This is a genomic window from Candidatus Margulisiibacteriota bacterium (assembly GCA_028706105.1).
Classification (GTDB): Bacteria; Margulisbacteria; Riflemargulisbacteria; order GWF2-35-9; family DYQY01; genus DYQY01.
In genome coordinates this window covers 1-41772 of sequence record JAQWCF010000003.1, presented here as the reverse complement: position 1 = coordinate 41772, position 41772 = coordinate 1, and the positions used below count along the sequence as shown (strand labels likewise).

The 41772-nt window shown below is 33.3% G+C and carries 48 protein-coding genes, 1 tRNA gene and 1 CRISPR repeat array; of the genes, 3 read left to right on the top strand and 46 right to left on the bottom strand.

The features are described 5' to 3' along the window. The 30 genes from PHF25_00745 to PHF25_00600 all read right to left on the bottom strand — a co-directional run. The coding region (locus PHF25_00745) for a hypothetical protein (protein MDD4526546.1) at positions 1–512 on the bottom strand (512 nt) is incomplete at its 3' end. 25 nt (positions 513–537) lie between these two features. Next, a complete protein-coding gene (locus tag PHF25_00740) occupies positions 538–1044 on the bottom strand; it encodes a hypothetical protein (GenBank protein MDD4526545.1) in 507 nt (168 codons plus the stop codon). 9 nt (positions 1045–1053) lie between these two features. Next, positions 1054–1716 carry a hypothetical protein gene (locus PHF25_00735; GenBank protein ID MDD4526544.1) on the bottom strand — a complete coding sequence of 221 codons (663 nt, stop codon included), beginning with the start codon at positions 1714–1716 and terminating at the stop codon, positions 1054–1056. 118 nt (positions 1717–1834) lie between these two features. After that, a complete protein-coding gene (locus PHF25_00730) occupies positions 1835–2626 on the bottom strand; it encodes an acyl-CoA dehydratase activase (protein ID MDD4526543.1) in 792 nt (263 codons plus the stop codon). Further along, positions 2623–4626, bottom strand: a complete 2004-nt coding sequence (ligA, locus tag PHF25_00725) for an NAD-dependent DNA ligase LigA (GenBank protein ID MDD4526542.1) — start codon at positions 4624–4626, stop codon at positions 2623–2625. The genes PHF25_00730 and ligA overlap by 4 nt, the downstream gene beginning before the upstream one ends. Positions 4627–4635: 9 nt before the next feature. Beyond that, the gene (locus tag PHF25_00720; protein MDD4526541.1) at positions 4636–5190 is read right to left on the bottom strand and encodes a helix-hairpin-helix domain-containing protein; all 555 of its coding nucleotides are present in this window, start codon (positions 5188–5190) and stop codon (positions 4636–4638) included. Then, entirely contained in the window at positions 5174–6277 is a 1104-nt protein-coding gene (flhB, locus tag PHF25_00715; GenBank protein MDD4526540.1) for a flagellar biosynthesis protein FlhB, read from the bottom strand. Before flhB ends, PHF25_00720 begins: the two co-directional genes overlap by 17 nt. 1 nt (position 6278) lies before the next feature. Further along, positions 6279–7019, bottom strand: a complete 741-nt coding sequence (gene fliR / locus PHF25_00710; protein MDD4526539.1) for a flagellar biosynthetic protein FliR — start codon at positions 7017–7019, stop codon at positions 6279–6281. A 33-nt stretch (positions 7020–7052) separates the two neighbouring features. Next, entirely contained in the window at positions 7053–7316 is a 264-nt protein-coding gene (gene fliQ, locus PHF25_00705; GenBank protein ID MDD4526538.1) for a flagellar biosynthesis protein FliQ, read from the bottom strand. 2 nt (positions 7317–7318) lie between these two features. After that, positions 7319–8182: a hypothetical protein gene (locus tag PHF25_00700; GenBank protein MDD4526537.1), complete on the bottom strand. Its 864-nt coding sequence runs from the start codon at positions 8180–8182 to the stop codon at positions 7319–7321. After that, positions 8175–8843, bottom strand: a complete 669-nt coding sequence (gene fliP / locus PHF25_00695) for a flagellar type III secretion system pore protein FliP (protein MDD4526536.1) — start codon at positions 8841–8843, stop codon at positions 8175–8177. Before fliP ends, PHF25_00700 begins: the two co-directional genes overlap by 8 nt. A 1-nt stretch (position 8844) precedes the next feature. Next, on the bottom strand, positions 8845–9201 hold the full coding sequence (locus tag PHF25_00690) for a flagellar biosynthetic protein FliO (GenBank protein ID MDD4526535.1): 357 nt from the start codon (positions 9199–9201) through the stop codon (positions 8845–8847). Next, positions 9198–10016 (bottom strand): flagellar motor switch protein FliN, encoded by an 819-nt coding sequence (fliN, locus tag PHF25_00685; GenBank protein MDD4526534.1) that lies wholly within the window; start codon positions 10014–10016, stop codon positions 9198–9200. The genes PHF25_00690 and fliN overlap by 4 nt, the downstream gene beginning before the upstream one ends. After that, positions 10016–11092 (bottom strand): FliM/FliN family flagellar motor switch protein, encoded by a 1077-nt coding sequence (locus tag PHF25_00680; protein ID MDD4526533.1) that lies wholly within the window; start codon positions 11090–11092, stop codon positions 10016–10018. The genes fliN and PHF25_00680 overlap by 1 nt, the downstream gene beginning before the upstream one ends. 3 nt (positions 11093–11095) lie before the next feature. Next, entirely contained in the window at positions 11096–11938 is an 843-nt protein-coding gene (locus PHF25_00675) for a flagellar hook basal-body protein (protein ID MDD4526532.1), read from the bottom strand. 14 nt (positions 11939–11952) lie between these two features. Beyond that, positions 11953–12423, bottom strand: coding sequence for a hypothetical protein (locus PHF25_00670; protein ID MDD4526531.1), 471 nt, complete (start codon positions 12421–12423; stop codon positions 11953–11955). Between the two features lie 212 nt (positions 12424–12635). Then, entirely contained in the window at positions 12636–13616 is a 981-nt protein-coding gene (gene obgE, locus PHF25_00665) for a GTPase ObgE (GenBank protein ID MDD4526530.1), read from the bottom strand. 168 nt (positions 13617–13784) lie between these two features. Next, positions 13785–14042, bottom strand: coding sequence for a 50S ribosomal protein L27 (gene rpmA / locus PHF25_00660; protein ID MDD4526529.1), 258 nt, complete (start codon positions 14040–14042; stop codon positions 13785–13787). Between the two features lie 19 nt (positions 14043–14061). Then, a complete protein-coding gene (gene rplU / locus PHF25_00655) occupies positions 14062–14526 on the bottom strand; it encodes a 50S ribosomal protein L21 (protein ID MDD4526528.1) in 465 nt (154 codons plus the stop codon). Positions 14527–14659: 133 nt separating this feature from the next. Beyond that, entirely contained in the window at positions 14660–15283 is a 624-nt protein-coding gene (gene metW / locus PHF25_00650) for a methionine biosynthesis protein MetW (GenBank protein ID MDD4526527.1), read from the bottom strand. Beyond that, positions 15280–16407 carry a homoserine O-acetyltransferase gene (locus tag PHF25_00645; protein MDD4526526.1) on the bottom strand — a complete coding sequence of 376 codons (1128 nt, stop codon included), beginning with the start codon at positions 16405–16407 and terminating at the stop codon, positions 15280–15282. The genes metW and PHF25_00645 overlap by 4 nt, the downstream gene beginning before the upstream one ends. 261 nt (positions 16408–16668) lie before the next feature. Beyond that, positions 16669–17523: a CRISPR direct-repeat array (repeat unit 38 nt; unit sequence GTTTCAATCCTTATTTTATTGGATATGTGGTCTGAAAT). A gap of 169 nt (positions 17524–17692) precedes the next feature. After that, positions 17693–18280 carry a CRISPR-associated protein Cas4 gene (gene cas4 / locus PHF25_00640; GenBank protein ID MDD4526525.1) on the bottom strand — a complete coding sequence of 196 codons (588 nt, stop codon included), beginning with the start codon at positions 18278–18280 and terminating at the stop codon, positions 17693–17695. Beyond that, on the bottom strand, positions 18277–18567 hold the full coding sequence (cas2, locus tag PHF25_00635; GenBank protein ID MDD4526524.1) for a CRISPR-associated endonuclease Cas2: 291 nt from the start codon (positions 18565–18567) through the stop codon (positions 18277–18279). The genes cas4 and cas2 overlap by 4 nt, the downstream gene beginning before the upstream one ends. Before the next feature lie 10 nt (positions 18568–18577). Then, entirely contained in the window at positions 18578–19549 is a 972-nt protein-coding gene (gene cas1, locus PHF25_00630) for a CRISPR-associated endonuclease Cas1 (protein ID MDD4526523.1), read from the bottom strand. Then, positions 19550–20098, bottom strand: coding sequence for a plasmid pRiA4b ORF-3 family protein (locus PHF25_00625; protein MDD4526522.1), 549 nt, complete (start codon positions 20096–20098; stop codon positions 19550–19552). It lies immediately after the preceding gene. A gap of 27 nt (positions 20099–20125) precedes the next feature. Continuing rightward, positions 20126–22444 (bottom strand): CRISPR-associated helicase Cas3', encoded by a 2319-nt coding sequence (gene cas3, locus PHF25_00620; GenBank protein MDD4526521.1) that lies wholly within the window; start codon positions 22442–22444, stop codon positions 20126–20128. Next, positions 22419–23123, bottom strand: coding sequence for a type I-B CRISPR-associated protein Cas5b (gene cas5b / locus PHF25_00615; GenBank protein ID MDD4526520.1), 705 nt, complete (start codon positions 23121–23123; stop codon positions 22419–22421). Before cas5b ends, cas3 begins: the two co-directional genes overlap by 26 nt. 11 nt (positions 23124–23134) lie before the next feature. Then, a complete protein-coding gene (gene cas7b, locus PHF25_00610) occupies positions 23135–24052 on the bottom strand; it encodes a type I-B CRISPR-associated protein Cas7/Csh2 (GenBank protein ID MDD4526519.1) in 918 nt (305 codons plus the stop codon). A gap of 1 nt (position 24053) precedes the next feature. Then, positions 24054–25823: a TIGR02556 family CRISPR-associated protein gene (locus PHF25_00605; protein MDD4526518.1), complete on the bottom strand. Its 1770-nt coding sequence runs from the start codon at positions 25821–25823 to the stop codon at positions 24054–24056. Positions 25824–25843: 20 nt separating this feature from the next. Continuing rightward, a complete protein-coding gene (locus PHF25_00600) occupies positions 25844–26512 on the bottom strand; it encodes a CRISPR-associated endonuclease Cas6 (protein ID MDD4526517.1) in 669 nt (222 codons plus the stop codon). Positions 26513–27044: 532 nt separating this feature from the next. Here PHF25_00600 and rfaD point away from each other — a divergent pair. Continuing rightward, positions 27045–27989 carry an ADP-glyceromanno-heptose 6-epimerase gene (gene rfaD / locus PHF25_00595; GenBank protein MDD4526516.1) on the top strand — a complete coding sequence of 315 codons (945 nt, stop codon included), beginning with the start codon at positions 27045–27047 and terminating at the stop codon, positions 27987–27989. A 3-nt stretch (positions 27990–27992) separates the two neighbouring features. On the opposite strand, the gene PHF25_00590 is transcribed toward rfaD, so the two are convergent. The 3 genes from PHF25_00590 to purD are packed head-to-tail and all read right to left on the bottom strand — an operon-like array spanning position 27993 to position 30943. Next, a complete protein-coding gene (locus PHF25_00590) occupies positions 27993–29087 on the bottom strand; it encodes a hypothetical protein (GenBank protein ID MDD4526515.1) in 1095 nt (364 codons plus the stop codon). Then, positions 29065–29667, bottom strand: coding sequence for an RdgB/HAM1 family non-canonical purine NTP pyrophosphatase (rdgB, locus tag PHF25_00585; protein ID MDD4526514.1), 603 nt, complete (start codon positions 29665–29667; stop codon positions 29065–29067). The genes PHF25_00590 and rdgB overlap by 23 nt, the downstream gene beginning before the upstream one ends. 1 nt (position 29668) lies before the next feature. Beyond that, on the bottom strand, positions 29669–30943 hold the full coding sequence (gene purD / locus PHF25_00580) for a phosphoribosylamine--glycine ligase (protein ID MDD4526513.1): 1275 nt from the start codon (positions 30941–30943) through the stop codon (positions 29669–29671). A gap of 138 nt (positions 30944–31081) precedes the next feature. On the opposite strand from purD, the gene PHF25_00575 reads away from it, so the two are divergent. Together PHF25_00575 and PHF25_00570 are read left to right on the top strand one after the other, a co-directional pair. Next, positions 31082–31552, top strand: a complete 471-nt coding sequence (locus tag PHF25_00575) for a hypothetical protein (protein ID MDD4526512.1) — start codon at positions 31082–31084, stop codon at positions 31550–31552. Positions 31553–31627: 75 nt separating this feature from the next. Next, positions 31628–33853, top strand: a complete 2226-nt coding sequence (locus tag PHF25_00570; protein ID MDD4526511.1) for a hypothetical protein — start codon at positions 31628–31630, stop codon at positions 33851–33853. A 1-nt stretch (position 33854) separates the two neighbouring features. On the opposite strand, the gene PHF25_00565 is transcribed toward PHF25_00570, so the two are convergent. The 13 genes from PHF25_00565 to PHF25_00505 form a co-directional block, all read right to left on the bottom strand. Further along, positions 33855–34319 (bottom strand): TlpA disulfide reductase family protein, encoded by a 465-nt coding sequence (locus tag PHF25_00565; protein ID MDD4526510.1) that lies wholly within the window; start codon positions 34317–34319, stop codon positions 33855–33857. A gap of 27 nt (positions 34320–34346) precedes the next feature. Further along, positions 34347–34994, bottom strand: coding sequence for a cytochrome c biogenesis CcdA family protein (locus PHF25_00560; protein MDD4526509.1), 648 nt, complete (start codon positions 34992–34994; stop codon positions 34347–34349). Between the two features lie 2 nt (positions 34995–34996). Then, positions 34997–35317, bottom strand: coding sequence for a thioredoxin (gene trxA, locus PHF25_00555; GenBank protein MDD4526508.1), 321 nt, complete (start codon positions 35315–35317; stop codon positions 34997–34999). A 176-nt stretch (positions 35318–35493) separates the two neighbouring features. Next, complete coding sequence (locus tag PHF25_00550) at positions 35494–35763, bottom strand: metalloregulator ArsR/SmtB family transcription factor (protein ID MDD4526507.1); 270 nt, start codon at positions 35761–35763, stop codon at positions 35494–35496. A 71-nt stretch (positions 35764–35834) separates the two neighbouring features. Continuing rightward, a complete protein-coding gene (locus PHF25_00545; GenBank protein ID MDD4526506.1) occupies positions 35835–36767 on the bottom strand; it encodes a hypothetical protein in 933 nt (310 codons plus the stop codon). A gap of 129 nt (positions 36768–36896) precedes the next feature. After that, entirely contained in the window at positions 36897–37514 is a 618-nt protein-coding gene (locus PHF25_00540; GenBank protein ID MDD4526505.1) for a tetratricopeptide repeat protein, read from the bottom strand. Positions 37515–37544: 30 nt separating this feature from the next. Continuing rightward, a complete protein-coding gene (locus PHF25_00535; GenBank protein MDD4526504.1) occupies positions 37545–38207 on the bottom strand; it encodes an endonuclease III in 663 nt (220 codons plus the stop codon). Further along, positions 38191–38688, bottom strand: coding sequence for a phospholipase D-like domain-containing protein (locus PHF25_00530; GenBank protein MDD4526503.1), 498 nt, complete (start codon positions 38686–38688; stop codon positions 38191–38193). The genes PHF25_00535 and PHF25_00530 overlap by 17 nt, the downstream gene beginning before the upstream one ends. A 42-nt stretch (positions 38689–38730) precedes the next feature. After that, a tRNA-Met gene (locus tag PHF25_00525) sits at positions 38731–38807 on the bottom strand. Between the two features lie 425 nt (positions 38808–39232). Beyond that, positions 39233–39661 carry a ribose 5-phosphate isomerase B gene (gene rpiB / locus PHF25_00520; GenBank protein ID MDD4526502.1) on the bottom strand — a complete coding sequence of 143 codons (429 nt, stop codon included), beginning with the start codon at positions 39659–39661 and terminating at the stop codon, positions 39233–39235. A gap of 2 nt (positions 39662–39663) precedes the next feature. Continuing rightward, the gene (trxB, locus tag PHF25_00515; protein ID MDD4526501.1) at positions 39664–40602 is read right to left on the bottom strand and encodes a thioredoxin-disulfide reductase; all 939 of its coding nucleotides are present in this window, start codon (positions 40600–40602) and stop codon (positions 39664–39666) included. A 75-nt stretch (positions 40603–40677) separates the two neighbouring features. Further along, positions 40678–41370: a site-2 protease family protein gene (locus tag PHF25_00510; GenBank protein ID MDD4526500.1), complete on the bottom strand. Its 693-nt coding sequence runs from the start codon at positions 41368–41370 to the stop codon at positions 40678–40680. A gap of 63 nt (positions 41371–41433) precedes the next feature. Beyond that, positions 41434–41772 (bottom strand): tyrosine-type recombinase/integrase (locus PHF25_00505; protein MDD4526499.1); only part of this gene is annotated, 339 nt, incomplete at its 5' end.

Here is a 41772-nt window from a genome sequence, read left to right as displayed (position 1 = left end):
TTTGTTTCGCTTTTAGGCATTAAGACAATATCAAATGAAAAATCTAAGTCAACCGTTTGCGTAATATTGTTATTCTTAAGTGCAAACAAAGGCTGATTAACATCACTCAAATATACATTATTATTAATTCCATCTGTCCCTCCTACAAAAACAACACCAGAAGGTAATTGATTAGCATAATTAACTCCATCATAATAACCATAATAGGTTAATTTTGGATTAACAATATAATTACTCCCAGAATCAAGTAAAGTAGGGAAACTAATAGGACTTACCGCATGAACTTTAACAAACACTGTATCACCTGGATCAAGTTTAAACTTAATCTTAGCAGATTTAAAGCCAGAATAACGACTACGTGCTCCAGTAATCCATGCTTCATCATCTTTTGGAGAAAGATCATAAACATGAACATCTGCCCATGTTGAATAACTGTCCTCAACTAATACCGGAACGGTAAAAGTCAATATGAAACTAGATAATAGTAAAAACAATACAAACAGCTTTTTCATATTAAACAGCCTTTCAAATAAATGGCTACTCGGTGAGAGTAAATGCTACTATCGATCTGTATTTACCACTATTTTGGGTCTTTGGAACATTTAATCTGAACTTAAAGTACAAATCTGTTCCATCTGGAAAGTTATTATCTTCGTCAAATCCGGAGGAATATGCCAATACAGGGTCTAAAGTAAACGCTTGTGCATCTTTACCATACCAAACACCCTTTGCATCAGCTCCTAAATGGCCATACCAATAAAAATTAGAATTAGGGATGGTGTTATTACCGTCTGTTAATTCCATGGTGTCATGGATTTTTAATTGCCATGGCTCCCCATTATTTGTTTTAACGTTAACCTTTATTCCTTCATTATCTGGAATATCAGACAAAAACTGGCCTGGTCTAACGCTTGGCACTTCCATAGTGTATCTATCTACATTTATTTCATAAACACTTTGAACATTAACCACAACATTAAGTACAGCCGTTGCCGAAAAAGAAACAACACCTAAGAGTAAAAGAATAACTATAGTTTTTTTCATAAAAACTCCTTATTCGCCAACCATGTCAATAAGTTTAATATCATCTATTGCCATGTCGACTGTTCCTTCTTTGTCATCAGCAAGCACAATTATCTGAAAATGCAGCAGCCCACCAGAACCATCCTTTTGGTCAAGGTTCAATTTGTTGTCACCAACAGTTGGATTAACGTCCTTAAAGTTTGCTAAAGGAACCAAAATAACTTTCCAGCCCTTCCATGATACAGTCTGAGAAAATTCAATCTTGTCATCAAAAATAGGCTCATAATCTTTCTCTACATCTTGCTCAAGAATAAAGTTCTTATTGTCATCGTCATAAAGCTGGATAGTTAACTTACCACTTTTAGGACCGTTGCCATAAATAAACATCTTCAAATGAGTATATCTACTAGCATCAATACCCACGTACGTGCCTAGTCCACCAACATACCAATCTTTAGTGCTACCCTTCAGTGAAAGGGAATATTTACCTAAATAAGCTTGCATTGGGTCGCCCTTATATATTTGAGTGCTAACAGGAATTGCGTTAATATCCCCGAAGGTCCACCAAGCTGGTTCTTCACTAATTATTCCGTCTTCAAAGCCATCTAGCTCAAAAACCTTTGGCATTTTGACCTCTTCAGCATAAATGATTGTAGACATTAAGATAATAACTGCTATTAATAATTTTTTCATTTTCCATTCTCCCTTCGATGTTTCAACTAAATATCATTATACAAGACTTGGTCTGCGATTGGCAAACAATAAAGGTTGCAAATTTACTGTTTTAATCCTTCCCTTAATTCCAACAAAATTATCGTAGTTTATTTTCTTTATTCCCAACAACTTTTTCACTAATTCCTGCACCTATAGCCCCGTTTAGCTGTTCATACTGAGGAATAATGATTTTTACCTTATATTCTAACTGTAAAAATTCATAAATTGCCTTGTTTTTGGATACTCCTCCCACGAAAACTATTGGTGAAGCATCAACCATAGTAGACAAAACAGTTGAAACTCTCTCAAATACACTATAATTGACTCCAGCGGCAATATTATTCACAGGAACGCCTTCAAATATCTTGCTTAAAACTTCTGATTCGCCAAAAACAGCACAGGTATTATTTAAGCTCTGTGGTTCTTTAAAGTGCCCAGAAAGCTCCTCTAAACTTATTTTCAAAACTCCCGCCATATTCTCTAAATATCTTCCTGAACTGGCTCCACATTTATCGTTCATATATACGTCAACCATCTTACCCTTCACAACTTTAACTATTTTTGTATCCTGACCGCCAATATCTAGAAGCACAAAATCATTAAGACCTGTTTGATGTATCGCGCCCAACATGTGTGCTTTTTGTTCTGAAATTGTTTTAATTCCTTCTATCTGAACACCATGTTTTCCATACCCAGTAGCTGTTAGGCTATCTTCTGCTGACAGGCCCAGCTTAGCTAAATCCAAAGTAAAAGCGCGACCAGCTGTTGGTTTTCTGTAATTACTATAAAAACTAATAGAATCAAAAATTTTACTATCTAATAGCTGTCCTTGGCTGCCTAGATACGCCACTTTTACAGTTCTGCTCCCTAAATCTATCCCAATATTCATGCTACAAGCATCTCCTCTAGCTGACTTTCGCTAATAATCTCAACACCTAAATCTTGTGCTTTCTGCAATTTCGAGCCAGCATTCTCACCAGCAACAACAAAATCAACATTTTTGCTCACACTACTGGAAATAGTTCCCTGATGAGATTTAATTAAAGCTGTCATCTCCGTACGAGAATATCTCGCAAAACTTCCAGTAATAACAAACTTTTTACCTGAAAGGTTACTGCTTTTAAAGTTATTTTCTATTGCAAGATTAAACCCCTGCTCTTCCAAATAGACAAAAATTTCTCTCGCTCTCTCACTCTCAAAAAACTCTTTCAATAAAATAGCTGTTTTTTCTCCTATGCCCTCTATCTTAGAAAAATCTTCTACCTGCATCTTGAAAAAATCTTCATAAGAAGAAACAGCTGAAACCAACAATTCAGAAGCCCTAACACCAACCTGCTTGATGCCTATAGCAAAAAGAATTTTTGCAAGACCAATTTTTTTTGCTTTCTCAAGCTGAGAGAGGATATTTTCTATTGTTTTAGTACCCATTCGCTCTAAAACACTTAATCTCTCACCATTAATCTCAAATAATTCTATCCAATCTGTAATGATTGCTTGTTCTACAAACTGTTCTATCAACTTTTCACCAATGCCACTTATATTAAAGGCATCTCTAGCAACAACGTGTGTTAGTTGAGCCTTAAGCCTTCCTTTACAATGTATATTTGGGCAAAAAATGGCAACATTATCTTCTTCCTGTTTCAATAAAGTTTCACAAACAGGGCAATGTGTAGGAAACACTATTTCTTTTCTAGTTTCGCTGCGATGCGTAACCATCACAACTGCAGGAATAACCTCCGCCGCCCGTTTAATTGCAACTTCATCATGAATAGCAACACCCTTTTCTTCAATAAAGTCCTTATTGTGGAGTGTTGCCCTTTCTACAATAGCGCCGGACACTTCCACTGGCGCAAGTACAGCAACTGGAGTAATAGTGCCCAACCTGCCAACCTGATACAGAACATCCGCTAAGATTGTGTTGACTACTTCTTCAAAAAACTTATAAGCAATCGCCCATTTAGGTGTCTTCATATTGGAACCTAACAGCTCCTGAAACTTAAAAGTTTCTACTTTAATGACAATTCCATCAAAAACATAATCTAAAGAATCGCGCTTCTGTTCCCATTCTTCACAAAAAGCTAAAACCTGACTAATCTCAGCATCTGCTAAATACTTATCATTTACAACAAAACCTTGAACCTTTAGCCACCCCAACATTTGAGATTGAGTAGCCAAACCAAACCCTGTCGCCGACACTAAAGAATATGGCGAAAAGCTTAACATCCGCTCACCAACTATCTTGCTATCTAGCTGTCTGATAGTTCCTGCTGCAGCATTTCTGGCGTTGGCAAATTCAGCTTCACCTTCTTGCTTTCTCTGCTCATTAATTTTAGCTAATCTATCCTTTTCTAAATAAACTTCCCCTCTTATCTCGACATCTTCTTTACACAAAATACTATGTGGAATAACAGCAATCATTTTGATGTTCTCGGTTACGTCTTCACCAATCTTGCCGTCTCCTCTGGTAATACCTTTTACCAAATGACCATCTTTGTAAATAATACTAATGGCCAATCCATCCATTTTTAACTCACAACAATACTTTAAGGCTGAAAATTGTTCCACTTCTTTAAGCAAAAGCTTCCTCACTCGAGCATCGAAATCTATTAACTCTTGTTTGGAATAAGAGTTTGCTAAACTAAGCATTGGTACTTGATGTTTAACTTTCTGAAACGAAGCGGAAACAGTGCCACCAACTTGGTTTGTTGGCGAGTCAGCGAACACAAGATGTGGATAGTTTTCTTCCAAATAAGTTAATTCTTTGACCTTAGTATCATATTCAAAATCTGTTATTACAGGAGCATCCTCGTCATAATAATTTTGATTATGCTCTTTTATTTCGCTTACTAATTCTTTAATTCGTTTTAATATTTTCTTTTCACTTACCATAGTTTTATTCTAATCCAGAGTGATATTGTTCGCCATAGCTTTTAATTTGGAAGGGCCAATACCCTTGACCTTCAAAAGCTCATTCTTGTCACCAAAATAGCCTTTTTCGTTTCTATATTCGACTATTCTCTCCGCATAACTAATCCCAATCCCCGGTATCTTACTAAGCTCCTCCGCCGTAGCTTTATTGATATTAATTTTACCAATTACTTTTGAAACGCTGGACAGGGCTGGCTTAGCAATTTCCTTCTTTAGTGCTGGAATTCTATATAACGCACCATCTTTAAGCACCTCGGCCAAATTGAACTTTTGCAAATCAGCATCCGGCAAAGGCTGAACCATTAATAAAAGCTCATATAAATGTAAATTTTCTGTTACCTGATAAATACCTGGATGCAAAACAGCGCCATCCACCTGAACAACAATTTTTTTTATCTCCTGAACTTCTTGCACTCTTTCCACAACTTGAATGCTCTTTGATTTTCCTTGTTCGTAAATATATATTCCTGTCAAAGAAAGCAGAATAATAAAAATCGGCCAAATTATTTTATTTAGATTTTTCATCTTTCACCTCATTTTCTTGTTGATTTCGTTTTTTTCTCTTTCTTTTAATTTCATACACCAGAGCAAGCAATTCAGCAACTTCTGTGTATAAATCTGGCGGGACCTCCTGTCCAACTTCCGTTGTATTAAACAAATCCCAAGCTAATAATTTATCTTCCAAAATATAAATATAATTTTCATCAGCTACTTTCTTAATCTCTTCCGCAATCAACATCTTTCCTTTTGCTACAACTTCAGGTGCCTTCATTATCTCTGCGTCATACTTAATTGCAACAGCTATGTGAGTTGGATTTGTGACAACAGCGTCTGCTCCTGCAGCGCCCTTGGACTGTCTACCTCCTGACAACGATAAAGCCATATCTCGTTGCCTTTGTTTGATTAAGGGGTCACCCTCCAACTTCTTATATTCATCTTTAATCTCTTGTTTACTCATCCTCATCTGCTTCATAAATTGATGCCTTTGCCAAAAATAATCAAGAGCAGCCACAACTAAAAAGAAAAGCCCAACCCTGATAGCAACATCAAAGGCTAGTTTTCCGGCCATTCCAACGGAACCAAGGACTGGCATATTGGCTGTTTCTAATAATTGAGGCAGAATCGGCGTGATAGCCTTAACCATAATAAAAACTATTATCCCCATCTTAGCGATTGATTTTGCTAACTCAAAAAGTCCTTTCACGGAAAAGATTTTTTTAAATCCTTCGATTGGATTAATTTTATTAAGCTTTGGCATCAGAGGGTCAACCGAAAAATTAAAACCAGACTGCAAAAACTCCAATAAAATTGCCACAAAAAAAATAATAAGCATTATTGGCAATAACGAAAACATTAAAGCATGGTAGCCTTTCTCGAGAATCTTTGCTGCAGAAACAATCGTTATCTCTTCCCTTACTGATGTGAAACATAAAAGGAAAAAATCAGTCATATTTTGCCACATTTGTGGTAAAAAAGCGTTTAAGGCATAATATGAAGCAAAAAACAAAAAGGCAGTAGTAATCTCCTTACTCTTAACTACCTGCCCTTTTTTACGTGCTTCCCTTAGTTTATGAGGGGTAGGTTCTTCGGTTTTATCTCCTTGATCACCCATGTCAGAGTATCTTTACAGATTTATAAAAATATACAATTTGAACAGCCAAATCATCCATAATAACGACAATTTTACTCATCATTGTTGGAATAAGTAGTAACAAAATAAATGCGCCTAACATAGGCTTAATCTGAAACCCTAAAAAGAAAACGTTAACCTGCGGTGCTAGTCTAGCTAATAATCCCAAAGAAAAATCCAACATAAAAATTATGATAATGATTGGCATTGAGATTGTAACTGCGATAAAAAACATATTTGAACCTAAATCACCTAACTGCTGTAAACCCATGGGATAAGCAACTTCGCTAAACAAAGGAATAGCGTTAAAACTCTCAAACAAACCTGTCAAAACTAAATGATGACCATCAATCATCAAAAAAACTGCGATGGAAGTAATATATAGCAACCTACTAATAATTGTTTCTTGGCTACCTGTTGCAGGGTCGAATGCTGCGGCAACGCTTAACCCCATCTGCATATCCATTAATCCACCAGCAAATTGTATTCCATAGAAAATAAGTCTAGCAATAAGCCCAATAAAAAGACCCAGCATAAACTCATTAACAAAAGCGATGATTAATTCTAAATAATGCTCCGGAATTAATACTGTTTTTGGTATAGAAATGAACAAGATTATACTTAGCCAAAAAGCGAACATCAGCTTGATCATTTGCGACACTGACCTTTCACTAAAAAATGGCATCAGGATAAAGCAACCTATTACCCTTGCCAAAATAAACATGAATAAAAGGAGACTAGGTCCGTCTATAATCATTTAAAAATAAGGGATTGCCGACCACATTGTGGTCACCCAAGCCTGAAGACTTGCTGCCATCCACGGAAAACCTATTGATACCACCAAAAAAACAACAACCATCTTTGGCACAAAAGTAAGTGTCTGTTCTTGTATTTGAGTAACAGCTTGAAATAAGGAAATAAGTAAACCGATGACTAATCCAGAACCAACAACTGGTAAAACCAAAGACAGCAACAAGGTAATTGCCTGCCTAAGATAGTCAGTTGCGATGTTAATATCCATGATTACTCAGTATACACCTTTTCTTTAACAATTGTAACAGTCGCAGGATAGTTAGAGCCAGGTAAGGGAAAGGTTACAAGCTTCTTGAGTCCTTGTCTTGGAACATTAAAACTACCAACTTTTTTACTATTATTGCTATATACACTAAATACTTCACCATCCAACGTAAACACACAGGAAGCAGGACCTCCGTTGGCAGTAAAAAACAACTGATACTCTCCTGTTTCGGAAAAATCAACTAAATACTCATACAAAACGCCATAATTACCTGGTAATGAATAATGTCCATTATTTATAAACTCAAAATTATCCGCTATTTTTAAATTATGACGAACATTACCATTGAGCAGCTTGGATCTTTTCTTAACAGTCGTATTAGGAAAGATATATTTGTTATTATCAAAAACTAAAGATGAAGGATTGTTAAAATATATATGTACCTTGCAAATACTGCTTGAATTCTCAGGAAAAACATCAATAATTCCTGAAAGAACATTTTGAGTAGCTACTCCCCACTTCCACTCCATCGGCAAGTTTGTTAGATTCACATGATTATAGCTTGCAAAGAATCTCTCCCCCAAAATCTTGCCAACATAAAGCTCGCTTTTGTCTGGTCCTGCAAATACCATCCTCTGCTGAACTTGCACATCCTCTGACGAGGTTATCCGTACAACAATATCTCCCTTATTCTTCGTCTGGTTGTTGTGTGAAAAAAACAACCGAAAACTACCACTCACCTGAATATTCAAGAGGCTTCCATCGATATAAATGTTTTCAGGACTATTACTAAATACTATTTTTTCTGGTTCACCAACACAAAAAAGAAAACTATAAAAAAAAAGGAAGAAATATAAAAATTTAGCCAAGATAACTCAGCATAAGTCCTCTTGCAATTAAATTAAACCCATCAACCAAAACAAACAAAAGTATTTTAAACGGCAGCGATATCATGACCGGAGACAACATCATCATCCCCAATGAAAGCAGGATATTCGCCACTAATAAGTCGACTAAAATAAAAGGGAGAAATATTACAAACGCAATAATAAATGCTGTTTTTAATTCACTAATCATGAAAGAAGGAATTAACACATAAGTAGGAATGTCATCTCTCTCGGTTATTTTTTTTAAATCAAGTCCAGCAAATTGGGCAAACAAAGCTAAATCGTTTTCCTTGGTTTGTTTAAACATAAAATTTCTTAATGGTTTTTGACCAATTTCTATAGCTTTTGCTTGGGTGATTTTTCCCTTAACAAATGGCTTCACCGCATTATCGTTAATATCATTCCAAACTGGGGACATGATAAAGATTGTCATAAAAAGTGCTAACGACACAATAACCATGTTGGGGGGCGATTGTTGAGTACCCAAAGCACTCCTCATCATACCAAAAACAATCGTTATTCTTAAAAAAGAAGTTACGGATATTAAAAAGAAAGGGACAAAGGATATCAGCGAAAGGAAAAACATCAGATTAACAGAACTGCTAAACTGAATTGGTGTGTCTAATAAATTAGCTAAATCCATCTTACTCTACCTTTTTAACTAATTTTGATTTAGGAACACGGCTCTTAGTCACTAGAGCCTCTTTCTTTTTAAGAACTTCAGCAAAATCAACTGGCTCAGTTGGTGTAGTAGCACCATTTAGTGGCTGAATAACATTGATAGCTTTATTACTTACTCCAACTAAAAACTCTTGTTCATCTACTTTAACAATATAAACCGCCACCCCTGGACTTAAAAACATTTGTTCAATAAAACTAATCCGTTTATTCTTTTTATTTAACACATTATTGCCCGGAAGCTTAGTTAAAACATAGTATACAATGAATAATATTGCACCAATTGAAAGTAAAGATAAAGTTATACGTAGGTAGTGAATCATGATTTAACTATATCTTTTATCATTATTCCATATTTATTATCAATAGCGACAACCTCTCCAGTCGCGATAAGTTCTCCGTTTATTTTTAGCTCTAAGGGCTCACCATAAAAATTATCCAGCTCGATTACTGAACCTTTAGAAAAGTCATGAACATCCTTCAAGGAAAGAGTTGTTTTGCCTAAGAAAACATCTATTGTGACTGGAATATTAGAAAAAAGATCTACTTTAAACTTGGAGCCCGTTAACTGATTGCTCATTTCAGGAAAATCAAGTTTCTTCACATTGATATATTCTTGATTCAGGGCATCAGAAAATTCATTATAATCTAAGGCGTTTTTACTCATATCAGTTCCTTTGCTTTCTTCTATATCAAGATAGCTTTCTTCTTCGTTTATTGTGTCATTTAGAACATAATTTGTAAATGTATTATTATCTCTAACCTCTTTAATATCTTCAACTTCTGGAAATTCTTCAGACTCAAATTCTTCTTCAATTTGCTCCTCAGTTTTACTAAGAATATCATTAACATCTTTAGTGATATCGTCAAAGATACTTTTACTATTAACATTTATCTCGTCATGCCTTACATTATTTTTTTTCAGATCACTCGAAATTTCTTCATCTAATTCATCCAAGTCCAAGTCACTACCTAATAAATTGTCATCATCATCAAAATCAAAGCCATCAAGGTCAAAAACATCTTTTTCCTCTTCTTTACCAGTCATCCCTAAAGAGATGTCATCTAATCCACTCAAGGAATCACCTTCACCAAAAAAATCATCCTCAAGCATTTTCTTTAAATCATCCTTATTCATTATAATTTCTCCCAATCAAATTCTTCGTCCTCTGAATTATCATCAAGAACTGAGCCAAACTCTTGGTCCTTTTTTTCTTCTTCTATATTAACTTTATCAAACGAACTCATCAACAATTCCTCTTCCTTCGTTTCTTCTTTTTCTACTATTTTGGTCGGTACCTTTGGTGATACTAAGGATAAATCTATTATTTGCTCTTCTAATTTTATTGCATATTTCCCTTCACTTTGGCCAACAGAGGAAACAAAGGCTAACTGATCGGCTAAAATAAATTTAATTTTATCGCCAACCTTACTGTTTAAAACTAAAACATCTCCTTTTTGAATATTCATAAACTCACCAAAAGTTAGCTTGGCTTGACCAAACTGAACTGCAACTTCTGTGCTTATGCCACTTTTCATATTATCCGATAGAACAACTTCTTGAGTTTGATGCACAGCGATTCTTTCTAAAAAATTCTTAGAAACATGCTCAGAATAAAATAAATCAATCGAAGATTCATTATTGCCGGGGAAACCTAAGCTAAACTTTATATTAATAAAATCTTGATTGGCAGCGATGTATTTCATTGTTCCAAACTTACCATCATGAAAATTTAACTTATGTTCTTTTTCAATAAACCCACTATCAACAAAAAACTTAGCAAAAAAATCACTATAAAAACTCTTAATCAGCACCAATTCCATATCGGTGAAAGTAAACCCACCCAACTTAACCATATCCACACCAAAATACATCCCTAAAATATTTCTTAAAAATGAACTATCCAGAGAAAACAAAAAAGCTCCTTTTTTGTCTTGGTATTCTACTGTGAGGTTGTTTCCTAAAATTCTACCTAAATCATTACTGTATATCTTGTTATAGGAAATATCTTTTTGTGAAAAGACTAACTGATATTTATCTTGAGCTTTAAGTGAAATGCTTTCCATCCATTTGGAAAAAATATTAAGTTCAGATAAAATTTTCTTACGAGCGCCATCAGAAAGCTCTTCCTTCATTACAGAAGATGTTTCAGGCTGGTATAAATGCCACTGCCCAAGACCTAGTGGCAGTTTTATCTCCATACTAACGACCATTCATTACGTTCCTAACTGTTGTATTATATTTTCTATTTGCTGGCTGGCAATCTTAACAGCTGTCAAACTAGCAGACATTGCTCTTTGTATTTCCATCGCATCTACTGTTTCACCAATAAAAAAGACATTAGATTTTTCTACAGATTGAGACATCGCTTGACCCATACCATTGACTAATGGCGGAGAAGGATTAAAGGGAATGCCCGCAGCAGGAGTTGCTTTATAGGTTGAACCATCATGCTGGATTAATGCTGATTTGTTTGGAAAATCGGTAAGAGCTACTTGAAATAATGGTTTTCCAATTTCTAATCCTTGGGAAGAAAGACTAAACTCCTCGACAAGTATGCCTCTAGTCCCTTCATACTGCCATCCTGCATTTACAGGTTTCTGGATCACGATAGGCTCAATCATTGATGTATTAAACTCGCCATTACCAATATACTTATATCCATAAACATTTCTTCCTGAATTATCCAATAACTCACCCAAATCATTCAATTGAAAGTTCCCTGCTCTAGTATACAAAAAAGTATTTCCACTATCAGGAGAAACGATATAAAGACCATTACCTTGGATAGCTAAATCTAACATATTACCAGTACCAAGCTCACCTTGAGAAAAATCTATTGTTATATTTGCTAGAGCGACACTAGAACCTTCTTGATGAGGGTTAGTCCCTCCGTGTTGCATGCTCCCAGCTGAGCCAGTGTTGATAACCTTATTAAAGACTGTTTTAAAGGAATATTTGAGGGATTTGTATCCAGTTGTGCTCATGTTGCCCATGTTTGCTGTCTGAAGTCTTAGGGCTGTTTCAAATGCTCTCATAGCATTTTCACCGTTTTTCATAATATCTAGCATAATTACACTGCCTTTCTTACTTCTAACAACTGGTCAATCTGAATCAAATCTCCATCTATCTTAAAATATATTTTACCGTTATCATTTACTACACTTTGAATCATTCCCGTTAGCCTTTGACCTTTGTAAGAGTATACCGCTTCTTTCTCTATTAGATTCGCTGCCCCATTCAAAAGTTCCAATTGACTTGAAGAAGTGCTAGAACCTGACTGCTGGGTTTGCAAATTAATCATCTGAGAATAAAAATCATAACTAGAGGAAAAAGGATCATACGATGAGCTAGAGCTACCCGAAGAACTTCCCATAAAACCATCAAATGAATCGCTACTTGCGTCTTGTGATAAAAAATTCTCAAATATGTTGGTAAAGCTTTGCTGAAAATAAAGCACTGCATCCTCAGGTTTTGAAGGGTCAAACTTGTTGGCTACATTTGAAGTAAGACCATAATTATATATACCTAAATCGCTGCTCATTATACTGTTAAAGTTAGCACTGTAAAATAACAGTGTCAATGATGCCAAATCCAACAATATGAAGCCTATTCAATAAATTGACCATAAAGAATTAACACCCCTTCATTAAATATATTTTTGAGCTAACCTGCGAGTGCATGTTGTCAAAAAAATGCTTTTATACTTATTAGACAACTGTGGATAACTATTATCTACCTATATTTTATGTTGTTTTATAAATATGTAACTAATTCTGTCATTAACTCTTCGATTCCTTCACCAGTAACTGCAGAAATAAAAAAAACTTTAGTATCAAATTCTTGGCTATACTCTTGCAAAATACTTCGATCATGTAGAACATCTATCTTATTAAAAACAACTAATTGTTTTTTTTCTAAAATGTCTTTGTTGTATAAAGATAATTCATTATTAAGGACATCATATGCTTTTTTAGGTTCCATTTGCTTAAAGTCCGAAACATCTAACAGATGAATCAAAACTCTTGTTCTCTCCACATGCCTTAAAAACTGATGACCCAACCCTTGCCCGAGATGAGCGTTCTCTATAATACCTGGAACATCAGCAATCACAAATTGTTTATCATTCTTATAATTTACCACACCTAAATTAGGAACCAATGTTGTGAACTCATAATCAGCAATCTTCGGTCTAGCGTTTGTAACCCTCGAAATCAAAGAAGACTTTCCTATGTTTGGCAACCCAATAATGCCAACGTCTGCGATTAATTTTAATTCCAAATGAATTTTCATTTCTTCACCCGGCAAACCTGGCTGAGCATAATAAGGAGTTTGATTTACAGAATTAGCAAATCTAGCATTGCCCTTACCACCAATACCTCCTCTTAAAATGACGAACTCTTGTTTGTCTTCTATTAAATCAACGATTGTTTCTCCTGTTTCTTTATTGGAAATAGTTGTGCCCACTGGAAATTTAAGGGTAATATCCTCACCCTTTTTCCCATAACGGTCTCGTCCTTCTCCAGCTCCACCATTTTGAGCTTTATAAACTTTTTTATATTGATAATCCATCAGGCTCTTCAAGTGAGCATCCGCAACTACGACAATATCTCCACCCTTAGACCCATCTCCGCCGTCAGGACCTCCTCTTGGAATATATTTTTCTCGTCTAAAGCTAACGCAACCCTTACCACCGTTACCAGCTTTAACCAAAATATCAGCTACATCTATAAACATTTATTCTCCCTAGCCCCTAAATCCCACTTCGACGAGCTCAGTACATCGCCTAAAGGGGACTTTGCAACAAAAAAACTTTTAACAAGCCCCCTTGAAGATTTTTGGGGCCATAAAAAAAGCGGACATAATAAGTCCGCTTTTTATTATATAACAAAACTAAATACTATATTAGGCTACTGCTTCTACGCTGACTTTCTTGATATTACCTTTTCCTGTTTCGAATTTGACTGTTCCTGCTATTAACGAGAATATAGTGTAGTCTCTACCTAGCCCTACATTCTTCCCTGGTTTGAACTTGGTGCCTCTCTGCCTTAGTATGATATTACCTGCAACTACTTGTTCTCCGCCAAATTTTTTAACACCTAAGTATTTAGGATTGCTGTCTCTTCCGTTACTTGAACTTCCCTTACCTTTTTTATGAGCCATATCTATATCTCCCTATTATTTACTCTGCTTTTTTTGCAGTTGTCTTTTTAACTGGTTTCTTTTCTACAGGAGCAGAAGCTTTCACTGTTTTTTTCACTGCTGGCTTCTTAACTACTGGAGCTACATCAGCAGCAACCACTTCTACTTTTTCTTTAACAGGCTTGCTGTCTGCTTTAGCGATATCTTTAATATTAAGTATTGTATATTGTTGTCTGTGGCCTTGTTTCTTATGATAACCAGTTTTGTTTTTGTATTTAAAAACAATTACTTTTTTATCTTTAAACTCAGGATCAATTACTTCTGCTTTAACAACGTAACCTTCAACATAAGGTGTACCAACACTGATAACCTTTCCATCGTTAACAAAAAGAACTTTATCTAAAACCAGTTTGGCTTTATCTTTTTCACCTAATCTATCGACATATAATTTCATGCCTTTTTCTACTTTGTATTGTTTACCAGAAACTTCAACTATTGCGTACATAATTTCTCCTGTTCATTGGTTCATTTGTTCACTAGTTCATTAATCAGTTAATTCAACTGTCGAATCCGCAAACCGGCTTTAAATTTTACCTTCAAAGGTAACTAGTGTCAACAAAGAAAAATCGCGGGTTTCGCTACTTTGTTTCTAGCATAAAAACACAATAATCTGCCCTAAGATTAGAGAACAAACTAATGATCTTTTCGCTATCTCCTTCTGAAGACAAAAGAGGTATCGTCTTTATTATCCTAACACCTATCTCCTGACAGAAATCGTTAAAGTCCTTAATGGTTAAAACTCTAAGGTTGGGAGTGTTATACCACATGTGTGGCAAAGCTTTGGTAACAGGCGTTTTGCCTTTGAAGAAAAGGTCAAACCTACATTTCCAAAAACCAAAATTAGGAACACTGACAATTGCTTTCTTCCCTACTCTAACGACCTCTTTAATCGCCTGATCGGGTCTAGCAACTTGTTGTAAAGTTTGGGAAAGAATAACGAAATCAAAAGCTTTATCCTGATAATCAGGCAGCCCCTTATTTAAATCGTATTGAATAACGCTAAGGCCTTTGCTAACGCATTCTGCAATTTTTTCTTCGTCAATTTCTAAACCAAAGGCTTGTATTTTCTTGATCTTCTTAAGCGTATATAGCAAACTCCCATCACCACAACCAATGTCTAAAACTCTCGAGCCTTCCTCAATATAATTAAGTATCGCCTCTAAGTCTTTTCTTTTTTCTAACATTTTCAATACTCTTTTCATTTTACATTCTCCAAAAAGCCATGAATTAATTTCTCATGTAAATCGTTCTGCAACAAAAAAGAATCATGGCCATAGTCAGCATTTATTTCGCAAAATGACACATCAATATTGTTTTTCCTTAAAGCTTTAACTAATTCTTCAGACTGATATGTGGGGAAAAGCCAATCTGAGGAATACGACAAAACAAGAAATTTACTTTTTACCATTGCCAGCGCTTCTTCCAACGAATTATAACCTGAAGATAAGTCAAAATAATCAATTGCCTTAGTTAAATAAATATACGAGTTAGCATCAAATCTTTCCGTGAAACGTTGTCCTTGATAATGCAAATAACTTTCTACCTGAAATTCTGTTAAAAACTCGTATTGAAATTGCTGTGAACTGCTCAACTGTCTGCCGAATTTCCTAGTCATGCCTTCTTCAGAAAGATAAGTAATATGTCCTAACATTCTGGCTATACTGAGTCCTTTACGTGGTAATTCTTTTTTTCCATAATAATCACCTTTGTTCCAGGCTGGATCAGAAATTATGGCCTGTCTGCCAACTTCATTAAAAGCTATGGCTTGTGGTGAAAGTTTTGTTGTAGTGGCTATCGCAACCACAGACTTTATCATTTCTGGATACATTTGAACCCATTTTAGCGCCTGCATTCCGCCCATAGAGCCACCAGAAATTGAGTATAAACAATCAATTCCAAGCGACTTAACTAAAGCATGCTGAACATTTACCATATCTTCTATAGTTATTACAGGAAAAGTCATCGCATATGGTTTTTTGGTAAGCGGGTCTAGCGAGCTAGGACCTGTTGTTCCAGAACACCCACCCAAAACATTGGAACAAATAACAAAATACTTATTGGTATCAAAGGGCTTACCTGGTCCAACCATAACGTCCCACCAACCAGTTTTCTTGTCCTCTTTATTATGTTTTCCTGCAACATGAGCATCACCAGAAAGAGCATGTAATAACAAAATCGCATTACATTTGTCTTTACTTAAAACACCATAAGTTTCATAAGCCACACAAATAGGACCAAACTCTCTACCACTTTGCAGAGGCAGTTTACTATCACCAGCGAAAGTAAAAACTCCTTGTTTAATGTTTAGTTCTTCTGAAAATGACATGGTTGTATTATAACGTTCAATCGTTTGCTTCGACAAGCTCAGCACAAGCACTTGTTCAATCGTTCAATTTTCTATATACGTTGGGTGAGTTGTTGTTAGTGTGACTAGCTATAGACTATACTAAAAGGGAACTCTTTAAATTTCTTATTTAATAAGGTTTCATCGTTGATTTATATTTAAGCTTTGTTTTTGTGGATAGTTTTTAGATTCGTTAAGTTTACATTAAGTGAAGTTGTAATACAACCCGCTAGGTCTAAGACGGTTTCAATCCTTATTTTATTGGATATGTGGTCTGAAATCTGGAAACATCTGTTTACTTTCTTTGTCCCATGCTCGTTTCAATCCTTATTTTATTGGATATGTGGTCTGAAATTTATCAGCTATCCTACAACATCTCATCATACGCAATTGTTTCAATCCTTATTTTATTGGATATGTGGTCTGAAATCTGCCACACTGTGCCAGCCATAAAACTTACCGAACAGTTTCAATCCTTATTTTATTGGATATGTGGTCTGAAATAGAATGAGTTTATATTGTTTATGAAGAGATAGAGTATGTTTCAATCCTTATTTTATTGGATATGTGGTCTGAAATTCCATTGTAAACAGTTACTCCCCATTTATTAATTTGTTTCAATCCTTATTTTATTGGATATGTGGTCTGAAATTATTTCTGCAGGGTGTTGAATTCGCTAAAAATTTACTGTTTCAATCCTTATTTTATTGGATATGTGGTCTGAAATAGACATGGAGACGAATAACTGGGTAATCGGAACATAGTTTCAATCCTTATTTTATTGGATATGTGGTCTGAAATACAACAACAGGTGAAAGGGAACAGTTTATAAAATCGGTTTCAATCCTTATTTTATTGGATATGTGGTCTGAAATATTTTAGCGGGCAAACTCAAACAGTGAACCTAACGAAGTTTCAATCCTTATTTTATTGGATATGTGGTCTGAAATTGCATGATGTTTATTTAAAAACCGCTCTACTAACATGTTTCAATCCTTATTTTATTGGATATGTGGTCTGAAATTGAATAACGTTGTATCAATTTTACTTGCTTTGTCTTGTTTCAATCCTTATTTTATTGGATATGTGGTCTGAAATCCTATAACTCCAAACTTAGTAACAAATATAATGCTTTAATTAAATTTTCAAGATACTTATCTAACAAAAACTGTGACGGATTTTTGTAGATTTCACTTAACCTTTTATCAATCTCCGCAAACAAAATTCATCTGCAAGCCAAACAATCGCTATTATTTACTTAATAAAATTATTTTACACAAATATTTCTATAACAGCAATCCAGACACTTCGCTTTACTAGTCGTAGCTTTTGGATACGTTTCATTTACTATTATATCAAATATCTCATCAATTACATCCAGCGCTTTTTGTTTATCTTGAAGCAAAATGTCAACCTCATGCAAATAATTATCGCTTCTTGTAAAACATATATAACCTTTATTAACAAATACATCATATTTTTCCTGAACAAGTAAAGCATATTGAACAATTTGTGTTTTATAAGTAGTAAAAAGTTTTTCTTTGTACTCTGCATACTTATAGTCAAGAATCACAGCTGTTTCATCTTTTAAAAATAAAATCTCATCCACCTCACCTCTTAGCCTTAGTTTTTCAGATTTAATGTATACATTTATCTTTTTATCTATTACCTCTAACTTTTTCCGTAAATATCCTTTATTAACTGTGCTTTTGTAATCATGGACTTCTCTTCCTTTGACAACCTTATACCTTTCGCCTTCGTGTTGAGAAATACCTAGACAATACATATAATATATAAACCTTGGACAAAAATTATATTCTAAAACATCTGAGGGTGTTATGGTAACTGAATTCATATGATAAAACTTTTTAATTCATCACAAACTAATTCTTTATTAAAAGCCTGACCTACAAATCTTGCTTTTGAAAAACACTCTTCACAAACTGGAAAAACATAAACAGAGTCAGTTGAATGATCAATTATTTCCGAACAATACTCTTTTAAGGCGTCAACGTCTGATTTGTCTGCTTCGCCTAAAAAAACAGATTTCTGCACTCGATAAAAACCGTAACCCTTGGCATCCTTAATTATCTTATTTCTAACTTTATTCGAGGTAACATCATAAATAAACCAAGTCAACATAATTGTATGCTCATCCATTTAATATTGTCTGAGCGACATGGTGACATTCCAGCTGAATAGCTGTTTTCCTAGAGACCTGTCTATTCCGATGTCTAATTTTTTCATCAAGATGATTATAAAACTGCACCAGCAATTCTTTTTTCCCTTGCTTATTTAAAATCACGCCTCCTCCATCTAATTGCTCAAAACAATCCACATTCATTCTTTTGCAAGTACATAAATGAGTCACAGGAATGTCTGCATATACCCTAAACAACTCAATAATATCAAATACTAATGACTTTTTGTTATAATTATCTGCATGAACAAATCCTATATAAGGATCAAGTCCAGCAATGATACATGCTTTCTCCACCATAGAATAAATAACACTATAACTATAATTAAGCATACAATTAAATTTATCCAATGCAGGCTGTCTGCTTCTACCATTGAACTCGAATCCTTTAGGCATAATCATACTTAGAACCTCAAAATACTTCTTACTGATGTTTCCCTCATATCCCATTATTGAAGGTATAATGTTCTCATCAAAAATCAACAAATCTATGCTTTTACGTAACTCCAAAATATACGCAATACTGTCTTTGAAATATAACTCCTTTGCAGGTCTCTTATAACCTAGTTCCCTCAAAAAAGACACTTGATTATCAATTTTTATTAACATCCACTCTTTTGATAAATCGAAACCTTCTTTCTTATCACTTATTTCCAATTGTCTTCTTCTGATTTTGACTGTTGAGCCTATTTTCGGAAACCAAACTCTAGCATATGCTCCTTTATAGTCATCAAGAAAAACAATATCTATATTATTGTCTAACGCAAGTTTTATCGCGTCTGTAGACAAAGAAGCTTTTGTAGCTATGTGAATAGAAGATATTTTTTTTACTGAAAATTGAGCTTTTGTCTCATCTACTTTGACTTCAAAACAACCATCTTTCACATGTAAATATGAACCATATGTAGTAATTGTAAGCTCCATTTATTTGTAACTATCTAAGACGTCATTAGCGTCTTGCAAGTCAAAAAATTCAGGATCAAGTCCTGCTTCACACCAACTTGAAATTTCTTCATATTCAGGATGATTTTTGTTTTTTAAAATCTCAAGTTTTTCGTAATAGCTATGTAGTCCTCCACTGTTTTCCTGTGGTGCTGCAAATTCTCCTTCTACACATATTGGGTAAATTTCCTTCTTCTCTGGGGATACTAATTCTTCAACCTTAACATTGTGTCTCCATCCATCGCCAAAATCATAAATATAGTCAAAGGTATCACCTTCTTTCAAGATATCAACCAGCTCAAATAAATCCTCATCAAGATCATTCTCCATTGACTCATATTCTAAATTAGTATATGTTTTTCCTTTAACCTTAAAGACATGCATATGACAATCAGCCCAAGGCATTACAATTTGAATAACCTCATGAAAATCACCTAACGTAAAATAACTGGGCACTTTCACTCGCCTCCAAATTAACGGGTCACTGTTTTTTAAAGAAATCTTAAAAATATAAATTTTACCTTTATTCATTTATTTACTCCTCTTACCTTAGTTTTATTAAATAAAATAATCTTCCATCCTTGGTGAACGAACAAAACCAGTTTCCAAGTTGTACTGATTAGGGATTTGACTTGAATTAATAATGATAAAATTTTCATCTTTATAGTCAGGCAAATACCTAAGAGGTATGCTTAGCATATACTTCTGCATTTTGATAAAATGATTTTTAATTTTCACCTTGTTCTCAAAGCTATTGTTATTAGCTGACAAGCATTTTAACAATAAATAATATTCAGTTAATAACTCCTGTGACACAGAATTAACCTGAATAAATACAGGTACCGTCTTATATTCTTGCTTTATTAACTCAAATCCATCCTTACCACAAAAAGCATCTGTATACTTTAATAGAGACATACTATTATATATTTCTAAGCTTGTTGAGGTCTCTGCTATGCTTTTCATCTCTTTATAATACTCATGTGAAAGCTCAAAAAAATCTTTCTCTTCTATCTGCTTTTTGTTTACTAAAATATCTTTTGTTTTATTTAATGAAACTAAATCATAAACATATTTTGCATAACTATTTCCAGTATCGGATACTAATTCAACAATACGCACATAACCCTTTTCTAACTTACCATTTCTATTACATCTTCCGCATGCCTGAAAAATAGAATCAAGAGGAGCAATATCTCGATAAACAACATCAAAATCAATATCTACACCAGCCTCTACAACTTGTGTTGATACAACAATTTGCCTTTTAGTATTATGCCTTATTTGATTTATTCTATTTAGCCTCTCATCTGGGATAACGTTTGACGATAAGTACAAAGGATTTAAATCAAAATCCTTCAAAAAATTATACACAACCAAAGAACTATTCACTGTATTTAAAATAAACAGGTAACTCTTGTCTGAGTGCTCAATTTCAGAAATAATTTCTTTACAAAAATCTTCTATTTTAATTTTTTCTGTTATGCTCGAAACATCAAGGACTATACGGTTCAATGACTTAAAAAATCTATGTTTTGATATGGCTAATTCTTTTATTTCTTTATTATCTTCAGAAAAAATTAAAGGCATTGTTGCGGTCACGAGAATAATCTTCATGTTTAATAGATCCGCTGTCTCTGTAAATACCCGCCTTACTAAATCCCAATACTTTCTTGGAATTGATTGAACTTCATCCAAAATAATAATGGAATTTGCAAGATTATTGTACTTTTTAAGTTGCCGGTTAAGACCTGAAAGCATTGTATGAAGTAATTGGTAAAAAGTTGTTATTATAATGTTGCTATGCCATGTTTCTATCAAAAACTCTGCTTGATTATCTGTTACCTCGTAACTATTACTTTTTTCATATTTTTTTGTATTAATTTCTGTCAAATGATGTTGAGTTGTAATAATGCTTGGATCGTCTGTTTGTAATACTTTTTCAAAAACACTGGAATTTTGATCTATTACAGAGGTAAAAGGCAAACAATAAATAATTTTCTTTAAACTACAATCCATTTTTAGCAATTTCAACGCAGCATTAAATGCCGTAAGCGTTTTGCCAATCCCTGTAGGAAGATTAATCGACATAATTCTAGTGGTAACATCTAAATTATTTTCAACCTCTTTATAAGCATCATCCCTTATCTTGTCTATATCTGATGAATCTTTAAAAACTCTCTTTTTGAATTCATCGACACAAAGATAATTTAGGTAAGTTTCGTTGTCTCCTAACAATTCTCTATTAAAAATACAATCTTGTTTATCTGCATATACCAGTAAAGAAAAATACAGGTTTAATTTATTATAAAACACTAGATTATATCCAATTAATTTCTTCTCAAGATTTCTTCTTAACTTACTTAACCTAAATTCCTGATTCCATTCAACAAATAATTTTTTATCAATAATTGAATTATTAAAATATGGATTATAAATTTCCTTAATTTCATCATAATTAATATTACTAACAATTCTTTCTAAACGATCGTCTATGTCTTCAGAAACACTAAGCATCTCAGTTAAATTCTCAAAACTACCGTGATGTTTTTTTATTGCTAAATACGCTAAAAGAGCGTCATGTTCATCAGCACCATTCTGCAACAAATAATATAAGCAAAACAATGCAGACACCTCACTGTGCCTCATCAGAACTTCATTATGGATCGATTTCCCCTGTATCTTATCTTGAAAATAAATAGTAGATTTCCCAAAGTCATGAAACAATAAAATAGCTTTTAATACATCTTCAGAAATAATATTTAAACTAGATTGCTTATATTTTTTAAGCCCAATATCATGAACATTCACCAAATGGTCTTTTAATAATTTATCTGGATGAGATCTAAGCTTATAAGAATATAATATTTTCACCATTACTTACTTCATAATATTTATTTGTTTTTATCTTTATAGGATTTCCGTCTGATTCATAAATAAACTCCTTATACTCAATAACTTCGCGATCATTCTTCATCCTATTTGGCAAAATCACTGTAAATATCTTTAATTCACCAAATTCAATGTCTAAAACAGATGATTTATCACAAACACTATTAATTAAACAAAATTCGTTTGTCGATGTTTTTTGTAAACAACCATACTCCCCAATATATTCATAATTAGCTAATGTCTGTGATATTCCAAGCGATATTGTATAAACTGATGTATGACTCTCTAGTTTTACTTTTAACTCCTCATACACGTTTTTATCCTTACAAGCAAAATAGATTCTATACTTAGGATCTTTAATAAACTCTACATTTTGAGGTTTATGATCTTCATAGTGACTAAAATGTATTTTGGACGTTACCTTAAGATTATTATGAGGAATAACAACCTTTTTTATCGAAGATAATAAACTTAACCCAATCAAAACATCCTCATCAATAAACTTTTCTGGATTCAAACTCTTATCCACCCCAATAATTGCACCAATAATACCTTGAATCGCTGTCCTACCTGGAAAAGGAAAAGATAAAGGTGACATTGTTGTAAATATCTTTTTAATATGAGCATAATCAGCCCAAATATCAAAAATTAAAATATTATTCACATTAACTCCTTTTAAAAATTCTTGTATTCTATTAAGGATTTTATAGTATCAATGTTACTTAATACGCATCTATCATCCTTTATAACAATAACTTTCTCGATTTTGTCTTTATTTTTTACGACTTTATCAGAAAAATTTTGCAAATCAATTTTGACTTCTGAAATATCTCGTAATTTTTCATCAGATAATTGAGCATCTAAACGAATCAACTTATCTAACTCCCCAATAAAAAAATTATCTTTTTTATAAACAACTCTTACTAACAGTCTAGGACTATGACCCATTTTAGAACGAGAAAGCAAATTCTTGGTTCCTTTCCACATGGCTTCCAATAACTCTTCTGTGTCCTCTTCGCTAAGCCCCGTATGTTTTGCTGCATTTTCGTTAATAACACCATAAAAAGCAATTAAAGAATAAGGCAAAACATATTCCTCTCTAAATGCCTGTTGATGTTTTCCTTCTTGAGAAGCAAAAGCTCCTGTTCCCTTTATATGAACTAAGTCAACTTGATGCAAAGACCGTCCCATCTTAAATTGTACAGGACCAGTATATGTTATTGAATCTTTATCTAAAGGGATAACTCCACCAAAAAGTCTTACATCAATACATTCTGTTAATATACGCTTGTCTTTTTCTACTTTATCTTTGCCAAAATCTCCAGCACGACTTTTGCCATCATTTAGTCCGCCTTTTTCTTTTTTTGATTCTGTCTGTCGACAAAAAATATCTTTTCCGTTATTCCCATTGTATCCTTTATAATTGAACATATAATCCCTAATAGTTCTTTTTAATCTAACATCAGTAACAATATTAATCCTAGTCTCCTCATCAATTCTGGGCTTATTTTCATCCATCGGGTCACCATTTGGATTACAATCTTTAATATCATATAAAAACAATAACTCTGATCTATTCTTTAATTCTGTCATATTAGTTTACCTCCTCATTTTTTTCTTTTTCATTTCTAAATTCCTTTGCCAAATTCATTCCCATAACAAAATAGAAACTTATTTCATCATTAGTCATATCAAATGTTGACTCCAACATATATTTAGAAATAATAGTTTCCAAATCTTTATAGTAATTTTTATCATACTCCTCTAGTTTATTAATTATTTCAGGCAAAAGCTTTTTAATATACTTCTCGTCTAATTTCAATCCATTAAGCTTTGATTTGAAAGGTGTTGAATTCCTCTCTGAATACTGTATGTTAAATAAAAATTGACAAAGAACTCCTTCTAAAAATATTGCCTTCTTTGTATTATTATCAAAAAATTCTTTGTGCTCATCTAAAAAAATATTGTACTTATTACTGTCCATGACAACCTCCCTTTCTTTTATTGATTCTTTTTTATTCCATAACTTTAAATGGTTCATAAATCTTATTAAAAGCATAGAATTTAATAAATCTACGAATAGATACTCTTCATTAACAAATTTGTTTCTTAATTTTGTTATTATTCTATTAATTACAAAGTCATAATCAACCTTTTTCACTATAAAAATAGACCTAACAATTTCAAGAAAGTAAGAAGAAAAATCTCCTTCTATTTTTGATGACGGGAAAAAATGTTTAATAACTCCAAAGCTCATTTTCAAATCTTTTATCCCATCTTTAAACGTTAAATCTTTAAACAATAAATTATTCTCTGAATATTCTCTAGCACTAAAAATACTGTTAAATCTAGAAGGGAACACATCATCTATCGATAAAACAATCTTAAATTCAGCATTATTCTCTTCATAAAACAATAAAGTAAAGTTAGCTGAATTGTTTGTTTCTTTTAATATATCAACCAAATCATCTTCTAACTTATTGGTCTCTTTTAATTTCCTTAAGTTCAATAACCCATATTGGTCATTAAATAAAACATCTACAAATTCTTTATTATTACCTTTATCTAAGACTACTTCTGGTATTAAAAAGTAATTGAATCCATAAAAGTTAAAAGAAAGTCTTTGCTTAATCGCGGTTTTATATTTTAATATTTTTTTAGCACAATCTTCACATACTGGGAAATTTTTCCAAGCATTTTTTACATTAAATCCACCTGAAACAACAGATTGTTCAGTCTTAACAGCATAAAAATTGTAAGGGCTCACATACCCCCATACTTCATCTTTTTTCAGCATACATAAAGAACACACAGCTTGTTCTCCCACATATTTTTTATCATTAGAATAGTATTTAGCATAAATCTCGGAAGTCCGATTAACCACTTTATTCTTAACCTCATCTATTTCTGCTAAATACTGACCATTTATCATTAATGTAATCAAAAAAGACTCTTTATAGTCCACCTTCTCCGATATATCCAAAACTAATTCCTCGATGTTGGCATCAATACAATTTGTTATTTGTTTTAAGCGCTCATAACAATTCAAAGAATTTTTTATTTTTGATAATGCAGAAATTGTTTTCTCTTTAATACTTTTATCCCCTGCTTTATTAACACGATAAGTTGGGAACGCAGGTGTACTATTAGGACTATCTAGTTCTTCAAACAAATACCTATATTCATTTCTTGCAGCATCATAATCCTCATAGGTAATTTTATCATATAAGAAAACATCATTATTAAAACTAAACTGAATCACGCAAACCATCCCACCAGTGTGCGACATATTTAAACCTAAAGGATTATCTTCAAAATACTCCTCTGGAATGTATTTACCCAATTTATAAAGTTTTTTTAACATTTATCCTACTCGTTAAAATTTTATACATATTTTTTTATTGTCCCATAACCTCGAGAAACAGATTTCCCTATCCCAATATAATCAGGTAATTCAAAATTGATTTTAAATGTTCCTAAGAAACCTAATACCTCAAACCCCTTTAGTATCACTTTATTTAAGCTTAAACTGCTCTCACACACTATTGGCTGTTCAACCCTATACCCTAATCCCTTACAAACAGAAATAATGTTTCCTATTAAACAATTATTAAGGATCGTTCTCTTATCATTGTAATCTAATGCCAAATTATACTTTTTATAATTATCTTGATTTAAACCTATCCATGGAGAAACAAACTTATAAGTATTCATTTTTAAGGACTCACCAAAAGAATAAAAATCAGAACACAATTGTTTTTCATATATTGGAATATTTTTACCTTGGATTTCAATACTTTTAATATCCATAAACATTTTTTTAAAAATTATTGATGGTTTTTCACCAATTGATATAACATGGGGCTTCTTATCTATCACTTTAAATTGAAATAATGGGTAACGATATATTTCTTTACCTGTTACTGTATCGTGATTATGTACAAGGTCATATTCTTTATACTTTTCTCCAATATATCCTCTCAATTTATGAGATTGATCTTTTGATAAATCAACATTTTCGAAAACTAATTTTCCTATTTTTAAATTAATCAAAATCTAGTCTCCTTAAAACAACATACATACAATATTACTTAAAAAACATTATTAAATCCAGTTTCAACTAATTTTATTAACCAATAACCAAATTACTAAATATAAAACGCTGTATTCAATAGGTTACAAATATAACTATAACACTTCCTATGTATTTATCACCACCTCCTCTAATTACACTAAAGACACTGTGCGAAAAGAGCTATAGATAATGTTAGCGAATGGAACGCAGAAAAATCAGGACGATTTTTCAGGACAACTGAGCCAGGACAGGCGAATTTGTCCGTTAGTGTAATAAGCGTTACTTTATCTAAGCTCTGAAGCTTCATGTGTCTAGCGGATTAATAAGGCCGGCGATGAGGCCTTATATAAAGAATCTAAAAGTTCACCTTTAATAAATGAACAGACTCCCGCCTACTCGGGAATGAATTTAAAGTTAGTACAACTAACCAAACCCCAAACATTTTCATAACTAAATCTTTATATTTCTACAAACTAAGGCTATTATTAGTAAATAGTAAAGGAGAAGCAGATGATAATAGTAACTGGAGGAGCCGGATTTATTGGTAGCAATATAGTCAAAGGACTAAATGATAAAGGCATTACAGATATACTTATTGTAGACAATCTTTCTAACCCAGAAAAACATTTAAACTTAAACTCCTTAAAATATTACGATTATGTTGATAAACAAGACTTCATTGCCAATCTAGATAAATTCAAAGCTTACAGAACAATATTTCATCAAGGAGCATGTTCGGATACAACCGAAACTGATGGCAAATATATGATGAGAAACAATTATGAATACTCAAAAGAACTTCTACTGTTCAGCTTAAATAATGACATTGACCTGATATATGCTTCCAGTGCTTCAATTTACGGTAATGGAGACAAGGGATTCAAAGAAGACCCAATGTGCGAGTATCCTCTAAATGTTTATGCCTTCTCAAAATTTTCTTTTGATAACTTTGTGAGAAATGTCAGATTAAAAAGAAAAAACATAGATTCACAAATACTCGGTCTTCGTTATTTCAATGTTTATGGCTATCAAGAAAATCATAAAGGTAAAATGGCATCAGTTGCCTACCGTATGTTTAATCAAATAAAAAACAAAGAAGAGATTAAATTATTTGAAGGTAGTGAAGGATTTTTAAGAGACTTTATTTTTATTGAAGATGTTGTAAAAGTTAATTTATTTTTTTATGAAAACGGAAAACAGGGCATCTACAACTGTGGAACTGGAAAAGCAAGAAGCTTCTTAGATATTGCAAACACCGTTCAATCCCTTAACAAGTCAGCAAAACTAATATATACGCCTTTTCCAGAACAATTAAAAGGCAAATACCAAGTTTATACTCAAGCAGACACGACTAAACTACGTGCGGCTGGCTTTACACAAAACTTTCACACATTGGAAGAAGGTATTGGGAAATATTATCATAAATTTGAATCAACAAATGGTTATTTTAAATAACAACTAGCTTTTTAATAAAACTGCAAGTTCTTTTGATATTCTTTCGGCAGCCCCACTACTACCCATAACCTTAATACCATCAACTCTTACTCGCTCAAAAAAATCTCTATCCTTAACTTTCTGCTTAATTAGCTTAGCAATCACTTCACTGTCTTGCGAGTCAATAAACTCAGGCAAATTACCTAACAATTTTTTTTGATCCAAAAATCTTTTTCTAGTAGTCTGTGGTCCATAACCTCTAAAGGTAAAAAGCGGAATTCCAAATCCTATTACCTGCTCATTCGCCGTACCTGCTAAACCTAAAACGATATCAGCTTCCTTAAGCATGTTTTCAAATTTAACCATCTTAATAAAATCCTTTTTATCCTCTATTTGAAACTTATTTTTATCCAAATTGTTAGGAACCGCTACCTGGTATACCCATTCATCTGGAAGATTTAAAATAACCTCTTTTATTAAACTATAATTTATATATGCCTCTCTCCTGCTCCCAGGCAGAACACCTACAATAAATTGATTTTGGTCTGTCTTTGGCAATCGCTTAATCTTAAAACCATCCATCATCACGTTACCAAAATATTCTGCATTGACTCCCCGAGCTACTAGATTTTCTGCTGTAACACTATCTCTAGCCAGCACTTTCGTTTTAGATTTTTTGAAAAAATATCGTTCTATCCAAAAATGAGGCTCAAAAAAATCTGATTTAGCTGTAGATATAAAAACAATTTTTTTATATTTTAAAAATAAATATGAAAGAATAAACGGCAAAAAATCTCCTACACAAACCACCAAATCATATTTAATTTTAGAAGCATTTTTTATTTGTTTAAAATGAAGCGACAAAATGCCTGATGATAAATCCTTAACTAAAGACAAGATATTTTTGACAAAACCACCAGAACTAGTCTCTTTCTGCGGACCAATTATATTGATACCCGTAAGAGCTGAAAAAGCACCACCTTCACCTACCATTGGAAGAACATAAAAGCTATCGTCAGATAATATTTTTTGTAACTCAGTTAAAATTCTAAAGGAAATCAAATCTTCTCCATGTCCATTAGAAAGAAAAAGAATTTTAGACATTGTGTCGTTTAACATACGCCTTAAATTTCTCCAAAGCATTATGTCTATGACTTAATTTATCCTTCTCCTCTGAACTAAGTTCAGCCATAGTTTTCATTAATTCTGGCAGATAAAACACTGGATCATAGCCAAAGCCGTTACTACCGCGCATCTCCTCAAGAATTAATCCATTTACAGTACCTTCAAAGGCCATGATTGTCCTATCCGTTGGTTGATAAAAAGCAAGTACTGTTACAAAGCTAGCTGTTCTTTCCTGAAAGGGAAACAATTTAGTAGCTTCAATTAACTTAGTACAAAGGGCCAAACTGCTTTTATCATTACCTGCATATCTTGCAGAATGCACACCCGGAGCGCCATCAAGAATGTCTACCTCGAGGCCAGAATCGTCAGCAATTATATACTCTTGAGGATATTTTTTTGCAACTGCACTAACTTTACTTCCCGCATTATCAGAAAAAGTAAGCCCATCCTCAACTATCTCTTCTGTCCAACCAAGGTCCTTTAAACTAAGAACTTCTATGCCTAAATCTTGTAAAATATGTCTAACTTCTTTAGTTTTATGTTCATTATGCGTAGCTAAAATAATTCTTTCCATTTTACACTTCCTTATATAAATATTTATACGCTTTCTGTGCTATATCCTGGCGATAATACTTCTTCTCAAAATTAATTTTCTCTACTGCTGAATATGCTTTGGCAACAGCTAGCTTTAAATCTTTGTTTAGGGCTGTAACACCAAGCACCCTACCTCCTGAGTTAACGATTTTACCTTTCACTAACTTGGTCCCAGCATGAAACACCAGCACGCCATCGTGCTGAAGATTGGTTAGTTCTATACCTTTAGGATACGCATCTGGATAACCTTCAGAAGCAACTACTACACAAACCGCATACTCATCCTTCCACTCTATTTTAACTTCAGACAACTTATCCTTAACTACAGCAGCCATAATAGTATACAAATCTGTTTTTAATCTTGGCAAAACTACTTGCGTTTCTGGGTCACCAAAACGAACATTAAATTCTAAAACTTTTGGCTGTCCATTTTTAATCATTAACCCAATAAAAATAATACCTCTATAGACAATTCCTTCACCTTTTAAACCTATCATAAATCTATCTAGAACTTCTGTTTGAAAAAGCTTCATTAATTTCTCGTCAACAATCGGTGCTGGCGAATAGGTGCCCATTCCCCCTGTATTTGGCCCTTTGTCTCCATCAAAGATAGCCTTATGGTCTTGAGCTGGAACCATTGGAACAATGGTGTTTGCATCTACAAAAGCAAGAATAGAAGCTTCTTCGCCTTCTAAAAACTCTTCAACAACGAGCTTGTCCCCAGCTGAACCGAAATCTTTGTCTTTCATTATTTTGTCCAACGCTATCTGAGCCTCTTCGGGACTATGAACAATAATAACTCCTTTGCCGGCGGCTAATCCGTCAGCTTTAAGAACCAAGGGATACTCCGCCTCTACTAAATATTTGCTAGCCTTCTTATAATCGGAAAATTCCTCATAATTAGCGGTAGGAATCTTGTATTTTTTCATAAAACGCTTAGCATAAGACTTGCTTCCTTCAAGAATAGCACCCTTCTTTTGAGGGCCAAAAACAGCAAGTCCTTGCTCTATCAAAACATCAGCCAGCCCATTAACTAAAGGATCTTCTGGTCCGATAACAACTAGCCCAACTTTTTCTTGATTAGCAAAATCTATTATTGACTGACTATTCATTAAATCTAACTCAACATTCTCTGCAATTTCTGCAGTTCCTCCATTACCAGGAGAAACGAAAATTCTGCGAATCTCTTTACTTTTTTTTAAAGACCAAGCTATAGCATGCTCTCTTCCGCCACTACCAATAATCAGAATATTCATTGCCTAAAACTCCTTAAACTTTGCTATATGTAGAATAAACTACAATACAATCAACGTCAAACATTTGAAAAAATAACTGAAATTTTTCTATAAATAAAACGATAACCTGTTAGCAAATAACTTAATAGGAGAAAAAATATGAATCATAAGGTAATAGCTTTTAATAAAAATTTAGCCAAATGGCTCGATAACTTAACAGAAAAAGAAAACGCACTAGCTATCTATTTACAATTAGAAAAGGGAAATGCACCAAAAAATGTCAAATTAAGTGGGTTTTTCATTAATCCTCTTGCCTTAATACCAACTTATGCAAAAGGAGCAGCGACAAGACTAGAAAATCAATTAGGAGATGCTTACAAACAAGATCCTCTATCTTATATACGATTATCAACAAATATTCCAATGCTTCAAAGAATTATGGTCTTAGAACAACCAACAACAATAGGAATACTTGAAGACATTGCTTTAAGTAAAGATATCTACAGAGCTTTAAATGCTAAATTTATTGGTTTTGAGTATCCTTTCGAAAATTTTATAAAAGAACTATCCAGTTTCGTCGTAAATTTGTTACAAATATTGTGGGACAGAGAAAGACCAATTAAGCCATAAAAACCATGTAAACATATTGCAATTTTTTACTTTGTTCTTCGATTATTTTTAGACAAATTCTATAAGAAGGGAATTATGCTATACAAAATATGTTCTTTAAACACCAGCTCTCAAGAATTAAAAACACTTAGAGACACACTAACGTGGCACAGAGAAGGGCTACAGTTACTTGCAAAAGCAAGCAATGAAGAAGAAGTTCTCTATGCCTTTACCAAATATCTTAATATCCATTATCTTCCTTCTTCTTTAGCTGTGAACAATGGCAATATTAGCGAAAATATAGAATTAGTAAAAGATATAATGTTGTATTACCTCTTCCACTCCTTACCCTCTATTTTGAAGTGTTCTGATGTTGTAATATACCAAACTAACTTTGATCAAATTTTTGGAGAGACACAAGGTGGATATCTTTGGGTCCAAACCAAGTTTGTTGACAAAAATTACGGTTCCAGATTTACCATCAAAGAATTAATTAACGATGAACCCACAAGACAAGGAAGAATGTTGAATGTATATACCATACAAAATGGCGGGGTTACTCATGATTTTGCCCACGAAGAGATATTTCCTAATATAGAAGTAGGTAATGGTATCTCCTACGTTGAGATACCAGCAGCAAAGAACAAAGAGGGAAAAGTAATAGAAAAAAAGCAAATTCAAACATCTGGAAGCTCTAACATCTCTATACTGCTGGATGTAAATTCGCCACTAGGATTATTGTTTTTAGAATTTAATCAAAAAAATAGCAAACACTCTATAGCCACGGACTCTAATGATAAAACTACCGCTATTTTCCATAATGAAGCAAGAGACAGTTCTGACCTCAAATCGTCAATGAGTATGCTGCATTCACCACAAGCACAAACCATGAAGAAGTTATTTGAAATTTATAAAATTAATGTTGAAACTCAAAATCAGATATTAACAATCTTATATAATGAAGGAATCATGTTAGAAGTTCGCAGAGAACAAGAATTCGAAGGTATTGCTGGATTAAATATAATCGCTAGGGCACATAATGCTAACTACTACATAGAACTAATCATAAATGCTCTTGAAAAAAACAATAAAGTTGAAGTTAAAAATGGTCTAATCTGGCTAGACAACAAACCAATGAAAATGCTCAACCAAAGCCCAGATACGCTCAAGGAAAGAATTATCGGTGCAAAAACTATAATTGAAGACATAGAGATTATGATAGACAAAAAAGAAGCTGACCAAATCAGAGAGAGGGCAACAGCTTTCGAAAGAAACAAAAAACAAATAATCCTAGAAGAACAAAAAAAGCTTAAAACTGAACCCTTTTCAGAGCTTCAAGTTTGCTATTTTGCACCTATTAACATAAATGAAATTCTTCCTTTATTGGCTAAAGAAATGCAAACAAAATTTTTAATATTTATAAAAGAAAACGGTATTTTACTAACTAAAGACGAAAATTCTTTCCTAAATGTCATGACACTTGGTCGAAGGTCACAACTGCTGAACGGCCTTTTTGAAGGTAATGCACCTAAAGAACTTCAGAAAATGCTTGAACCAAAACTAAAAGGCAAAGTAATTTGCAAACCTGTAGTAGACGAATTTTCTGGCAATATTCAAACTCACGTAGTTCTTATTTTCGACAAACCTATTCATAAAAGTGCAGAGGAACTATTAAACCCCATCTTTATCAAAGATGAATTATCTTACGACACTATCCTATTAGATCCTAGATACTCCTCTGAAGATGTCGCTAAAACTCAGACTAAAGCACATTCCTTTAGTAAATCTCCTGATGGTACTACCTTATCAATTATTTTAGATTATGACATATGGTCGTATCCTGAAAGAAAAGTATTCTTTAGGTTTTGTGAGGGAGTAGCGAATACCTTAGAGTACGAAGAAAATAATGAGTTCCACATAGCAAAAGATATCCCAAACATCCTTTTATCAAAGGAAAGAATTACCATAGTGAGAAACCCCGAAAATTTTATAATGAACTTCTTCGAAAATTTACTAAAAACCAGAAGATATAGTTCAAAAAAAAATACAATGCCATTCAAGACTGGCAATTCTGTTCTTGCGGATTGTTTAAATGATATGGATCACAGAAGAAGAGTGTTGAGTTACTTTATAAGAAACCATATAAACGACAAAACCAGCCTTAAAATAGATAACCTTCTGTTGAACATTCTTTCCAACTATCTTGTTCTAAATAAAGATGATGCTCTTTTTGCAACATATCAACTACAAGCATATCAAGAAGTCAACAAATTAGGCAGTAACCCCTTTTATATGGAACTCTTAGAGAGATCTCAAGAATAATCTACTGCTTTAAATAATTAACAAAATACTTCTTGTCTCTAAACCCAACAACCTGGTCAGTAACTTTACCTGACTTATCAATGACAACAGTCACTGGTATTCCAGAAACATTAAAATATCCTGCGATCTTATTATTACCAACAACTACTGGATAGGTAATGCCTAGACTTTTCATTTTACTTTTAATCTTCTTAACATCATTGTCAAATCCAATTGCTAAAAATTGATTTTTAGTCGAGTTTTCTTGGAACATTTCCTCAAAAGTTTCCATTTGTTTTGAACACCATGGACACCAAGTAGTAAAAAACACTAAAAAACTTACATCTTTATCACTGGTGTAATAACTTAGAGATACTGCTTTACCATCAAGAGCGTTTAAAGAAAAATCTGGAACTTTTTCCACTTCTTTTCCAAAGGCATAACTAAACATCAACACAATTAAACTTAATAAAACTAACTTTTTCATGATTTCCTCCAGCTAAACTGATTTCTATTACGACACCAACAACCAAACCCCTAAACCAAACAACAAACCACCAGAAACAACTTCAATATACCTAGAATACTTTACTAAACCCTGTACTTTTTTCCTTAATCCAACGGACATAACGGCAACTAATATAAAGGGTATAATAATCCCTAAACAAAACATTAACAAAACAAAAACCTTTCCCCATAATCCAGCACTATTGGAAGCTAAAACTATTACATTTCCTAATAATGGCCCCATGCAAGGAGACCAACCAAAAGCGAATAAAATACCAAACAACAAAGAAGAAAATAAATTAAATTCTTTTACTTTCATCTTCCTAGTATCCATATATAAAAAAGGCAAATTGATGATTTTCCAGTAATGAAAAGCAAACAAGATCAGAATAATCCCCAATAACCCACGAAATAAATAATGCTTTTGTAAAAAAGCAAAAGAAAAACTAACTGATAATCCTAAGACCAAATAAACAAAAGTAAATCCAATAAAAAAAGATAATAAGTTAGTATATAAATTAACTTTACTTTCTGTCCGCGTTAAATCTCCTGCTCCAGAGAAATAGGCTATATACAGAGGTGCTAACGGTAACACACATGGTGATAAAAAAGAAAGCACCCCTGAAACAATTGCTATAAAAGCAATATAAAACATTTTTACATCAAACCCTTAATGTCTTGCAAAAGTTGTGGGGCTGGTCTAAAACCAACTAAACGTTCTATTTCCTTGCCATTTTTAAACACAATTAAACAAGGAATCCCAGTAATTTGATACTGTGCGGACATATTCTGATTTTCATCAGTATTAAGTTTTACTATTTTAGCTGAATCTCCTAACTGTAAGGACACTTGATCTAGTGCTGGAGACATCATTTTGCAAGGTCCACACCATTCTGCGAAAAAATCTACTACCACTAACGTATCCTTTACCTCTAATACCTCTGACTTAAAATTACTATCTGTTACTTGTGCAACCATTTTATTCCTCCTTTAGCTCTCCCGGCATAATTAGCCAGATTTTATAAATTGTTTTTTACTAACACTCTCCTCTTTAGACAAACTCAATAGATTGCCTGTCAAAGATGGTTTACTATAATATATCTCCCTCCTTATAATATATTCTTGCAACCAACTAAAAAGTAGATTGCAAGCAATCAACTGTATTTACAACAAAGCTCCAATAAATCCTTAACAAAATCATTAACCAAAATATAAGTTACCTCTTTATGTTGTCTAATCGGTTTAACAATACCCATCCTTTTTAACACAGAAAGATGCTGAGAAACAGTGGATTGTGGTAAATTAAGTTTTTGTTCTATCTCAGAAACACAACATTCCACTCCTGAAATTTGTTTTAGCACCCTTAATCTTACAGGGTTACCCAAAACCTTCAAAACTTCACTTAACTCTTCACATTTATCCATAAAAACCTCATATCTGTATATTTAAATATAATGATATCATGCCTAAAAAAAATGTCAACACCTAAAAATCTTTATTCTACATCATGGATTATTGGATAGGTACTAATGCTTCCTTTTACGCTGACTATTTCGTTATTAACAATTCTTTCATGAGAAGGAATTACCTTAAACTTAATAACATTTCCCCATTTACTTTCATCATGCAAATATAAATATTCGGCAACATCATTTAGCAAAGAAAAAGGCAACAATCCTTTTCCTGTCTTCAAAAAATAAGTATAGGTTGATAAAACATTAAAAACTTCGGCTCTTTTTCTGAGCTCTTTTCCCTCTTCATTTAATAAAGGAAGTTTACCTCTTAAACCTGAAATTAAAAATAAACCTGCAATATACTTTCTTTTTTCTGCGTCAGCATTTTTTATTTTTATTCTGGAATTTCTACCATGAACTGACGTGGCATGTTTGATAGAGTCTGATGTTGGTTCATTCTTTATTTTCTTTTCTACTAATGAATCTTCCTCATCATAAACAACAATTATTCTTTTAGAATATCTTTCTCTTATATCTTTTCGTAAAATTTCTATCTCTCTTTCTAAAGACATTTTTTCATCTCTAAGCTCACGAATATCATGTGAATCTAAAGATAAACCTGTTAAATCTTTACCTTCAAAAAAATTTAATCGACCAACAACAAAAGCTAATCTCTTTTGCAGTCTTGGAACAATCTCTCTAATTTCTTTGATTGTAAGTTTATTTTCTACATAGCTACCAAATAAAACCTTATGAAGCAAGGCACGCTGCACCTTGACCCACTTATATCTAGACAAATAACTTTCCGTTATCTTTCCAGAAGGATAACTCTGATAACTACCGGCCCACTCATCATAAGAGAATAATGTTTCCATCTCCTGTGTATGCTCCGAATAGTTGGTTTTATCTTCAGCATAGGCAAAAAGTGGACCAATATTACTAAAATTATTTGAAGCGATTACTTTGTTTTTCATTTATTTTCCATTCTTTTAACCTTTTCCAATAAATGTTTACTATAAAATATCGAGTAATATAAAAATTAATCCCATTTATTTAAGTTTTGCTATGTTTTGATATGGAAGTTATTGTGATAGGTTCTTTATCTAATTAAATTTTGAGGAGAGTTCTTGGATAGCCTGTTTGACAGCTTCGTTATCTTCGTCAATATTTAAGATTAGCTTAAACGTACCTAAGGCTGAATCAAAATCTCCCAAATAGTATTGCCCTACAGCTTTATTATACAAGGCATTGATGTTTTCAGGTTCAACCATTAAAACCTTATTGCAATATTCAATAGCTTTAGCATAAGCTTCGTTCTCTACCTCAATATTCGCTAAGTTAAACAAAGAATCTTTATGAAACTCGTCTAGCTCCAAAACATTCAAAAATTCTTCCTGTGCTTTATCAAACCTTTTCTTCTCATAATAATATAAGCCTAATTGAAAACGAGCATTAATATTATTCGGGTTAATTTGTAATGAGTCCTGGATTTCTATAAAAACCAAATCAACATCCCTTTGTTTAAAATAATGCTCTTTAATACCTTCTAGTTTTTGCCTAACTAAAAAATTCTTTCTTTTTAAGATAGCCTGCATGATGGGTTTGCTAAGTTCAACATCTGGGATACCAAACCAATGCAACTTTCTACCACAATATGGGCAGAATTGACGTCTAACCGCCATTTTGTCTGAGACTAATTTTTCACAATACGTACAATACATGCTTAAAGTATAAAGCCTAAAGCTTAAAGCTTAAAGTGCTGACGAAGAAGGACATTTGTTATTCAAGAAACAATCCCTACATTTCGGATTACGGGGCAAGCAAATGTTTTGCCCAAATAGCACTAAATATTGGTTAATCGTCTTCCAATACTTTAGAGGCAATATCCCCCTTAATCTGAGCTCTGTTTCGTCTGCGTTTTTAGTTTTTACCCAACTCCACCTATTGGCGATTCTGTGGACATGAATATCCACACATATGCCATCCTCATCAAAAACCTCTGTAATGACCAAATTAGCCACCTTGCGCCCAACTCCTGGTAGCTCTAGCAAAGCATCCAGGCTGTTGGGGGTAACTCCCTGATGCTTTGAAATAATTATCTCAGCTATTTTCTGTAACTGCGCTGCTTTCCTTTTATAAAATCCACAAGGATAGAGAAGGTTCATTAATTCATTGTTTGAATAGTTCATTAGTTGTTGATAGTTTTTTATCTTTGCAAAAACTTTTTCAGACACTTTCCAAGTAACTGCTTCCTTTGTTCTTAAACTTATTACCGCAGAAACCAACACTTTAAAGGACTTCTCTTGTAAATTTTTTATATTTTTTAATTCATGAGAAATGTATAAACGAGGAGCATCTATCAACCTTAAATCAATTTCTTGATAAATTTCAGTTAAATCACTGAAGTTGATCATAAGTAACTGCTTCCCTCCAAAGCTTATTAAATTCCGTACTAAACTTACTAATAAGTGCCTTCTCTTCCAAAATTAAACAATTTTCATAATTATACTTCTCGGCATTCGTGCTCCAATTATATGAACCAGTAACTAAATGCTTATTGTTGATTATCATAAACTTATTATGCATCATCCCCCTGTTATTAGTTACAGGAAGATATTTCACAGGAATGCTCGCTCGTAATAAACTAAGGACACTATATTTGCCCTCTCCTTGTCCCCTATCAGCTATTAAACGAATTTTTCTGCCTTTCTTCTGCTCACTTAAAAGTGCCAAAGCCAACTCTTTAGACGTAAAGCTATAAATAGCAATGTCAACATTCCCCGTTGTAGATTGAATAAGCTTGATTAATTGCTCTCTGGTTCCTCCATCAGGAGAAAAAAAGACTTGAGATGCAAACAATAATGAACTTACTAATATTATTAATATTATTCTCATATATGTATCATACCTTTGTTATTAAAAACTGGAAATAGATTATGGTAGCGATGGTCGGGCTCGAACCAACGACAACACGGGTATGAGCCGTGTGCTCTAACCAACTGAGCTACATCGCCATAAATCGTCTGTACATTTTAAAACATATCCATTCATTCTGCAATACAGGATAAATCAATCTGATTTTTATGGTCTATGTTTAAATTATAATTTAATGGGCAAGACTATCTTTATATAATATTCAAGGAGGAAGACAATGGAGTTCGAAAAAAATATGCTTAGTTTTGAATCAGAAATCAAGTTAATGAAACTATTAGGTGCTTCCGAAGAAATTGTAAACGAACTCTTGGAAATGAAATCAATTAGCGAAGGATAACCTCACCCGCTAAAAGATACAATATTATTTTTAATTACTAAAACTATCAGCACCTTCTCATTTCGACAAGCTCAATGCATCGACTGAAAGATAGGTTTTATCTTTTTTTCTTAACAAATCAAGTTATACAGGAATGAGTCTTCCCTTTTAGTGGAGACTTAGAGGGGACTATTCAATTAATTCGACTCTTCGTTGATGTCTGCCACCTTCAAACGCAGTTGTTAACCATACCTCTACAATTTTAATAGCGTCATCAATAGAAGTTACTCTAGCGCCTAAAGCTAATACATTCGCATCATTATGCTTTCTTGTCATTTCTGCAGTATACTCATCTTTACACAAAGAAGCCCTAATCCCTTTTACTTTATTGGCAGAAATAGAAATGCCTATACCCGTTCCACAAATCACAATCCCTTTATCTGCTTTTCCATCCGCTACTAGCTGAGCAACTTTTCTACCAAAATAAGGATAATCTACTGAATCTTCAGTATCTGTGCCAATATTTAAAATCTCATGTCCAATTTTTTCTGTGATATAAGTTGACAGTGCTTGCTTCATCTCTACTCCAGCGTGATCATTACCTATTGCTATGATCATTTTCATTCCTTTATCTCCAGTTTACTTAAATATTCATCAGCTGAAATTGCTGAAATCGCACCATCTGACACAGCCGTGACTACTTGCCAAACATGCTTATTCAACATGTCTCCAGCGGCTAAGATACCTGGGCTGATTGTTCTCATTCTTTCATCAGCAACAACATATCCTTGTTTATCAATAGTCACAAGGTCTTTAAATACTTCAGTATTAGGGTTGCTACCAACATACACAAAAACTCCGTCTACTTCAATATTTTGTTCTTTACCATTCTCGATGTTTTTTATAACAACTCCTTGAACTTTGCTTTCACCTTCAATAGAGCTAACAATAAAAGGAGTCATAATTTTTATTTTAGGATTACTCTTCACTCTCTCGATAACTATTTTCTCTGCTCTAAACTCATTTCTTCTATGAATCAAAAATATCTCTTTAGCAAACTTTGTTAAGTATTGAGCCTCCTCAAAAGCAGCATTCCCACCACCAATAACAGCAATCTTTTTATCTTTATAAAAAGCTCCATCGCAAGTAGCACAAAAAGATACACCTTTGCCAATAAAGTTTTCTTCACCTTTAATGTTTAATTTTCTTGGACTTCTGCCTGTAGCCAAGATAACAGCATCCGCTTCTATCTCTCCACTATAAGCTGTTTTTACAATTTTTTTATCACCACTACTTTCAATGGCCTTAACTTCATCAAACATAAACTCAGCTCCTTGTGCCTCAGCTTGTGCTTGCATCTTTTCAGCTAAAGCAACACCAGAAACTGGTTCCTTGCCTGTACCTGGATAATTTTCAAGATGTTCAGTCATACTTTGCTGACCGCCAACCATTGCTCTTTCTATAACAAGAACACTTCTAGTCGTTCTTGCAGCGTAGATTGCAGCACTAAGACCAGCAGGACCAGCACCGACTATAACTATTTCATATTTATTTTTCATACAATCACCTCAAAAGAAAGTATATCATAAAAACGATTCATTAGTTCAGTGGTTCAATGGTTCGCCGAATGTAAATCAAAGTATCAACTTAAGCAGTATCTTAAAGACAAAATTAAAAATTGGGTCTAAGACATGAAAATATAAAAGTAAAAATATAATTAAAATGCCGTATTTTTCTAAACTTGCAAAAATTTGTTCTTGGCGTTGTCCTAACAAAGGATACAACAACCTACTCCCATCTAACGGAGGAATCGGAACCAAATTAAAAACAGCTAAAGCAGTATTAATAAATACAAATTGAATCAAAAACTCTAATCCTACAAAGACAAAAAAATCAGCAGAAATTAGTTGTAGCTTAGCTGTTTCGCTTATCATAAAATAAACCTTGTATACATCTTGGCCATACTTTGCTAATATTGTCGCTCTCAGAAAATGTAAACCTATCACTCCGACAATTACTAATATAATATTGACCAATGGACCAGCTACAGAAATTATAGCAACATTTTGTTTCGAGTTCTTAATCTTACTCATATTAATAGGAACTGGCTTTGCCCACCCAAACATAACTGGACTTTTTGTTACAGCTAAAATCATAGGCAAAAAAATTGAGCCAAAAGGGTCTAAATGTTTCAAAGGATTTAAAGTTAGCCTGCCAGCTTGTTTAGCTGTATCATCCCCAAACAAATATGCAGTAAAACCATGAGCCAACTCATGCAACATAACGGAAATTATTAACACTATAATTCTGATTATCACTATTATCATATTTATCTAACTATCTTTTTCCCACGCATTGTATTGGCAAATAACAATAAAAAATAGTTTCTATCATGCTCTAGGGTGTGCCTTTCTATATACATCATGCAATCTGCCAGTATTCACAGCAGTATAAATCTCTGTTGTTGAAATATTGCTATGTCCAAGCATTTCCTGGATAAACCTCAAATCAATATCGTTCTCTAAAAGCAAAGTCGCAAAAGTATGTCTTAACATATGTGGAGTAATCTTCTCCTGAATATCCAGCTTTCTTTTCCAGTCTTTAATGATTCCCCAGACCCTCTGCCTTGTCAACGGACTACCGTTCTTTTTGGTAAAAACAGCGACTCTCTTTATTTCTTTCCACGCAATTATGAATTCTTCAATTTTCAGAGAAATAACCTCGGCAAT

What these genes read in the sequence shown, in the direction of transcription:
- PHF25_00740 (MDD4526545.1), bottom strand. Translation starts at nt 1,044, where the DNA reads ATGAAAAAAACTATAGTTATTCTTTTACTCTTAGGTGTTGTTTCTTTT.
- PHF25_00735 (MDD4526544.1), bottom strand. Translation starts at nt 1,716, where the DNA reads ATGAAAAAATTATTAATAGCAGTTATTATCTTAATGTCTACAATCATT.
- PHF25_00730 (MDD4526543.1), bottom strand. Translation starts at nt 2,626, where the DNA reads ATGAATATTGGGATAGATTTAGGGAGCAGAACTGTAAAAGTGGCGTAT.
- ligA (MDD4526542.1), bottom strand. Translation starts at nt 4,626, where the DNA reads ATGGTAAGTGAAAAGAAAATATTAAAACGAATTAAAGAATTAGTAAGC.
- PHF25_00720 (MDD4526541.1), bottom strand. Translation starts at nt 5,190, where the DNA reads ATGAAAAATCTAAATAAAATAATTTGGCCGATTTTTATTATTCTGCTT.
- flhB (MDD4526540.1), bottom strand. Translation starts at nt 6,277, where the DNA reads ATGGGTGATCAAGGAGATAAAACCGAAGAACCTACCCCTCATAAACTA.
- fliR (MDD4526539.1), bottom strand. Translation starts at nt 7,019, where the DNA reads ATGTTTATTTTGGCAAGGGTAATAGGTTGCTTTATCCTGATGCCATTT.
- fliQ (MDD4526538.1), bottom strand. Translation starts at nt 7,316, where the DNA reads ATGGATATTAACATCGCAACTGACTATCTTAGGCAGGCAATTACCTTG.
- fliP (MDD4526536.1), bottom strand. Translation starts at nt 8,843, where the DNA reads ATGGATTTAGCTAATTTATTAGACACACCAATTCAGTTTAGCAGTTCT.
- PHF25_00690 (MDD4526535.1), bottom strand. Translation starts at nt 9,201, where the DNA reads ATGATTCACTACCTACGTATAACTTTATCTTTACTTTCAATTGGTGCA.
- fliN (MDD4526534.1), bottom strand. Translation starts at nt 10,016, where the DNA reads ATGAATAAGGATGATTTAAAGAAAATGCTTGAGGATGATTTTTTTGGT.
- PHF25_00680 (MDD4526533.1), bottom strand. Translation starts at nt 11,092, where the DNA reads ATGGTCGTTAGTATGGAGATAAAACTGCCACTAGGTCTTGGGCAGTGG.
- PHF25_00675 (MDD4526532.1), bottom strand. Translation starts at nt 11,938, where the DNA reads ATGAAAAACGGTGAAAATGCTATGAGAGCATTTGAAACAGCCCTAAGA.
- PHF25_00670 (MDD4526531.1), bottom strand. Translation starts at nt 12,423, where the DNA reads ATGAGCAGCGATTTAGGTATATATAATTATGGTCTTACTTCAAATGTA.
- obgE (MDD4526530.1), bottom strand. Translation starts at nt 13,616, where the DNA reads ATGTTTATAGATGTAGCTGATATTTTGGTTAAAGCTGGTAACGGTGGT.
- rpmA (MDD4526529.1), bottom strand. Translation starts at nt 14,042, where the DNA reads ATGGCTCATAAAAAAGGTAAGGGAAGTTCAAGTAACGGAAGAGACAGC.
- rplU (MDD4526528.1), bottom strand. Translation starts at nt 14,526, where the DNA reads ATGTACGCAATAGTTGAAGTTTCTGGTAAACAATACAAAGTAGAAAAA.
- metW (MDD4526527.1), bottom strand. Translation starts at nt 15,283, where the DNA reads ATGAAAAGAGTATTGAAAATGTTAGAAAAAAGAAAAGACTTAGAGGCG.
- PHF25_00645 (MDD4526526.1), bottom strand. Translation starts at nt 16,407, where the DNA reads ATGTCATTTTCAGAAGAACTAAACATTAAACAAGGAGTTTTTACTTTC.
- cas4 (MDD4526525.1), bottom strand. Translation starts at nt 18,280, where the DNA reads ATGAATTCAGTTACCATAACACCCTCAGATGTTTTAGAATATAATTTT.
- cas2 (MDD4526524.1), bottom strand. Translation starts at nt 18,567, where the DNA reads ATGTTGACTTGGTTTATTTATGATGTTACCTCGAATAAAGTTAGAAAT.
- cas1 (MDD4526523.1), bottom strand. Translation starts at nt 19,549, where the DNA reads ATGGAGCTTACAATTACTACATATGGTTCATATTTACATGTGAAAGAT.
- PHF25_00625 (MDD4526522.1), bottom strand. Translation starts at nt 20,098, where the DNA reads ATGAATAAAGGTAAAATTTATATTTTTAAGATTTCTTTAAAAAACAGT.
- cas3 (MDD4526521.1), bottom strand. Translation starts at nt 22,444, where the DNA reads ATGGTGAAAATATTATATTCTTATAAGCTTAGATCTCATCCAGATAAA.
- cas7b (MDD4526519.1), bottom strand. Translation starts at nt 24,052, where the DNA reads ATGACAGAATTAAAGAATAGATCAGAGTTATTGTTTTTATATGATATT.
- PHF25_00605 (MDD4526518.1), bottom strand. Translation starts at nt 25,823, where the DNA reads ATGTTAAAAAAACTTTATAAATTGGGTAAATACATTCCAGAGGAGTAT.
- rfaD (MDD4526516.1), top strand. Translation starts at nt 27,045, where the DNA reads ATGATAATAGTAACTGGAGGAGCCGGATTTATTGGTAGCAATATAGTC.
- PHF25_00590 (MDD4526515.1), bottom strand. Translation starts at nt 29,087, where the DNA reads ATGTTAAACGACACAATGTCTAAAATTCTTTTTCTTTCTAATGGACAT.
- rdgB (MDD4526514.1), bottom strand. Translation starts at nt 29,667, where the DNA reads ATGGAAAGAATTATTTTAGCTACGCATAATGAACATAAAACTAAAGAA.
- purD (MDD4526513.1), bottom strand. Translation starts at nt 30,943, where the DNA reads ATGAATATTCTGATTATTGGTAGTGGCGGAAGAGAGCATGCTATAGCT.
- PHF25_00575 (MDD4526512.1), top strand. Translation starts at nt 31,082, where the DNA reads ATGAATCATAAGGTAATAGCTTTTAATAAAAATTTAGCCAAATGGCTC.
- PHF25_00570 (MDD4526511.1), top strand. Translation starts at nt 31,628, where the DNA reads ATGCTATACAAAATATGTTCTTTAAACACCAGCTCTCAAGAATTAAAA.
- PHF25_00565 (MDD4526510.1), bottom strand. Translation starts at nt 34,319, where the DNA reads ATGAAAAAGTTAGTTTTATTAAGTTTAATTGTGTTGATGTTTAGTTAT.
- PHF25_00560 (MDD4526509.1), bottom strand. Translation starts at nt 34,994, where the DNA reads ATGTTTTATATTGCTTTTATAGCAATTGTTTCAGGGGTGCTTTCTTTT.
- trxA (MDD4526508.1), bottom strand. Translation starts at nt 35,317, where the DNA reads ATGGTTGCACAAGTAACAGATAGTAATTTTAAGTCAGAGGTATTAGAG.
- PHF25_00550 (MDD4526507.1), bottom strand. Translation starts at nt 35,763, where the DNA reads ATGGATAAATGTGAAGAGTTAAGTGAAGTTTTGAAGGTTTTGGGTAAC.
- PHF25_00545 (MDD4526506.1), bottom strand. Translation starts at nt 36,767, where the DNA reads ATGAAAAACAAAGTAATCGCTTCAAATAATTTTAGTAATATTGGTCCA.
- PHF25_00540 (MDD4526505.1), bottom strand. Translation starts at nt 37,514, where the DNA reads ATGTATTGTACGTATTGTGAAAAATTAGTCTCAGACAAAATGGCGGTT.
- PHF25_00535 (MDD4526504.1), bottom strand. Translation starts at nt 38,207, where the DNA reads ATGATCAACTTCAGTGATTTAACTGAAATTTATCAAGAAATTGATTTA.
- PHF25_00530 (MDD4526503.1), bottom strand. Translation starts at nt 38,688, where the DNA reads ATGAGAATAATATTAATAATATTAGTAAGTTCATTATTGTTTGCATCT.
- rpiB (MDD4526502.1), bottom strand. Translation starts at nt 39,661, where the DNA reads ATGATCATAGCAATAGGTAATGATCACGCTGGAGTAGAGATGAAGCAA.
- trxB (MDD4526501.1), bottom strand. Translation starts at nt 40,602, where the DNA reads ATGAAAAATAAATATGAAATAGTTATAGTCGGTGCTGGTCCTGCTGGT.
- PHF25_00510 (MDD4526500.1), bottom strand. Translation starts at nt 41,370, where the DNA reads ATGATAATAGTGATAATCAGAATTATAGTGTTAATAATTTCCGTTATG.